Genomic DNA, 57133 nt, shown 5'->3' with positions numbered 1-57133 from the left:
CACTGGGCCGAGGGGGGCTGCGCCAGCGCCTGCTGATAGAGGGGATCGAGCATCTCGCCGAGCCACTGGCTCATCACCTGCTCGCCAAAATGGCCAAACGGTGGGTTGCCCACGTCATGAAGCAGGCAGGACATCTCCACCAGATTGATAAAAGCGCCTTCACAGACCATACCTGCAGGCAAGGCAGCCAGAATGCGGCGACTGATCTGGCGGCCAGTCTCCTGTACCTCCAGCGAGTGGGTGAGGCGACTGCGCACCGAGGCCTTCACATCGAGTGGAAAGACCTGGGTCTTCTGCTGCAACCGGCGCACCGGTGCGGCCTGCACGATACGGGCGCGATCCTGCTCGGTCGCCTCCAGCAGCTCCTCATCCCCCCAGGAGTGGATGCGCGCGGGGGTAATCAAACGGCTATACATCTTGCAGCTCCTTGCCAGCAACTTCCCTCAGACTCAAGACAACCACCAGTCTCAAGACAACAACCAGCGCCGCAGACGGGCGATATCGCCGGGATATTCGCGGCGCAGCGTCTCAATCCAGTCTTCCACGTTTTCCCACCAGGCGGGATGATCCGGGCTCTGGATCAGCTGGGCCGTCTGCTGCAGTCGGCGCAGGCCGATGGAGCCTGCCGCCCCTTTTATCTTGTGGGCCTCCTCCACCACCCCCGCCTGATCCTTGGCAATCATGTTGGAGTCGAGCACCGCCATGTAGTCCGGCATCATCTTCTCGAACAGATCGACGCTGGAGAGCAGCACCGGCTTGCCCACTGTATCGGCATAATCAGTGAGGAAGGGGATATCCAGCAGGGCATCCTGATTGCCCGCATCCGCCTGCTCATCCGCCTCATCCTCGGCGAGATCGGCAAACAGGTGACCAATCACCTCCCGCACCGCTTTGGAGCCAAGTGGCTTGTTGATCACATCCTGCATGCCGTGATCCCGGTAGTACTGGCGATCACCGGTGGAGTTGGCGGTGAGCGCCACCATGGGCGGCAGGCTGTCGCCATAACGCGCCAGCAGCTTTTCAGCCACATCGAAACCGGTCATGTCCGGCAGCTGGATGTCGAGCAAAATGAGGTCAAAATCATCCGGATTGGCCATCGCCAGCGCCTGCGCACCATCACGTGCCACCTGCACCTGATGACCCAGCTTGTTGAGCAGGGCACACGCCACCGTCACGTTGAGCTCCACATCCTCCACCAGCAGGATATCGAGGGATGGCATCTCCTCCTCTTGCTCCGGCAACACAGGTTCGGCGCAAGCGACCTCCAGCTCGGCGGTGAAGCAGGAACCTTCGCCCGGATCGCTGTCCACATAGAGCTGCCCGCCCATCGCCTGCACCAGCTGACGGGAGACCGCAAGACCAATGCCGGTGCCGGTGGCGTGCTTCTTGCCCTGCACCTGATAGTACATGGCGAAGATTTTCTCCTGCTGGGCACGCGGGATACCGACACCGGTATCCTCCACCTCGAAGTGCAGGGCCAGCTTGCCGGGCTCGTCGGCTGGGTGAGAGAGGCAGCGCACGGTGACGCCGCCCTCATCGGTAAACTTGACCGCATTACCCACCAGATTCCACAGCACCTGACGCAGCCGGGTGCCGTCGGCCATCACAAATTGTGGCATCTCGCCATCACGATCGAAGTGCAAATAGAGCCCCTTCTGCTCAGCCTGGATGCGCGACAGGGTCTCAAGCTCATCGAGGAAGGCGGGCAGGTCGATACGGGTCGGTGCTATCTCGAGACGGCGTCGGTCGAGCTTGTCCAAGTCGATGATGTCATTGAATATATTGCCCAGGGTCACCGCACTCAGGTGAATGGTCTTGAGCTGTTGGCGCTGGGTCGGGTCGAGGGGGGTATCCATCAGCATCCGGCTCAACCCCACGATGCCGTTGAGCGGGGTCCGCAGCTCGTGGCTGATGGTGGAGATAAAGGTGGTCTTGTCGCGACTCGCCTTCTCCAGTTTGTCCTGATACTGCTTGCGCTCGGTGATGTCGCGACCAAAGCCGAGCAGACCGAGCCGCTTGCCGAAGCGATCGAAGAAGGGCACCTTGCGCAGCTCGAAGTAGGCCTTGCGGCCATCGGGATACTCCAGCCACTGCTCGTAGGTGAGCGGTTCGTTGCTGGCAAAGACCTGCTTGTCGGTCTCCACCACCTTGTTGGCAATCTCCTGCTTATAAACATCGAACGGGGTCAGACCGATCAGCTCGCTCTCCGCCTTACCAGTCAGCTCCTCCATAGCGCGGTTGCAGCCAGAGAACTGCTCATCCTCGTTGCGGTAGTAGACCAGATCCGGGGAACAGTCGATAAAAGAGCGCAGCAGAGCGGTACGCTCCCCCAGATGGAGCTGAGCTTTCTCCCGCTGGAACACCTCGTTTTCGAGATCTTCAATGGCCTGCAAACGCAGGCTCTCGGCCCGGTTGGTCTCGGCAATCTGGGCATTGAGGCGACTGATGTTCTCCTGCAACTGGCTGTTAAGCTCCAGATCCCGCTCACGCATATCTTGCAGCTTGCGCACCATCCGGCTCAGTCGCTGACGGGAATCCTCCAGCTGATCCACCACGATGGAGAGAAAATAGACCGCCCAGGGGGTCACCAACAGGCCAAAGAAGACCGAACGCACGAAGTCGATCACATCGATATTGCCGCGCAGAAACAGGGTTACCCCCATCTGGATGGCGACCGCCAGCACTATGATGCCGGCCGCCAGAAACATGCTGAATCGCACCAGTCCCAGCTTGGTCATCAGGTCGACGTAATATTGCGCCCAGGATTTAATCTGCTTCATCTTGTTATTTTCTCCCCGATATTCGCGAACAGAATACCAGCACAGAGAATTGAACTCTTCTTATCTCGCACAATTAATTAACGATTCGCCGTGTAAAATGAGTGAGTTAGGATATTTGATGAAATTCTGTCAGTTGCCATTAAGGGTGGCCCCCTATAATCATCCACCCGTCAATTTAAACACGTTTAATTCAGGAGTTATCTGATGCGCAACACCACCCTGCTTGGTCTGGGCCTGCTGGCTGCAAATAGTGCATATGCGGATTTGGGAACCATTCCCAACGAATCGGGCTGGTCTGGTTTCCTGCTTGGCGGAGTCAATGTCATCAATTACGAATCCAACTTTTACAGCGGTGATGACGAAAACCGTCGACTGGGCGGGCTGGGCAGTGCCGAGAGCAGTTCCGCCGTCGCCCCGCTGCTCAACGCTGATATCCGTTATACCTTTGCCGATACCCGCACCCAGGTCTTCCTCGGTAACCTGACCCAGGATGCCATCCGTTTCGACTTCACCCAGCAGCTCGGTATCCGCCAGGAGATGAGCGACAAGGGTATCGTGGCTGGCTCCGTGGTCTTCAATGCCATGCCAACCGAACAGTGGAGCGATCCTTTCGCCGTAGGCGTCGATCGCCAATCCACCGATATCAAGTCAAAAGGGGTTCGCTTCGCCTGGGACAACATCTGGGGTAGCAACTTCAATGGCAGCCTGACCACCCGCAACATCGAAGTCGATGAGGAACGCAGTGGCAGCCAGTATGGCGCCGACACAGCGGCCAAGCTGGATCGCAACGGCAAGATCCACGCCCTGGATTTCTCCTACAAATGGCAGCTGGCACCCGGCCAGGTGCTGGAACCGGCTTTCATTCACCGTCAGGCCGATCTGGACGGCAGCGCCCAGAGCTACAAGAGCAACGGCCTCCAGTTGACCTACGGCAAGCGGGCATCCCAATGGTCCTTCGTCAGCAACCTCTATCTGGGTCAGACCAAATATGATGAGGCCAACCCGATCTTTGGCCAAAATGCCGACTCCGACGAGTTTGCCCTGACCGGCACCTTCTTCTGGCACCGCCTGTTCGGTATCGCGCCGCTCTCGGCAACCTTTACCGCTGGCTATGCCAAATCCGATTCAGATATCGACTTCTACGACTCCGAATCCATGGTGTTCAATACCGGTCTGCTCTACAACTTCTAACCCGCCACCCACTGGAAAAGAACAAGGCCACCTGAGTGGCCTTGTTGCTATCTGCTTGTCGCCCGTCAGATCCCGAGGGAGTCGAGCAGATCATCGTGATCATTACTGGCAGGTGCAGCGGCTGCCGGTGCCGGTTTGGTCGCATCCTGTTTGGCCTGAGCGATCAGGGCATCAGGATCCAGCTCCTCATGCTCCATCCCCTCATTGTGGATGCGGATGAACTCGGTCTTGTCCATCGCCAGCTCCAGATAGAAGATGTTGTTGCGGGCGGTGAAGAAGGTCACGCGTCGGGACTCCGGACTGTCGAGATTGGTATCGACGCTCAGCATCACCTGCTTGTTGAGGGCCAGCATCTTGGGCTGGTTCTGGGTGATGTGAGTCTGCAGATCACGGCCCACCTTGACGGTAAAGCTGCCAACGATCTGGTTCATCAGCTCGCCCATCACGTTGCTCACCTCGTCAGAAGTATGGGAGATGGCAAGATCCTCCTTGGAGAGTCCCATGCTCAGCATGTAGCTCTCATAAAGCTCCATGGCGGCTGCGGCAGAGAAATTGATCACCACCAACCCCGAGAAGCCGCCATCGAACAGCACGAAACAACCGATATCCGGCTTGAGGCAGGTCTTGCTGATCCGCTGCACCATACCGGAAAAACGCACCTGACTCTGGGTGGCCGCACTCAATACATCCGTTACCGAATGACACAGACTCAGTAATACATCCTCTGTGGTCAATACGGCATCATCGTCGGCTCTTGTCACTATCATGGGACCTTCCTGCACATCGAAAATGGGATGATCTATACCATAACTCTAACAGATGGCGCGGCCCACAGACTGAAATAGCGACACAGCTCTCAGTTGACGCCGTTGTCAGTAGCCGCAGGGGTGAAACCACTCAGCTTGGCGAGCCGATCACGCCATCTGTCGGCCTGCTGCACCAGGAGGTCTAATTCATAAGGTACGGCTGGATGAGCCCCCCAGATGGGACCGGGCCAAGCGGGGTCTGTGGCGAAACGGGCAACATGGTGAATATGCAACTGCGGTACCAGATTACCCAGCGCCCCTATGTTGATCTTGTCCGGGCTGAGGGAGTGTTCCATCAGGGCTGCGATGGCACAAGACTCCTGCATCAGCTGCTGCTGCTGCTCCGGTGCCAGGTGATGGATCTCGCGCAAATTGACCACACGCGGCACCAGAATGAGCCAGGGGTACTGACTATCTTTGGCCAGCAGGACTCGACAAAGCGGCAGATCACCGAGCCACTGGGTATCTGCCTGCAGGCGTGAATGCAATTCAAACATGAAAACCTCGTTGAGTACGATGAACAGAGCGCCTGAAAAAAGGAGTGTCCACGTTACTGCAACGGGCAGAAAACTTAAAGCTGTGGCACGGCCCAACCGATAAAGCGCTTGCGCAGGGCCGGATCTGCCTTGAGGAACAGCTGCTGCAACTGCCCTTCCAGCTCGCTGGCTGCCACAACGGGTTGCCCCCCACCGGATAGCGTAGCTGTTGGTTGTGTAGTCACAGCAACGGCCGTCAGCGCCGCCTTGCCGCCGCTGCGGTTGTATTCAGCCAGTTTGCCGTTCCAATCCACCCCAAGCAGCATGCCGCTGGTCACCAGCACATCCTGCAGGATGGCAAGCGCGCGGCCATTCTCCTGCAGCGCTACCACAGGAGCCTTGGCATACGTCTGCATCCCCCGCTCGTCTCCCGGTACGCTGGCCGTCAGCTGCAAATGCTGATTGCTGCCCTGATAGCGCACCACCTGCGGCTCGGAGCGTACCTGCCGATCATTCTCGCTGCTGCTGCGACTGGGGATCACCCCCTCGAAGCGCACCAGCAGTTGCTGCTCGCCATCCGCCAGGGTGGCATGCTGCTCGTCTTGCAAGGTACCGTTGCTCACCGCGAGGATGCGGAAATTCTCCGGCACCTTCACTTCCACCATGGCCTGCACACTGCCGGCCCCCAACACTGCACAGAGCAGCACAAACCCGGTCAACCCTCTATTGTTCTTCATTCCCGCTGATCTTCCTGATGCCGATGATGGGCGCAGGGTAGCAGCCGAAGATGACAGAAAAATAACGCCGCTCAGAGCAGGTAGTGGGGTCGCTCGGCAAACCACTGGGCCAGCACCTGCTTGAACAGTCGGATCTTGCGCGGCACTCGCCGCTGCTGGGCATGCAGTACATGGAGCTGATGCAGCCCGCTCTGCCATTCGTCAAGCACGGTCACCAGCTCCCCTGCCGTCAGCTGCGATTCCACCAGCATCAGCGGGCACTTGGCATAGCCCATACCGGCGCGCGCCAATTGCAGCACTGTGCTGTAGTGGTTGGCTCGCACCTTGCCCTGCACCAGAATGTGGGCCTCTTCCCCCTCACGGATAAAGTGCCACTGCTCCCAAGCCGGATTGTGCCCCTGCAACATGCAGCTGCGCCCGCTCAGCTCATAGGGAGTGGCGGGACGCCCCTCGCGCGCCACCAGTGCGGGGCTCGCCACCACCACATCCTTGAGCCGCCCCAGCGGCAGGGCCACCAGATTGTCCGGCACCTCGCTCATGGCGCGCAGGGCGATGTCGTTCTCCCCCTGGCTCATGTCGACCATCTGGTTGGTGAAGTTGAGCTCCACCTCCACTCCCGGGCAAAGCGCGGCAAAGCTGGTCAGCAGCTCGCTCACCATACGATCGCCGGTACTGACCGGGCAGGTAAAACGCAGCCGACCGCCATCCTCTTCGGTCAGCGCCTGAATATCCTGCTCCGCTTGCCGCGCCAGCGCGAAGATCTCCCCCGCCTGCTGGTAGAGGGTCTTGCCCGCCTCGGTCAGGCTGAGGCGGCGGGTGGTACGCTGCAACAGTTGCGCATTGAGGGAAGTCTCCAGCGCGCTGACGTGGCGGCTCAACATCCCTTTGCTGACCCCCAGCGTATCGGCCGCAGCCGAGAAACTGCCGCGCAGCACCACCTCGTAAAAGCTGGCCAGATGGGCGATATCCATCATTAGCTCCAATATGGAAACAATGGGTTTATTTTACGCGCTTTTTCGCATTTTCTGTTGCGCTAGAATCGATACATCCCAACCAGGAGTGATGCAGATGAAAATTGTGATTGTGGGTGCCTCCGGCACCGTCGGCTCCGCGGTCAGTGAACTGCTTGCCAAAGATCATCAGGTGATCCGGGTCGGCCACAGTCGTGGCGATGCCACGGTCGACATGCGCGATCCCGCCTCCATCAAGGCGCTGTTTGCCCAGGTGGGCCAGTTTGATGCACTGGTTGTCGCCAGCGGCAGCGTGGCCTTCAACGGCCTGACCGAGATGACCGACGAACAGTGGCAGGTGGGACTGGAGAGCAAGCTGATGGGCCAGATCAACCTGACCCGCGCCGCCATCCCCTATCTGACTGACAAGGGTTCCATCACTTTGATCAGCGGTATTCTGAGCGAGGAGCCGATCAACTGGGGCGTGAGCGCCAGCACCGTCAATGGCGCCATCGATCACTTTGTGAAAGCGGCCGCCTGCGAGCTGCCAAGAGGCCTTCGCATCAACGTGGTGAGCCCTACCGTGCTGGAGGAGTCGATGGACAAATACGCCGACTTCTTCCCGGGGTTCGTGCCGGTGCCCGCCTCCAAGGTAGCGCAGGCTTACAAAAAGTCGGTGTTGGGCATCCAGACCGGTCAGGTGTTCAGAGTGAACGGCTGATCGCCGCCCGCTAACCGCCAGACCAGCAATAAAAACGGGCCCCGCAATGGGGCCCGTCTGTTTATTTGCATCTTTCCTTTGCTGCCAGCAAACGTTTGTTTGTTGGCGACAAAAAAAGAGAGCAACCCTTAGTCGATCAGACCGTACTGCTCGCGCAGCACCTCGATGATCTCCTGCTTGGGATTGGCAGAACGCGCCAGCTTGTGGCCGATGATCTTCTCGGCGATCCCGACATAGGTGTTGGAGATATCCATCATCACTTCGGTCGGCAGCTTGTTGTCGCGGGCAAGGGCAAAACGTTCCGGCATGCGGTTCTTGTTGAGCAGGATGTCCGGATCCGGGAAGTGGTTGAGCAGCCACTGACGGAAACCCTCTTTAGACTTCTCGACAATCTGGCCGTCGCGCAGGGCCGCGCCATCCCAGATACGGGAGCTGTCGGGAGTACCCACTTCGTCCATGTAGATCAGCTTCTCGTTGCCTGCCGCATCGTGGACGTAACCAAACTCGAACTTGGTATCGACGAAGATCTGATCCAGCCCAGCCAGCGCGTCGCTGATGACGTTGAAGCCCTCTTTGAGCAGCACTTCGTAACGGTCGATGTCAACCGGTTTGCTGAAGTTGAAGCCCTTGTAGTGGCGCTCGATATCGGCACGGGAAACGTTGACGTCATCGGCTTCCGGCACGCCGTCCAGCCCTTTCAGCACGCCCTTGGTGGAGGGCGTGATGAGGATCTCCGGCAGTTTCTGATCCTTTTTCAGCCCTTCCGGCAGGGTGATGCCGCAGAACTCGCGCTCGCCATCCTTGTAGGCACGCCACATGGAGCCGGTGATGTACTGGCGGGCAATCGCCTCGATCATCACCGGACGAGCTTTTTGCACGATCCAGACGAAGGGGTGCGGAATATCCAGAATGTGGCTGTCGGCCAGCCCCTTCTCCTTGAACAGCTTGAACCAGTGGCTGGAGATGGCATTGAGCGCAGCCCCTTTGCCCGGTACGCCGTTCAGGCCATCCACACCTTGCCAGATGCAATCGAAGGCCGAGATGCGATCGCTGATCACCATGAGGGCGAGGGGCGCATCGGCTGGCACATCATAGCCTTTCTCTTTTATGAGCCGGGCACTGTCTTCGGGGGTCAACCAGTAGACGCTGCGCACTTTGCCGGAATGGACAGGTTTATCGGTACGGATCGGTAAATCGTCATTCACCGCCAATACTTGATCTGCAAGACTCATGGCTAATAACACTTCCTGTTTGTGGGGGGGTAAACATCGCGAGTCCCTCACCTGCGCGCTCTGTTTGCAACGGCTGGCAAGGGGGCTCGCATCATCGAAAACCGCTCGGAATCCCCGCGTTTTCAGGGGGATTTTGATAACAAAACAGGGGCACAAGGCCCCTGTATTTATTCTGCTTTTGCTGCTGCCTGATCGGCCAGCCCCTTGGCGAACGCCTCGGACAGGCTGATATACATCTGGGAGATAACCCCGGACGATACCGGCTTCTTGTCCTTGTCGAACAGGGTGATGGAGGTCTTGCCTCCCGCCATTTCACCAAGCTGGAAGCGGTATTTCTCCTCCTCCAGTTTGAACGGCTCGCTCCCTTTCGCCTTCCAGAACTCGGCATCCGGCTCTTCGTACTCGACGTCGATCCAGCCCAGAGACTGCTGGGTATCCTTGATGGTGAAACCGTAAGCAGGCAGTACCTGATTAAGGCGACGCCACACCTGATCAAAGGAACCTTCGGCAATCCAGGCGCTCAGCTCGTTGTTGTCCAGACCCAGTTGCAGACCCATGCCATCGTTGGACTTGTGCTGCTCGCGGGCTTTCAGCTGGCTGTCGTAATAGAGAGAGAACTGGTTCAGCACTCGCGCGGCATAGCGCTGGGCATCGGCAGGGGTCAGCTTGTTGCTGGTCTCGCCGTCGATGGTCTCTTCGTGATCCAGTACCCGGACCGACATATTGACGGCGTGGCGCTGGGCATCGCTGCGCACGGTGAACTGGTAACGCTGACGGATTTTGAAGTCTTCGTCATCTTCGCCCCAGCCATCGAGGGCGACTGTGTTGTCAAACCAGCCGGTCTGCAATACGCCATCCTGCTGATCCAGCTTCTCGGTGGTGACCTTGTATTTGGCCAGGAAGTTCATCAGGAACGACCAGGTATCGCGCTCCACGCTCTGGCTGGTGCTCAGGGCATAGAAGGCAACGGTCGGTTCGGTTGCGCTCTGCACCACCTGGCTGCCCGGTACCACGGTCAGCAGCTGGGCTGGCGGGCGCACATCGACCTGGGCGCCTAGGGCACCTTCACGGCTGCTCTCGGGAAGCGGCGGGATGTCGTACTGGCTGTTGAAGGTGGGGGCACTCAATCCTGCGGGGATCAAGAACGCGCGGCCCTCGAGGCGGGCATCTTCATAACCGAAGTCGCGGTTGGCCATTTTGCGATCCTGGGGGGTGCTGCAACCGGCCAATACGGCCACAGTCGCAACGCTCAGCACCAGACGGGCTCTATTTCCCTTTCCATTAGATTTAAACACTCGCCATCAACTCCGCTGTGGTCAGTGCTCGCGCCATCAGCTGTTCGCCCTCGGGGGTGAGGTCAACCAGCGGCAGGCGCAAGGTGGCTGTTGCAATCAACCCCAGTTGGGCACAGGCCCATTTCACCGGGGTGGGGCTCGGTTCGCAGAACAGAGTCTTGTGCAACGGCATCAAGAGATTGTTGATGTCATGCGCCTGCCCGGCATCACCGGCCAGCGCAGCACGACACATGTCGGCCATCTGGGCCGCTGCAATATTGGTGGTGACCGAAATCACGCCATCGCCACCTTGCAGCATAAAATCACAACCAGTGGCATCGTCGCCACTGTAGAGAGCAAACTCCGGCCCGCACAGCTCGCGCAGCAGCGGGGTGCGGCTCAAATCGCCGGTTGCCTCTTTCAAACCGATAATGCCGGGAACCTTGGCCAGACGGGCCACGGTCTCCGGTTTGAGATCGCAACAGGTGCGACCGGGCACATTATAAAGAATTTGGGGCAGACCACTAGCCTCGGCGATCGCACAATAGTGGCGATAGAGACCTTCCTGAGTGGGCTTGTTGTAGTAAGGAGTCACCGAGAGACCCGCCACCACGCCGGTTTTGGCCAGTCGCTTTGCCAATTCAATGGCATGGGCAGTATTGTTGGAGCCGCAACCGGCGATGACGGGAATGCGTCCGGCGGCATACTCAACGGTCTTTTCAACGACGGCGATATGCTCCTGCTCGCTCAGGGTCACCGATTCCCCTGTGGTACCCACCGCAACAATGGCGCAGGTCCCGGCGCTGACATGATAGTCGACCAGTTTGGCCAGACTGGCCCAATCGACTTCACCTGAAGCCAGCATGGGGGTAACGAGCGCAACAATACTACCGCGTAACATGGACTTTTCTCCCGATTTTCAGGGGCGTAATGGTAAAGCTGACCCCTTTGAAAAACAAGGGAGAGAGGGGGCAAGCCGTGATACCATCCGGAACAAAAAGTAATGGACGAAAGTCGGCAGCGTCCCTCAGGGAGTGGTCATCAGGGCCGGAGGGTTGGCTTGCCAGCGCGGCTTTCGCAACGAAATAACGGACGAGAGAAGATTTATGACTCACTACCTGGTCGTAACGGCCATCGGCACGGACAGGCCTGGCATCGTCAATGAAGTGACCCGCCACGTCAGTGGCTGTGGTTGCAACATTGTGGACAGCCGCCTTGGCATCTTCGGCAATGAATTTACCTTTATCATGCTGCTCTCGGGCGACTGGAACAGCATGATGCAACTCGAAATCAGCCTGCCCCTGCGTAGCCAGGAGTGGGATCTCATCACCATGATGAAACGCACCGAGCGCCACCAGTCCCTGCAGTATGACGTCCGCGCCAGTGCCGACCTGTTGATCCGCGACGAGCCCGGCATCGTAAGCCAGTGCACCCAGTTCTTCAGCGAACATGGCTGGAACATTCAGGCGATGCAATCCATGACCCTGGAGCAGCAGCCATTCAACCTGCTGAAGATCAGTTTTCAGCTCAATCTGGCCAGAGAGGGTGAAGTGGAAGGTTCGCAAACCGCCTTCGCCGAATTCTGTCGTCAACTGGGTGCCGAATCGTTCGAGTTTATCGTCAATCGCAAACACGCCTGAGGGCGTTTTACCCGAGGAGACCCCATGCAACCACTACAAGCTGGCAGCCCCGCCCCCGATTTCTCCCTGCCCGACCAGAATGGTAATCAGGTCAGCCTCGCTGGCCTGCGCGGCAAGAAGGTGCTGGTCTATTTCTATCCCAAGGCAATGACCCCCGGCTGCACCACCCAGGCCTGCGGCCTGCGCGATGTGAACGCCGAGCTGGCCGCCCTCAATGTGGTGGTGCTTGGCATCAGCCCGGATCCGGCCAAACGGCTGAAAAAGTTCGAAGAGCGGGACCAGCTCAACTTCACCCTGCTGGCCGATGAAGACCACGCCGTCGCCGATGCTTTTGGCGTCTGGGGCCCGAAGAAATTCATGGGCAAAGAGTATGACGGCATTCACCGTCAGAGCTTCCTGATCGATGAAGAGGGCAAGATTGCCCACCACTTCGACAAGTTCAAAACCAGCGATCACCATCAGGTGGTACTGGATTTCCTCAAGGGATAACCCTCCCCTGCGTCATTGAAAGGCCTGCCATGCAGGCCTTTTTTGTCTGGCCAGCAAGCCCTTGCCAGTGGATTTTTCTCACCAACTCCCCCGCCCAGATCAAAAAATTCATTTTATATATGGGTTAACGTGACCCAAGAATCATATTCCAGCGAGATATCCCATGAACATGAGCAACACTGAGCGTTTGATCCTGAGCAACCAGTACGAAATTCTGGCGAAACTCAATCCGGAGAAAGCGGACGCCTACCAGCGCGCAAGCACCATCATCGAGCGCGGCTACTGCCTGCAGATCCTCGAGCTGGAGAAGAGCTTCGGCCATCTGGATCTGGCGACCTGCCAGGAGGTAATCGACACCCTGGAGCTGCACCACGCACTGGCCATCTCATGGGGTAATCTGGATGCCGCCGATCAGGGCGAGATCAACGCCAGCCGTCTGGAGTTCAACGGCTACAGCCGCAGCCAAGAGAGTGAGCTGGCTGACTACGTCTGCTTCCTGCTGGAGGTGGACAAGCGCTTCCCCGAGCTCAAGTGCCCGTGCGACGAGCTCTCCAGCGACATCGCCATGCGCGACAAGTACCAGCGGATGCTGCAGGTGTGGCGTCAGTGTCCACGTCAGTACAAGCTCTCCATCCAGGAGATCCGCAAGGTGCTGGCGGCCTGATCCACACACCGACCGCAACAAAAAGGCGCCACTGGCGCCTTTTTGCATCTGATACGGGTTATTCGTAGAGAAAGGATTTATCGAGCTGCTGGAAGGCGGCCTTGAGGGTATCGGCCAGCTCTTCATAGCGCGGCTGTGACACCAGCTGACGACGGCCACCCTGCTCGTTCATCTTGCCGTTGATCTCCCGATACCAGCTCGCCAGCGACGGGGGCAAGCGGGTGTCGGCGCGCTGGCCGAGCCAGTAATAACCTTGCAGCGGCAAACTGAGCAGAAACAGCACGGAAGTGATGACTGAAGGCCAGTAGTGCTGCTCCCCAAACTGGAACTGCAACATCACGCTCAGCACCGCCAGCGCGGGGATCACCTTGAGGGCGAACTCGGTCGCCTTGATCACCCGATTTTCAGGAAACATCGAATTGAGCTCGGGACGGCGCGGCCAAAGCGTCATATAATGGCGGCCTTGCTGTAACTTAGTTCCAAAAATGTTCATGCTCATACTACCTCCGAGCGCTTTTTGAACGTACTAACGGCAAAACCTCGACAAAATTTGATGCAAAGTAACAAAGGTTGAGGATGACTTTGTTATTTTTCAACAATCGGGTTATCCTTTGTACGCCCATTTTTGCGTCAAAAGCTTCTTGCTATTGACCTGTCAGGGACGTCTGGATTTCGGGTCTTGTATCACTATACAAGGGGCAAGCAACAGATTGCCAACCCTCATAAGGATAAGTTGAAAGTTTTTGGTCGCACCGCGTCCAACGCATCCGCCTACACAACCCAATCTGCGATAGGATTTATTCATGAGTAAGCTGGTTCTTGTTCTTAACTGTGGCAGCTCTTCCCTGAAGTTTGCCGTCATTGACGCAACCACCGGTGATGACCTGCTGTCCGGCCTGGCCGAGTGCTTCAACCTCGACGACGCCCGCATCAAGTGGAAACTGAATGGCGAGAAAGGCAGTGCCGATCTGGGCGCGGGTGCCGCTCACCAGGAAGCGCTGGACTTCATCGTCAACAAGATCCTGCCGCTCAATCCGGAACTGTCCAAGAACCTGATCGCCATCGGTCACCGTGTTGTTCACGGCGGTGAGCGCTTCACCTCTTCCGTCGTTATCTGTGACGACGTGATCGCCGGCATCGAAGCCGCCGTTCCGTACGCACCGCTGCACAACCCGGCTCACCTGATCGGTATCCGTGAAGCCCGCCGCGTATTCCCGGCGCTGGCTGACAAGAACGTGGCCGTATTCGATACCGCGTTCCACCAGTCCATGCCGGAAGAAGCCTTCCTGTATGCGCTGCCGTACAAGCTCTACAAAGAGAACGGCATCCGTCGCTACGGCGCTCACGGCACCAGCCACTACTACATCAGCCTGGAAGCTGCCAAGCAGCTGAACAAGCCGGTTGAAGAGCTGAACATCATCAACTGCCACCTGGGCAACGGCGGTTCCGTCTGCGCCATCAAGAACGGCAAATCTGTTGATACCTCCATGGGTCTGACTCCGCTGGAAGGTCTGGTCATGGGTACCCGCTCCGGCGATCTGGACCCGGCCATCATCTTCTTCCTGCACGACAAGCTGGGCATGAGCGTGGCCGATATCAACACCATGCTGACCAAAGAGTCCGGCCTGCTGGGTCTGACCGAAGTCACCTCCGACTGCCGTTTCGTTGAAGACAACTACGACAGCAAAGAAGAAGCCAAGCGTGCTATGGACGTTTACTGCTATCGCCTGGCCAAGTACATCGGCGCCTACGCTGCCGCCATGGACGGTCGTCTGGACGCCGTTGTTTTCACCGGTGGTATCGGTGAAAACTCCGCCCCGATCCGTGAAATCACCCTGAACAAGCTGGGTCTGCTGGGCTTTGACGTTGATCACGACGCCAACCTGAAGGCTCGTTTCGGCAAGGGTGGCGAGATCACCAAGGCTGGTTCTACCAAGGCTCTGGTTATCCCGACCAACGAAGAGTGGGTCATCGCCCACGACGCGCTGGAACTGGTCGGCGCTTAATTGACGCAGTAACTCGAGGCCGCCCACAGGGCGGCCTTTTCCTGATCCCAAAAAATGAACAAGGGGTATAAAGTGGCACGCACTATTATGCTTATCCCGGTCGGCACTGGTGTCGGCGTAACTTCCGTGAGTCTGGGCGTTGTTCGCGCCATGGAGCGTCACGGTGTCAATGTCAGCTTCTTCAAACCGGTTGCCCAGCCGCGTCCGGGTGAAACCGGTGCCGAGCGCTCAACCGCCGTTATCCGCGCTGCTGCCAACATCAACCCGCCCGAGCCGTTCACCCTCTCCTACGCCGAGAACATGATCAGCTCCAGCAACACTGACATCCTGCTGGAAGAGATCGTTGCCCGCTTCGAAGAGCACGTGAAATCCAGTGGTGCCGAAGTGCTGGTTGTCGAAGGTATGGTGCCGACCGACAAGCAGCCCTTTGCCAACAAGCTGAACTACGACGTGGCCAAGGCGCTGGACGCTGATATGGTATTCGTGACCCACCCGGGCCATGACTCCAGCCAGAAGCTGAAAGAGCGCATTGAGCTGGCCTGCTCCAACTTCGGTGGTGTCAACAACCCCCGCATCGTTGGTTGCGTGATCAACAAGGTTGGCGCACCGGTTGACGAGCATGGCGTAACCCGCCCTGACCTGACCGAGATGTTCGAAGCCCATCACCACGCTTCTGACGCGGCTCACAACCTGGAAGTGCTGCAAGTGTTCGGCAAGAGCCCGCTGCGCATCCTGGGTTGCATCCCCTGGAACACCCAGCTGATCGCCCCGCGCGCCAAGGATCTCGCCAAGCATCTGGCCGCCAAGATCCTGCACAAGGGCGAGCTGGACAGCCGCCGCCTGCAGACCGTGACCTTCTGTGCCCGCTCCATCCACAACATGGTTGAGCACTTCCGTCCGGGCAGCCTGCTGGTGACCTCCGGAGACCGCTCTGACGTCATCGTCTCTGCCTGCCTCTCCGCCATGAATGGCGTCAAGCTGGGCGCCCTGCTGCTGACCGGTAACTATCATCCGGAGCCGCAGGTAATGGCGCTGTGCCAACAGGCCATGGCCACCGGCCTGCCGATCATGATGACCGGTACCAACACCTGGCAGACCGCCGTCAGCCTGCAGAACTTCAACGTAGATATTCCGGAAGATGACCGCGAGCGTATCGAGCTGGTACAGGACTACGTCGCTGGCCACATCGACAAACACTGGATCGAGTCGCTGACTGTCAGCTCTACCCGTTCCCGTCGTCTGAGCCCGCCGGCATTCCGTTATCAGCTGACCGAGCTGGCCCGTCAGGCCAACAAGCGTGTCGTGCTGCCGGAAGGCGACGAGCCGCGCACCATCAAGGCTGCCGCAATCTGTGCCGAGCGTGGCATTGCCCGTCCGGTGCTGCTGGGTAACCCGGAAGAGATCCGTCGCGTTGCCGAACAGCAGGGTGTTGTTCTGACCGATCGCGTCGAGATCATCGATCCGGCCGTTGTGCGCGAGCGCTATGTGCCGCGTCTGGTCGAGCTGCGCAAGAACAAGGGCATGACCGAAGTGGTTGCCCGCGAGCAGCTGGAAGATAACGTGGTACTGGGTACCATGATGCTGGAGCGCAATGAAGTTGACGGCCTGGTATCCGGCGCGGTACACACCACTGCCAACACCATCCGTCCGCCGATGCAGATCATCAAGACTGCTCCAGGCTCTTCCCTGATCTCCTCCATCTTCTTCATGCTGCTGCCTGACCAGGTGCTGGTCTACGGTGACTGCGCGATCAACCCGGATCCGACTGCCGAGCAGCTGGCCGAGATCGCCATCCAGTCAGCCGACTCCGCAGCCGCTTTCGGCATCGAGCCGCGCGTCGCCATGATCTCCTACTCTACCGGCACCTCCGGCGCCGGTGCCGATGTAGAGAAAGTGCGTGAAGCGACCGAGCTGGCCAAGGCCAAGCGCCCCGACCTCATAATCGATGGCCCGCTGCAGTACGACGCGGCCATCATGGAGAACGTGGCCAAGTCCAAGGCACCGAACTCACCGGTTGCCGGTAAAGCCACCGTGTTCGTCTTCCCTGACCTGAACACCGGTAACACCACTTACAAAGCGGTGCAGCGTTCCGCTGACCTGGTCTCCATCGGCCCGATGCTGCAAGGCATGCGCAAGCCGGTCAACGACCTCTCCCGTGGCGCTCTGGTTGACGACATCGTCTACACCATCGCCCTGACCGGTATCCAGGCTGCTCAGGCTGACGCACAAGCTTAATCAGCATCCGCCTGAAAAAACCGATCACAAAGGCTGCTCACCCCAGGTGAGCAGCCTTTTTTGTTGGGAATTTTTCTGCAGGCAGCATAAGCAGCCGAAGATTCAGGATCAGACAGATAAAAGTGTGAGTGCGTTATGAGGCTATGCTCCCTGTCACACAAGACTTTCCATTTGGTATTTGGCAATAAAAGTCTTTATATATCTTATTGTTATTCGAAAATTGCCATCTCTTATAGCAAAGCAAATCGCACTCAATACCTGTAAAAAATGACAGCCGTCACATCTTCCAAATCTGGTTAATCATCCATACGAATCCCCTACCACAAGGAAGTGTGAAATGCGTAAAAACAGCTTGTCCATCATCATGTTGCTGTCCGCCCTCCCATTGTTCACCCTGCCCTCGCAGGCTGCAGACAAGGTCGCCCCCAAGCAGGCCACCACGGTTGCCGCCAAGCAGGAGAGTGGCAAAGTGGATATCAATACGGCAACCCTTGCCGAGCTCACTAACCTCAAGGGGATTGGTGACAAAAAGGCACAAGCCATCGTCGACTATCGCGAGAAACAGGGCAAATTCACCTCGGTCGACCAGCTGGCAGATGTGAGTGGCATTGGCCCGGCCACTCTGGAGGCAAACCGTGACATGATCATCGTCAAATAACGTCCGAGCACTGCATATGCAAACGGGGCTGGCTGTGGCTGCCCCGTTTTTCTTGGAGTATCATGGCCGCACTTCAATCCCGCTGGATAGTTTTCCATGAAAAAGACCCCTCTCATTGTTCGCAAGGCCGTGCTTCCGGTAGCCGGTCTGGGTACCCGTATGCTGCCCGCCACCAAGGCCATCCCGAAAGAGATGCTGCCGGTGGTCGACAAGCCTCTGATCCAGTATGTAGTGCGCGAAGCTATCGCCGCCGGGATCAAGGAGATCATTCTGGTCACCCACTCCAGTAAAAACTCCATCGAAAACCACTTCGACAAGAGCTTCGAGCTGGAAGCGACCCTCGAGAAGCGGGTCAAGCGCCAACTGCTGGAAGAGGTGCAACAGATCTGCCCGAAAGACGTCACCATCATGCACGTCCGCCAGGGGGAGGCCAAAGGGCTGGGCCATGCAGTCCTCTGCGCACGACCGCTGATCGGTGACAACCCCTTCGCCGTGCTGCTGCCGGACGTACTGATCGATGACGTAGCCAGCGACCCGAAAAAAGACAACCTGGCCGAAATGGTGCATCTGTTTGAAGAGGAGCAGATCAGCCAGATCATGGTAGAAGCGGTACCCGAGAGCGAAGTAGACAAGTACGGCATCGCCGACATCAAGGGTGAGGCGCTGACCGAGGGGATGTCCCTGCCGATGCAGGCCATTGTCGAGAAACCGCCTCGTGACGAAGCGCCCTCCAATCTGGCGGTGGTGGGTCGTTACGTGCTCTCCTCCAATATCTGGCCGCTGCTGGAAAAAACCCCGGCCGGTGCCGGTGACGAAATCCAGCTGACCGATGCCATCGCCATGCTGATGGAGCAGGAGCAGGTCAACGCCTACTTTATGAAAGGCAAGAGCCACGATTGCGGCAGCAAACTCGGTTATATGAAAGCCAATGTGGAGTATGCCGTACGTCACCGCGAGCTGAACGGCGAATTTATCGGTTGGTTGAAGCAGTTCGTCAAACAGTTGTAATCGCTAAAAAATCTGTTTTTTATAGAGGTATTCGAGGAGCATCAAATGATGCTCCTTTTTCATTTTTGCAACAAAAAATCAATCAAGAATAAATAAATCCTCAGCAAATCATAATGTTGTAATTTATTCACACATGCTCTATAAGGATTGAGGCGTGTTTCTCGCCCTTGCATAAAAAACTCAAAAAAATATAAGACACAGGTGGAAGTTCCAATGAATAACCCGTCAAAAGGGACCTTTCTAGGTCACCCTAAAGGGCTTTTTTTGCTCTTTAGTACCGAACTCTGGGAGCGATTCTCCTATTACGGCATGCGTGCCGTACTGGTGCTCTATCTGACCGACCTGACTGCCAACGGCGGTCTGGGCTGGACTCAGGCAGATGCCCTCAAACTCTACGGTATTTATACCGGTCTGGTTTATATCACACCGCTGATCGGCGGCTGGCTGGCTGACAATTTCCTCGGCCAACGCCGTGCCGTGCTGTTTGGTGCGATCCTCATGGCTGCAGGCCAGTTCACTCTTGCCCTGCCCCACGCCATGTTCCCTGATATGGTCATTAACGTCTTCTATGCGGGTCTCGGCTTGCTGATCCTGGGTAACGGCCTGTTCAAACCGAACATCTCCACCATGGTGGGTGACCTCTATCAAGAGGGCGATCACCGCCGTGATGGTGCCTTCACCATCTTCTACATGGGTATCAACCTGGGTTCCCTGCTAGCCGGCGTGATCTGTGGCGCAGCTGCCACGGCATACGGCTGGCAAGCCGCCTTCGTCAGTGCCGGTATTGGTATGCTGCTCTCCCTGGTAGTTCAAGCCACCATGGCCCAGCGTTTCCTCGGTGACATCGGCCGCGTACCGGCAGCTCAGCGCGCCGCCGAACAGCGCAACAAGGAGCAGAAGGCTCCGTTGACCAAGCAGGAAGTGGATCGCATCAAAGTTATCCTGATGCTGGGTCTGTTCACCATCATCTTCTGGGCTGGTTTTGAACAAGCCGGTGGTCTGATGAATCTGTATGCCCAGCAGTATACTGACCGCATGATCGGTGACTTCGAGGTACCGACTGCCTGGTTCCAGTCTCTGAACCCCTTCTTTATCATCACCCTGGCCCCGATCGTCGCCGCCATCTGGATCAAGCTCGGCAAGAAAGAGCCGAACTCTCCGGTGAAATTCGCCATGGGTCTGCTGTTCCTGGCCGTAGGCTTCCTGTTCATGGTGGGTGCTGTGCTGCAACAGGGCGGAGATCAGACCGTCAAGACCTCCATGTTCTGGCTGGTTGGCGCTTACCTGTTCCACACCCTGGGCGAACTCTGCCTCTCGCCCATCGGTATGTCCATGGTAACCAAACTGGCTCCGCTGCGTCTGGTATCCCTGATGATGGGCGCCTGGTTCGGTTTCACTGCCGTGGCCAACTATGTCGCCGGCTTGATTGGCTCCTTCGTGGGTGAAGCTGGCCCAATCGCCATCTTCGGCGGTATCGCACTGTCTGCAGTCATCTGCGCCCTGATCCTGCTGGCCATGGCCAACCGCCTGGTCTACTGGATGCACGGTGCCGAAGGCCCTGCCAAAGAGCCACACGTGCAAGACAAGAAGTTGCAGTCCGCTGCCGTTTAAACGGTCAGGATTGTCAAAAGCAAACAGGGCACCCTATGGGTGCCCTGTTTGCTTTTGCCTTCCGTAGGCAGCATCAATGATGACGCACCTGCACATCGAGCGCACAGCCACTGTCACTGCGAAACTGCAGATCGAATGGTTCATGCCAACTGCGCTTGTGCAGAGCATAGTGACTATTGCGCATCAACCCCAGAGGTAAACCGCCGGAACGCATCAACCAGTGGGGAGACGTGAGTCCAGCATTTGCAAATACCAACCCATCGTGCTGATCAAAAAGCAGCGCCGCCATGGCAAAAGAGTGGCGAAGCCCGGACGCCATCAGCTGATGGTTGAGGTAGTCGAGCAACCGGTGTGGCTGGCTCAGTAACCGGCTCTCGTTCTGCTGGAACTGTCGGTAGGGGACGTTCATCAGGGAGCGCACCAGTGCCCCGCAAAATGCCGCATCTGTCCCCATGATGGGTAGCTCCATCACCAACACCAGCAGCTTTTCTTCCACTTTGAAGGTATCGGGAATAAAGAGATGGCCCAGCCCCTTGAAAGTGACCTGCCAGGGGCCCCACTCCTGCAATCCCGGCGGCTTCAGCCCAGCCAGCAAACGGCTGGCAGCTCGATCATGGGCACTGAAGTAATCCATATGCGCCATCAATTCCAGCTGCTGGGCTCGAGTGCTCCCACCGTTAAGGCACTGGTCAATACTGCGATCGACCAGTGCGAAGTTCTCGAGGGGCTTGAGCAGGTAGTCCCGTGCACCGGCACGCAAGGCACTGGCGACCGCCTCCATGGAGTTCTGTGCCGAAATGACGATAACCGGCATATGGGGGTAACGGGCAGAGAGGCAGGCAATTACCTCGCGGCCATCCATATTGGGCATATTCAGATCGCACAGAACCACGTCGGGATGATAAATAGCTGCGGCTGACAACCCTTCAATTCCATCCTCAGCCTGAAACACCGTTGCCCCGTCCCGCGCGAGGTAACTCACTAACGAGTGGCGAAAAACCGCTTCGTCTTCCACCACCAGGATCCGCAGTCCGGGTTTTGGCATGTTGACAAAAACCTTATGAGTCAATTGTTTATTTAAGTAATAAGACTAGCCCAAATCAGCAGAAATGCCGCGCACCTTGCGTCAAAAACAGCCGGATTGGCTAATCTGCATACCAAAGTAGTGCAAGCTGCTGGATTGTCGACATAATCCCGCGCCCCCTGCTCAACACCCCGCGGTACGCTCTATTTTCACTCCCCCGACCATGCAGTGCACTCACTTGCAGTGTGACGAATTGTGCAAGTGGGCGCCATAAGGGATAATGCCCCCCACTCCAGCTCGTGAAGAAGACCATGACCCCAGCCGAATACAGCGCCCTTGCCCACCCAAGATTGTCCCATCCGGCTCGCAGTCTCTATACCCTGCAGCTGCGCCGACTGGTGCTGGAAAATCAGGCTGCCCGGCTCAACTATCCCGAGCTGGGTCGGGCGCTGGCGGTGGTCGATCCGGGTGATCCCTGCGGCTTTTCGTTTCAGGTCAATGCCCGCCAGCTCACCGAGCTGTTCGATGAACTGATGGAGGCGGGCCTGCTGCAAGTCGAGGCTCAGCCCGAGAGTGAGCACTACCATCAGTGCCCGTTCCAGTTGCCACTGCTGACCCAGAAATTGCGCAGCCCGCTGCCGGAACGCCCCTTCCAGATGCATCTGCAGTGGCGCCCGGACGAAGAGCTGCCCGCCCTCGCCCGTCTGTGCGGAGTGATCGATGCCAGCTACAGCGAAGAGGATCTGGGGGAGTTTATCGCCTACTGGCTGGGGCGCCCCGAGGTGTTCGACTCCCAGCATCAATGGATGCTCAAGTTTATTCGCGCCCTCAAGACCCGCCGCTATACCCGTCGCAAACCGATGGAGGTGCAGGGCTACCAGCAGGTGACGCCGGCCCCGGCAGAGTCGGGCCCGAGCAAACGGGCCCAACAGATGATTGAAGAGGCCAAGCGACTGGCCGAACAGCAGATGCAAGAACCCGCAGCGCAGCAGGAGCCGGATAATGATTGATAGCGGCCCCCGCCTGCAGGCAGAATCAACCCCTTGTCTACCCATCCCTGATCGAGCAGAAGGAGCATTCCATGACTGACCCGCAAGATCCCCTGCGCCAGGAGCTGGAAGAGATCGAAGCCAAGCGCCAGAAGATCGCCAAGGCCAAGCAGGATCACCGTGTTCACGACCCGGAATTAAGCCGCCATGTGGGTGGCCTGCTGGAGCGCATTCGTCGCCTGCAGCAAGAGACCGGCGGCGGCCAGTATGACTACGAGACCCTGCGCAAGGAGTATGACGCCAAGGCCAACGCCGAGGTGCGCGAGCTGCAGAAAGCGGCCCGTCAGGAGCGGATCCAGAAGCTGATCGCCCAGGCCGACCTCAACCCCGACTGGGTGTTCGACAAAATGGATGCCACAGATCCGGCGCTGCAATACCCTATCGAAACCGCCCGTTACTTTATCAGCGGCTTCGAGCACTGGGAGAAGAGCGGTGGCGGTTGCATGCTGATCTACGGCGACTACGGCACCGGCAAGTCGACCCTGGCGGGAGCGGTGGCGCATGAGCTGATCGCCCGTCACCAGAAATCGGTGATCTTCCAGCAGTGGGCCTCCATCGTCGATCGGCTGTTCTTCAACGTCATCCCCGACCAGGATGAGCGCAACCAGTACCGCCGCGCGCTGGAAGAGGTGGATCTGCTGATCATCGACGAGGTATCGGCCAACCGTGCCAAGATGGCGGAGAGCCAGTCCAGCTTCCTCGGCCACCTGCTGCGCCGCCGTCGCAACCTGTCAAAGAGCGTCATCATCATCACCAACCACACGCCCCAGAGCCTGCATCAGGCGATCGGTGATTTCAGCTATGAGGCGATCAAGGCGTTCAATCCGGTGGATATCCATCTGAGCGGCCCCAGCCGTCGCCCCAGCATCGGCAACTACAACGGCTGATCCCCTCTCAGCGAGTGCGAGTCGCTGGCGGCTCGCACTCTCTCCTCCCTGCCTGCCCACAAATAGAAACAACTCTCATTTACAGCGCACAAACAAGTCACTAGGCTAGTCCCTTTTGCCAAGGGAGCTCAGCTATGCCAACCACACTGATTTTCGGAGCCAGCCGAGGGCTGGGCCGTGCCTTTACCCACCACGCTCTCGCTGAGGGTCACCGCGTAGTCGCGCTGGTGCGCAGCCCCGAGATGGCCACGGAACTGGAGGCGCTGGGAGTAGACGTCATCGAAGGGGATGCGCTGGATCCGGCTGCGGTGCAGCAGGCGTGCGCCCGAGCGGGGCAAGATGCCCAAGTCGTCTCCACCCTCGGCAGCTTTCGCCAGACGGCGCCGGTGGACTATCAGGGCAACCGCCATGTGATCGATGCCATGGAGCAGGCAGGCCTGAAACGACTGCTACTGGTCACCTCCCTCGGCTGTGGCGACAGCTGGCAGTATCTGCCTGAACGTGCCCGCGCCGCCTTCGGTCACGAGGTGCGCCTCAAGAGTCTGGCGGAGAGCTGGCTGCAGACCAGCGCCCTCGCGTGGACCATTCTGCGCCCTGCGGGCCTGCAGGATGGCGACGCCACCGGCCGCGCCGAGCTGAGTCAGGGCAAGGAGGTACACGGACTGGTTCGCCGCGCCGATGTGGCCACCCAAGGGCTGCGTCTACTGGCAGATGAGACAGCGGTGGGGCAGATCTACGCCATCGGGGATCCCACGCTCCAGCGCGGCTAAAGCAGCAGTAAAACCGCTTAACCCCACCACATAGCAAAACGGTCAGCCCAAGGGCTGACCGTTTTCGCTTTACCGCACACGCCATCTCACGGGCGCTTGCCCTATCCCGTTTAACCGGCGGTGGTTTCACCCTGCACGACTGACGGGCGAGCAACTGGCAGCGACTGCTGCCGCCAGCGCAGCAGCAGGCAGGCCAGCACGCCGTAGAGCAACGCAAGCCCCCACAACTGCCACCAGTAACGGGAAACCTGGGCGAAGTCGGCCCCCATCTGGTTAAGGCGCAGAAAACCCTCGATGGCGGGGATAGTGGGCACCCACTGAGCCAGCCAATTGAGGGGCGCCGGGATCAGCTCGAGCGGCCAGATAAAGCCCGCCAGAAAGACCAGCGGCAGGGAGGAGATGAGTACCACCTGAGTGGGCAGATCCCGCCGGGTAAAGATGGCCCCCAGCACAATACCGAACCAGCAGGTTGCCAGCAGGAACGGCAGGGCGAATAGCCAAAGCTGCACCGGGTCGGCATGGCGAGCGATGTTGTAGTGATCAAAGCAAAAGCCGAGGAAGTAGCTCACCGGCAGCAGGAACAACCCCGCCAGCACCAGAGTTCTGGCCAGCAGCAGCGGCAGTACCGGCGCGCTTTGCCAGTAACCGTGCTCGCCGCGGCAACTGCGCTGGTTCTGGGTCGCCCCCAGGATCCCCGCCCCCATCAGCAGCACCTGATGGAGGATCAGCACGAACACCGCCGGCACCACGTAGTTCACATAGCCCATGGTGGGGTTGAACACCGGCACCACGTTGAGAGCCACCGCATTCCAGCCCATAGCCGCTTGTGGCAGCGCCTCGCCCTGGCTCAGCAGCCTCGCCACCTTCACCTGCGCGGCGAGGGTGCCACCGGCCTGCGCCAGTCCTTCGGCAATGGTGCCGTAGACCAGGAAGTAGGAGGCATCACCGGCGTAGCTCAGGGTGACGCTCTTGCCCAACATCAGATCCCGATAGAAGTGGTTGGGAATGTGCAGGATCCCGCTCGCCTCCCCGGCCATCATCAGCTGCCGCGCGTCATCCAGCGAATTGGCCCGCGCCACCAGCTTCACCTGCGGCGTGGCATCGGCCATAAACTCCAACTGACGGGACAGCTGGCTGCCATCCTCGTTGACCACCACCACTGCCTCTTCCCGCGGCAGCTGATGCAGATAGGGCTGGGGGTAGAGAAACGAGTAGAAGATCACCCCGCCAAACAGGGTGAGCATGATGGCGCGATCCGCCAGCAGGGTGCGCAACTCGAGGCGCAACAGATCGACAAATCCCAGCATCACTCAGGCTCCTTCTCGGCGACGGCCACTACGGCGGATTGACGAGCCAGCTCGGCCTGCTGCTTGTAGCGGCGAACCACCAGCAGCAAAGGGAGAAGAAACAGCAGCAAGGCCCCCAGTTGCGGCAGCGCCGATGAGAGGGGCAAACCGTAGTTGCTCTGACCAATCTGCAACTCGACATAGTGGGAGACCGGCAACAGGCTGCGCCAGAAGCGGGCGAAATCCCCCATGGCACTCACCGGAAAGGTGACTCCCATAAAGGCGAAACCGGGCGCCGTGTAAGCCCCCGCCAGCGACAGGGCGCGCGCCGGATCCCGAATGATGCCGTAGAAAAAGGCACCCATGGTGACGCAGGCCGCCGAGGCGAGCCCCAGACCCACCACCAGCACCAGCCAGCTGCCGTGCATGGGGTAGGAGAACCCCTTGAACAGCAGCAGTGTCCAGACAATCCCCCAGCCCCAGCCAATCAGTACGTGGGGCAGCAGGGTGCGCCAGAGGCCAAACCAGACCCCGCGAGTGGTCCAGTCCAGCCCCAGCCGATCGGTACGGGCCAGCGCATTGAGGCCAAACAGCACCACCAGGATCTGCCACACCGCGGGCAGAATAGCGCTCAGCAGAAATTGGGCGTAGCTGGAGTTGAGGTTATAGAGCGCAGTCACCTGGCTGCTGATGGGTACCGACTGCCCGAGTGCGCCGGGCAGAGCCTTACCGTCAGCCATCGCCTCCAGCACGCCCACCTGACCATTGAGGGTGCCTACCACCTGCGCTAGCGCCGAGTTGACCAGCTTGGCGATCAGGATGAACTGGCCGTTGTTGAACACCGTCACCTGCGGCTGGGTACCCTGACGGGCATCCCGCTCCAGATGGTTGGGGATCACCACCAGCGCATAGATATCGCCACCGCGCAGGGCGTGGGCACCGGCATCGATGGAGTCAAACTGTTGCGCGACCTTGAGTCCCGCAGAGCCATCCAGCGAAAAGGCGAGCTGGCGCGAGAGCATGCTGTGATCGAGATCCACCAGCCCCACCTTGAGGTCGCGGGCCAACCCTGCCGAGAAGATCCAGCAGAGGATCCCCATCAGCAGCAGCGGTACCCAGCTCATCAGGGCACGGCTGAACGGATCCTGCCACAGCAGCCGAAATTCACGTCCCATCAGAGTTCAACCAGCACACTCATGCCAACCCGTAGCCCCTCAACCGGTTGCAGCGGGCGAGCCTCCACCTGGAAGCTCTTCATGTCGAAGCCTTGACGGGTATCGGTGGCACGCCAGGTGGCAAAATCCCCCATCACGGCCACATGGGTCACCTTGAAGCGCACCATCTGATCGCCAAGGCCGGGGATGCGGGCATCGAACTCGGTACCGACCGGGAAGCGGGGCAGCAGATCCTCGCGCACATGGAACTGGGCCCAGGCATCGCTCATATCGAGCAGGGTCACGACAGGGAAGCCTTGCGGCGCCAGCTCGCCGCTGCGCAGCAGCACCTGGCTTACCTCGCCTGAGTGGGGGCTGGTGATGCGGGTGTCGGCCAGATAGGCCTCTACTTCGGCCACGGAACCGGCCGCCATCTTGGCCTTCTCGCGAGCGGCGATCTTGGTCTCTTCCCGCGCCCCTTCCAACGCCATCTGGTACTGCTGCCACGCCATCCCTTCGCTGTAGCGGGCGGCTTGCCAGGCAGTCCAGGCCTCGTCGCGTTTTTGCAGCGGCATCACGCCATCGCGGTGCAGGCTGGCCACCCGCTCATAGGTCTTGCCACGCAGCTGGGCGGCAGCCTTGGCTTTTTGCCATTGATCCTTGGCGGCAGCGATCTGTTGGGCACGAGCCCCTTTCTCCGCCTCTTGCGCCAGCGCCCCTGCAGCGGCTTCACCCGCCTTGGCCTGGCTCAGCTTGGCTTCAATCTCGGGGCTTGCCAGCGTAAAGACCAGCTGATCCTTGGTCAGCTGATCGCCCTTTTTCACCAGCACTTCGTCGATGCGCCCCGGCACCTTGGAAGAGACTGAATACTGCTGAGCCTCAATCTGCCCTTGCAGATGCACCGGCTCCGGTTGATAGGCGAGCCAAAAGCGCCAGCCGAGCCAGACCACCAGGATCACCAGCACCAGCGGCAACAACAGCGGTTTACCCTGGCTCATCTTCTTTTTGATGGGGGGATGGCTCATCACTTCACCTCGACAAACGGGCGACCCTTGGCGGTCGAAACAGAGATAGAAAAAGGCACGAACCGGATGGTGATCATGAGTTCACCTCGATCACCTGACCGTGCTGATATTGATTGAAACTGTTCATCTGGCCGGAGAGGGCCAGCAGGCGGGCCAGCGACACCACATATTGATAAGCCGCCGCCGCACGTTGGGTCTTGACTCCTGCCAGTTGGTTCTGGGCATCCACCACATCAAGGGAGGTAGAAAGCCCTTGCCCGAACGCCTTGTCACGCAGCCGCACATTCTCCTCGGCCAGCGCCAGGGTGGAGGAGAGTGATTGATACTCTTCAAGCCCCTGTGCTGCTTCGCGCCAGGTCTTCTCGACCAACAGTTTCAGATCCTCGCGGGTCTTGGCCTGCAGCAGATTAACCTGAAGTTCGGCGCTCTTGGCCGCCTGCACCGTCTCGGAGCGGCCATCGCGGCTCACCAGCGGCATGCTGACCCCCACCCCCACCAGCCAGTCCGGCGTGGTCTTGGAAGCGATCGAATCATCTTCATAGAGGTTGTAATTACCGAACAGGAATACCTCGGGGGCATATTTGCCCTGTTCGACCCGGATCAGCCCCTTGGCCTGCTCCTTCTTGGCGTTTAGCAACTTGAGGCCGGGGTGCACTTCCAGGGTCTGGCTTACCAACCCCTCAAGACGCGGTAGCTCCTTGTTAACGAACAGACCATTGCCCGGCTGGGCATCCGGCAGCTTCAGCATGCGGCCGAGGGCCAGCTCGGCGATCTCGAGGCTGCGACGGGCCTTCTGGGTATCGATGCGCGCTCTGTCATAGGCCGACAGGGCGGAGAGACGCTCCACCCGGGCAATCTGACCCTGCGCTTCGAGCTTCTTGGCATGATCCAGATGGTGGGCCAGCCCGTCCTCAATCTCCTGCCTGGTCTGCACCACCTGAGCAGCCAGTACCACGCCGAAATAGGTCTGGGAGAGGCTCTCGAAGGCAGACTGCTGTTTGAGCACCAGCAGTTGCTGCGCCTCGCTCACCTGCGCCTGACGGATATCCTGAGCCGCATCAATGCGGCCACCGGCAAACAGCGGCCAGAGCATCTTGACCGAGCTGGTCACCACATTCTGCTTGGTCAGGGGAGTGACAAATGCGTTGGCCCCGACCCCGAACAGACTGCCGAGCGCCAGGATCAGATCTTTCTGCTTGGCCAGCGGATTGAGATCGAGGGCATCGAGTTCAATCGGCTGATCAAGATGGGTATAACTGGCTCCCACATCCACCTTGGGCAGATACATGGATTTGGCGGCCTCACGCAGTTGCTTGGCCCGATCGACCCCGGCCTGCTCGGCAGCCAGCTCCTCATCCTGCTGGATGACCCGGGTCCAGGCCTCGCCGAAGCTGATGGTCTGCGCCTGCGCAGACCCCAACATGACCCCCAGCAGACACGGCCAGAGTGATGTAATGAACCTTGACGTCATAGAACCCCGATTCGCACTGTTGCAAAAATGTTTGGAGCTTTTGCTCACATAAGCCAGCCATCATAACGCAAACGGGACTGACAAGTGGACTGACAATTGAGCAAGGAGGTGACCCGAATGGTACAGCACTCCTGACCAGTCAATCTGGCTGTTTTTCAATAACTCCTGAATTTGCAAGCCTTGGCTCGACGTTTTTTTCAGAAAAAAATGGCTGACGCTCAAATACTAACCTTTTCTCCTGCCTAAAAAATGCGTAATATACGCCGCCCTAAGCCGATGGTAACCGTGGAATGCAGATAGGTCCCCACACGCTTGAAACTCCCCTGATTGTGGCGCCCATGGCCGGTGTAACAGACCGACCATTCCGTGAACTTTGTTTGCGGCTGGGTGCCGGCATGGCCGTTTCCGAGATGCTGCTGGCCAACCCGGATGTCTGGGATACCCAGAAAACCAGGATGAGGATGGATCACTCTGCAGAAGGCGGTTTGCGATCGGTCCAGATTGCCGGGGCCGACCCCGAGATGATGGCGTTTGCTGCCCGCTACAACGTGGAGCAGGGCGCACAGATCGTCGACATCAACATGGGCTGCCCGGCAAAAAAAGTGAATAAGAAGCTGGCAGGTTCAGCCCTGCTGCGTTACCCCGATCAGGTCAAAGCAATTTGCCGGACCGTGGTGGATGCAGTGGAAGTACCTGTCACCTTGAAGATCCGCACAGGATGGGATCCGGATAACCGCAATGGCGTGGAGATCGCCCGAATCGCCGAAGATTGCGGTATCGCGGCCCTTGCCGTGCACGGTCGTACCCGTGCCTGCCTCTACAAGGGCGAAGCGGAGTACGACACGATTAAGGCGATTAAGCAGGCCGTATCGATTCCTGTTGTCGCCAATGGCGACATCAACAGCCCGGAGAAAGCCCGGTATGTCCTCGACTATACCGGTGTGGACGCCGTGATGATCGGCCGCGCTGCGCAAGGACGACCCTGGATTTTCCGGGAAATCCGTCATTTTCTTGAGACGGGCACCAAGCTGCCACCTCCCGAGAGGGAAGAGGTTCGCACCCTGATGAACGAGCATGTCACCAACCTGCACCGGTTTTATGGTGCATATCTGGGAGCGCGCATCGCCCGTAAACACGTGGGCTGGTATCTGGATGAAGAAGAGACGGGCCGAGAATTCCGTAAGCACTTCAATGCCCTGGATTGTGCTGACGCACAACTAGAAGCACTCGAAGCGTATTTCGATGGATTAGGTTAACAAGATAACTAAAGAGCCGACCGAATATGTTCGAACAAACCCTGACTTCTGATGCATTGGTAACAACTACTCACAATCACGCTGCCGAGCCGACCCAGCGCCCCCTGCGTGACTCTGTGCAACAGGCCCTGCGTAACTACTTGGCCCAGTTGAACGGTCAGGAAGTGATTGATCTGTACGATATGGTTCTCTCCGAAGTCGAAGCGCCGATGCTGGACGTGATCATGCAGTACACCCGTGGTAACCAGACTCGCGCAGCCGTGATGATGGGTATCAACCGTGGCACCCTGCGCAAGAAGCTCAAGCGTTACGGCATGAACTGATTGCTGGCCTGATGCCGCACAAGCGGAACAGGGCAAAGATGAAAGGCGCCGGGTAGCAATACCCGGCGCCTTTCTTTATGCTCCCCTTCCCACTTCCCCACTACAAGCGCTATGAACCGCACGCCCCTGCTGCTGATGGTACTGGTCACCCTGCTGGCTGCCGCTGGCTGGCTCTTCTCGAAAGAGGCGATCCGCGAACTGCCCCCTGCCGCCTTTATCGGCAGCCGCTTCCTGCTGGCGGCGCTGCTGTTGCTCCCCTTGGCCTGGTTGCGTGAACCGCCGCCGACTCGCGCCCAACTGGTGCGCGCCGCCGGTTGCGGCACATTGCTCGGTGCCAGCCTGCTGCTGTGGGTCACCGCCATCAGCCAGAGCGATGCGCTGGGCAGCGGCGCCTTTATCATGAGCGTCGCCACCCTGATGGCCCCGCTGGCCGCATGGGCAGCCTTTCGGGCCAAGCCAAGCCGCCACTACTGGCTCACCCTGCCCATCGCCATCGCCGGTTTGCTGCTGCTCTCCAGCAGTACCCACTGGGGCGTGTCGCTCTCGCTGTTCTGGTTTCTGGCGGCGGCCACCACCCTCGGTATCCAGCTTGCCGTCCATCGCCACTTCGCCCAATCCATTGCCCCCACCTGGCTCACCTGCATCCAGCTGGCGATGACCGGCCTGCTCGGCACCCTGCTCTCCCTGCTGACCGAACAGTGGCCCGAGGCTGGAGTCAGCCACGGCATCTGGGGCTGGTTTGTGGCGAGCGTCTTGATCGCCACCACATTGCGCTACTGGCTGCTCACCCATGCATTGAGCAAGATGACCACCGCCCACGCCGCCCTGATGATGCTGCTGGAACCGGTCTGGACCCTGCTGCTGAGCACCCTCTTCTATAGCGAACCCCTCGGCGGCGCCAAACTGGCCGGTGCCGGACTGGTACTCGGCGCCCTGGTGCTCTACCAGCTCCCCCTGCTGCTGCGCAGTGCACGGCTCAAAACGCCCGTCTGATCCGCGTCACCGCCCTGCGGGGCGGTGTCACCATTTCCCTCCTGTTTGCTTATCTTGTCCTGCCAATGCTGACGTTCTGTTAACGGCCTTTAACCCTTGGTATCCAGAGGGTTAAAGGGCATACCCCATGAAAAAATGCCATATGGCCAGCTTGATGAAGGTCACATTCCTGCCCCTCTTCGCTCCTTATGATGCCCCCATCATCGGTCTGGACAATCCTGACGATGGCCACACATGGGAATAACAAGAGAAAAAACTATGCAGCAAACCAGCCCCCTCAAGACGGTCACAGTCAGCATATTGGCAACCGCCATGCTGATCTTTGTGGCCCAGTACCTGATAGGCAAACAGGAGATCAGGATCGGCATCGCCATCATCCCGATCCTGCCGATGCTCTTTGCCGTCATCATCGGCATGATTGTCTCCGCCAAACCGGTCAAGGATCGCATCCCCGGCTGGAAGCAGCTCTTCACCGAAAAAGAAGAGGGCTTCTGCGGCAAGATGGTGGGCTTCAGCCTGCTGATCCTGGGTACCCAGTACGCGGGGATGATCATCCCTAACCTGAAGATGATCCTGAGCGTCGGCGTGCCGCTGTTCTTGCAGGAGATTGGCAACCTGCTGCCGATCCTGATCGCCATTCCGCTGGCGGTGAAGTTCGGCTTTGGCCGCCGCGCCATCGGGGCCTGCTCCTCCATCAGCCGTGAGCCGTCCGTTGCGGTAATTCAGGGCAAGTTCGGCACCGGCTCCCAGGAGTACATCGGCGTGCTGGCCATCTACCTGTGCGGCTCCGTCATCGGTACCCTCTGGTTCAGCGTGCTGGGCAGTATCGCCCCGCTCACCGGTCTGCACCCGCTGGCGCTGGCTGCCGGCTCCGGTGTGGGCTCAGGCTCCATGCTGAGTGCCGCTTCCGGCGCCCTGATCAACGGTCTCGACGAAGCACTGGCTCAGCAGGTGCTGAGTATCGCGGCAGCCTCGAACCTGCTCTCGTCTGCCCTCGGCGCCCTCTCCCTCACCTATCTGGGTCTGCCGCTCGCTGAAAAAATCTATGCCCTGACTGCCAAAGGAGAGAAAGCATGAAAAGCATCGTAATGGATATGCGATTCGTCTTTCTGGCGATCCTGCTGGCCATGTTTACCCAGACTCTGACCACCGGCACTCCGCTCTGGCTGATGGGTGACAGCTTCATCGCCATGTCGCTGGTGGTGTTCGCTTCGCTGATTGCCAAGCGCTATCTGCCCTCCTCCCTGCCGGCGTTTGCCTATGCCACCATCATCGGCATTCTCATCTGCCTGCCGGAGACCCCGGTGCGCGGCCTCTTTATCGACGCCGTCGCCAAGATCTCCTTCCTCTCCTGCTGCGTACCGCTGCTGGCCTTTGCCGGTCTCTCGGTGGGCGGTCAGCTGGAAGAGCTGAAGAAGATGTCCTGGAAAGTGATCCTGATCTTCATGATCGTCTCTACCTGCTGCTTCTTCGGCGCCTCGCTGGTGGCCCAGCTCGGCTTCTCCATCCAAGGGATCATCTGATGAACAACATCCACATTGAACCGGCCCTGCTGGCCCTGCGCGACTTCAGTCAGGAAGTGCGCCACCACCTGCACTCCATTCCGGAAGCCTCCGGCGTCGAGTTCAAGACCTCGGCCTACTGCCGCGAGCTGATGGCAGGCTTTGGCTACCGTCTCACCGACTATCCGGGCTTCACCGGTTTCCACGGCGATCTGGTGGTTGACCCGGTACTGCCGACCATCGCCTTCCGTGCCGACATGGATGGCCTCGAGATGCACGACATGAGCGACGTTGCGTTCAAATCGACCCACGAGGGAATGGCCCATAACTGCGGTCACGACTCCCATATGGCGATCGCCCTGACCGCGGCCAAGTTTCTGGCCGCCAACCGCGATCGCCTGCAGTACAACGTCCGCTTTATCTTCCAGATGGCGGAAGAGGATATGCGGGTGCCGGGCGCCGAGAAGATGGTCGAACTGGGCTGCATGAAGGGGGTGGACGAGGTCTATGCCCTCCATAACGACGGCGCCATGGAGACTGGCACCATCAAGTTCAACCACGGTGTCATGTCCTCCTGGGGCTCCGCCTGGACGCTGGATGTGCACGGTATCTCCGCCCACGGATCCACCCCCCACAAGGGGCTGGATGCCATCCGCGAAGCGGTGCGGATCATCGAGGATATGGACTACATCGTCGCCAAGCGCACCAGTCCGTTCAGCCCGGCGGTGTTTGGTTGCGGCATGATCAACGGCGGCACTATCCCCAACGCCATCGCCGACCATGTGCAGGCGCGCGGTACCATCCGTGCCATGGATGCCGAGACCGACCAGATCCTGAAGCACAGCTTCAAGGAGATCGTGGCCCAGAGCGAACTGCGCGGCTTCAAAACCAAGATGGTCTATGCCGGGTATCCGGCGGTCGAGAACCACGCCGATGCCTGCGCCCGTCTGCTGCAAGCGGCCGCCGACGTATTGCCCTCTGAGGGGATCAACGCTCAGGGTCAGCCGATGACCGGCAGCGAAGACTTCAGCTATATGGTCAACGCCTGCCGTGGCCGCAAGGGGGCCATGTTCTTCCTCGGCAGTGGCTGTCAGGCCAAGGGGATCTGCAACTACCTGCATGCGAATCCCTACTACCTCGATGACGATTGCCTGCTGGTCGGAGCCCAGATCTTTATCAATCTGGCGACCCGCAGCGCTTAATCCCGCATACCGATAAAACCAGAAGAGAGGCCAAGGCCTCTCTTTTTTTGTCTCTGTATTTTTGCTCTGTGTACGACAAACAACCCGCGGCTAGAGCCATGGCAACTCCGCCATATTGGCAGCGGGCGGCTGGTTGATAAGGTGCAGCTGCACCGTCTCCCGGCTGATATGGGGGGCGTAGAGGTGGATAAAGTCATACATGTAGTCACGTAGATGGGCATGTTTGCGCAGGCAGATGTGGGTGGCGCTCGAGGCGATCAGGTGGTCGATATTGAGACTCACCAGATCCTCCCGATCCCCCTCGTCGAAGGCCACACTTGCAATCACCCCAACCCCCATGCCGAGCCGGACGTAGTGCTTGATCACGTCGGTATCGGTGGCGGTCAGCACGGTTTTCGGCGAGAGGCCGTGGCGGCTGAAGGCCTTGTCCATCTTGGAGCGACCGGTAAAGCCGAACACATAGGTGATGAGGGGATAGCGGGCCAGATCCGCCATCGACAGCGGCTGGCAGTCAAGCAGCGGATGACCGTGGGGCACCACCACACTGCGCCCCCAACGATAGCAGGGCACCGCGGCCAGCTCATCGAACAGATACATGGACTCGGTGGCGATCGCCATATCCACATCGCCGCTTTGCACCATCTGGGCCAGCTGGGCGGGCGCCCCCTGATGGAGCTGGATCGCCACCTTGGGATAACGACGGCTGAATTCGGTGATCACCGCGGGCAGCTTGTAGCGAGCCTGGGTGTGGGTGGTGGCGATGCGCAGCACCCCGCTGGTGGCCAGCTGCTCCCCAAGCGACAGCTGGTTGATCTGCTCCACCTGCGCCACCACCCCCTTGGCCAGCTCCATCACCTTTTCACCCGCGCAGGTCAACCCGACCAGATTCTTCCCCTTGCGGGTAAAGAGGGCGAGCCCGAGCTCATCTTCCAGCATCTTCATCTGCTTGCTGAGGGTCGGCTGGGAGGTGTAGAGCTTCTCCGCCGTCGCCGAGATGTTGAAGTTGTTCTTCACAATCTCGGTAAAGTTCTTGAGCCGGGCGATGTTCATCTGGGCAAGGGATCTCGCTGCTGCGGCCAGTGGAGCTGACCTGAAAAAGAGAGAGCGGGGCTGGCCCCGCAGCTGACCGCCGACCATACCACAGCGCGGCGCACGATAATCTGCCCCAGGTCAGAAAGCGGCGAGCTAGTCGCTGGCCAGCTTGATCCCGAGCCCGACAAACAGGGTGCCGATGCCCCGGTTTAGCCAGCGACCGAGACACTGCGACAACCGAACCTTGTGACTGGCATAGACGGTGGTAAAGACCAGCAGGTGACACCAGATGATGCCGCCCAGATTGAAGATGCAACCGAGCAGGATAAAGGCGAGCGCCTTGTCGGGGGCATCCGGTGCAATGAACTGGGGCACGAAGGCGAGGAAAAAGAGCGCCACCTTGGGGTTGAGCACATTGGTCAGCACACCTTGCCGGTAAATCTGGCCATAGGAGAGGGCGGGCAAGGTGATCCCTCTCTCCATGGAACCCGTTGCTTGCTGACACAACAGGGAGAACCCCAGATAGATGAGGTAGATGGCGCCAGCCAGCTTGATAAGGGCAAACAACTCGGCCGAGGCACTGAGCAGGGCCGACAGACCGAGGGCCGCAGCCAGCACATGCACCATGACACCTGTGCCGATACCCAACGTCGCGACCGAACCGGCACGCCACCCTTGCGAGCCGCTGCGCAGCATGACCAGCAGGGAGTCCGGCCCCGGCATGATATTGAGCAGCAACCCCGAAACCATAAACAATGCAAGATCATGAATACCGAACATCACCCCTCCCCTCGTAAAGCAAAACCCAACAAAAAGGGCTCCGCAGAGCCCTCTTTCCTTTCCTCTGCGGCAGCTGACGCGTCATCAGCTGTCCCGCCAGCCATCAGGGGCGAAGCGCCTTGTCCGCCCGCGAGATACCGCAGACGCCGGAGCGCACCACTTCGATGATCTCGTTGGTCTGGGCGGCAGTCTTGATAAAGGCATCCAGCTTCTCGCTGGTACCCACCAGCTGCACCGTGTACTGCTCCGGGGTGACGTCGACGATCTGGCCACGGAAGATATCCGCCAGCCGTTTCAGCTCGTCACGAGCCCCACCGGCAGCGCGCGCCTTGACCAGCGCGATCTCCCGCTCGATATGCTCCCCTTCGCTCAGGTCGCACACCTTGAGCACATCCACCAGCTTGTGCAGCTGCTTCTGGATCTGCTCCAGCACCCGCTCGTCACCCATGGTGACTATGGTCATGCGTGACAGGGTGGGATCCTCGGTCGGCGCCACCGTCAGGGTCTCGATGTTGTAGCCGCGCTGGGAGAAGAGGCCCACCACACGGCTCAGGGCGCCAGATTCGTTCTCCAGCAGTACCGAAATGATGTGTCTCATCAGGTTCTCTCCGTCTTGCTCAGCCACATCTCATCCATGGCACCAAACTTGATCTGCATCGGATAGACGTGCTCATCCGGGTCGACCGAGATATCCATGAACACCAGCCGATCCTTCATGGCGAAGGCTTTCTCCATGGCGCTCTCCAGCTCGGCCGGATCGCTCACCGCGATACCGACGTGGCCGTAGGCTTCCGCCAGTTTGACGAAGTCCGGCAGGGACTCCATGTAGGAGTGGCTGTGACGACCGCCGTAGAACATCTTCTGCCACTGCTTGACCATGCCCAGCGCACGGTTGTTGATGGAGATGATCTTGATGGGCACCCCGTACTGCATGCAGGTAGAGAGCTCCTGAATATTCATCTGCACCGAGCCGTCGCCGGTGACGCAGCAGACCACCGCATCCGGGTTGGCAAACTGGGCACCCATGGCGGCCGGAATACCGAAGCCCATGGTGCCGAGCCCCCCTGAGTTGATCCACTGGCGCGGTTTGGCAAACGGGTAGTAGAGAGCGGCAAACATCTGATGCTGGCCGACGTCGGAGGCGACGAACGCCTGCCCCTGAGTCACCTTGTAGAGAGTCTCGATCACCTGCTGTGGCTTGATCTGGGTGGACGACTTTTCGTAGGCCAGACAGTGACGGGAGCGCCACTGGTTGATCTGGTTCCACCAGTCCGCCAGCGCCTCCTTGTCGTTATCGAAGCCACACTCGCGGACCACTTCCAGCATCTGCTCAAGCACGGTTTCCACCGAACCGACGATGGGCACATGGGCCTGTACCGTCTTGGAGATGGAGGTGGGATCGATGTCGATATGGACCACGGTGGCATCGGGGCAGAACTTGGCCACGTTGTTGGTTACGCGGTCATCGAAGCGGGCCCCCACGGCGAAGATAAGATCCGCATTGTGCATGGTCTTGTTGGCTTCGAAGGTACCGTGCATCCCCAGCATGCCGATAAATTGCGGATGGGTGCCGGGGAAGGCCCCCAAACCCATCAGGGTGGTGGTCACCGGCAGATTCAGCAGCTCCGCCAGCTTGGTCACCAGATGATCCGCGTTGGCATTGATGGCACCGCCGCCCACGTACATCACCGGGCGCTGGGCATCCACCAGCAGCTTGGCAGCTCGCTTGATCTGACCCTTGTGACCGGATTTGGTCGGATTGTAGGAGCGCAGAGAGACCGTCTCGGGATACTGGTAGGGGAATTTCTCTTTCGGGTTCTGCACATCTTTGGGCAGATCCACCACCACCGGCCCCGGGCGGCCGCTGGCGGCAATGTAGTAGGCCTTCTTGATGGCCTCGGGAATATCGCTCGCCTTCTTGCACAGGAAGCTGTGCTTGACCACCGGACGGGAGATACCGATCATGTCGGTCTCCTGAAACGCATCCTCCCCGATCATGCTGGTCGGCACCTGGCCGGAGAGGATCACCAGCGGAATGGAATCCATATAGGCGGTGGCAATACCGGTAATGCAGTTGGTCGCTCCCGGGCCCGAGGTCACCAGCACAGTCCCCACCTTGCCGGTGGAACGGGCGTAACCGTCCGCCATGTGAACCGCGGCTTGCTCGTGCCGCACCAAGACGTGCTCCATCTTGCCGTTTTCGAAGAGAGCGTCATAGATGTCGAGTACTGAGCCACCAGGGTAGCCGAAGACGTGCTCAACTCCCTGATCTTCCAGCGCTCTAACCACCATCTGGGCGCCTGATAACATCTCCATGATAAAGCCCTCCAGGCTTTGCTCCGTTTAGCGAATCCCGCCGACGATGCCGTGCTTCCCGGCACGGCCCGATCCGTTTCTTGTTGTTATCTGAATGCAGATCGGCCCAATTCAGCCCCGTCGACAGTAGAAAAAAAGGATTTTTCCATCATTGACCCGAAAATCGGGTGAAAAAACAACTTAACCCGCTTCATAACGCTTGTCCACGGCTTTATCTGACCAGAACAGTCATACATTTCAACCAGCTATTAACATTCAATGACTTGCCACTGCGACCATGAGACAAAAGGGAAGGATGTCGGGGAATGGCCAGTGGATCATTCCGCAGAGGAGAAAAACAGCCACAAAAAAGCCCACCGCTCAGCGGTGGGCTTGATGCCGAATGATGGCTCAGTTCTCCTGATCCGGCTCCGCCAGCCAGATCTGCTGATCCGGATCGGTCTCTTCACTGACAGAAATGCTGACGCCCATATCGAGCAGTTCGTGCAGGGTTAGATTGTCAGCCAGGTTCATGACTTCGCCGTTTTCATTGGTAAAGCGCATTTGCTCCATCCTCTCCTTGGTGGGGTCGCCTTTCAGTCTAGTCAACAACGCTCACTTGCGATAACCAGCCAGCGGATAAACGCTCTCCCCCATCCAGCTCGCTCAGGCGATCACTCACCTCCTCCGGAAACAGGGTGCGAGCCCAGAGCCGACGAGACAGAGAGGCCACGCTCTCGTCAGCACCCGCAGCCAACCAGCGGGCCAACTCCCCCGCCACATCGGGGTAACAGACCGCACCCGGCGAGGCGCTGTCGAGCCAGGTACGCACCAGATTGGCATCGAGCACATCCATCAGGGTCGCCAGCCCCATCATCTCCAGAGTCTTGCCATTGGACAGCTGCTCGAACTGGCCGACAAGGGGCTTGACCAGCAGCTTCTTGCCAAGGGTGAGCGCCTCGGAAGCGAGCTCGAAACCCGCGTTGGAGATGACGCCGCGACAACCGGCCAGCACGGCGATAAATCCTTGCCGCGACGGCGGTTCGAAGCGCAGGTTGCGCCACTGGCTCGGGGTGCGAATGGCGGGATGAAAGCAGACGAAGCGCTGCTGACCAAAGCGCGACAACAGGGCTGCGATCGCCTCGCTCTGCTCGAACGGCAGATAGACCAGGATCTCGCCGTTATCCGGCGCGGCGGCGATGGGGTCGATCACCGGTGGTAGCAAGGGGTGGCCGAAGTGAAACCAGTGCAGCCCGAGCGGCTGATCCACTGGGGCAAAGTGGCGCATCAGCTGACGGCTGATCCCATTCTCCCCCCAGCGCGGGATGGGCCAGTTGAAGCTGGCCTGATGGCTGACGGTGAGGCTTGGCTTGCCATAGCGGCGGGCGGCGTGGGCGGTCAGCGGCTCAAAGTCGCTCACCACCAGATCGTATGCGCTGCAATCGAGAGACCGCAGATCCCGCCAGAAGGTGAGCGGCGAGGCGGCTTGCAGGGTGCGCCACGGAGAAACTCGCCCCTCGTGACTGACAAAAGTGAGGCCGGGAAAGGCGCGGTAGGCGCCAAACTCCTCCATGTCGAAGTAGCAGTCGGCGGAGCGGCCGCTAAAGAGATAATCCACCTCGACCCCTGCCGTGCGCAGCGCCCGCGCCAGGGTGCGACTGCGACTGATGTGGCCGTTGCCGGTGCCCTGCACCCCGAACAGTATCCTCATGAATGGCTCCAGCCGAGCGCCAGCACGGCGCAAGCGCCCCCCAGCAGAGCACCGGCTACCAGATCGCTCAGGTAGTGTACCCCGAGCAGCAACCGGGATGCCCCCACCAGTGCCGCCCAGCCAAACAGCAGGGGTGCCCAGAGCGGAAAACCGGTGGCCAGTATGGTGGCCATCAGAAAGGCTGCGGCGGTATGGCCGGAGGGAAGGCTGTAGCGATCGGAAGGGGTGATAAAGACCGGCAAACCGACTGGCCGTTGCCGTTTCAGGCTGTTTTTCAGCAGCAGATAGAGGGGCAGTTCGATGGCGAAGGCAAGCAGCGCCAGTCGAACCAGTTCACGCTCTGCCTCCCCCAGCCACCAGAGCAAGGAGGCCAGCACGGCGTAAAGCGGGCCATCACCGGTGCGGGAAATGAGACGACTCACCCTCGCCTGCTGCCGGTTGTAACCGTGAAGCAGGCAGACCCGGCACACCTGAAGGTCCCATTGCTGGATCTTGTTCATATCTCCTCCTTCCCTGAATTCTGCTTGCAGAGTAGGAAGGCGGGATGACAGGACGTTGAATAAGGGATAACAGATTTATGAAAAAAGGGCCTAATGGCCCTTTTAAATTTCGATGTAGCGACAAAATCAGTGGTTGCCGCGCAAGCCGGTCTCCATCAGACGACAGTTGTGATCCGCCAGACGGGCCATGAAGTGCTCATCCACTTTCAGGCCAAACACCTGCTCGTAGAGATCTTTCATCACAAACGGCTGCCACATCATGCTGAGGAAGGAGATCTTCAACATCTCGGGGTCCAGATCGTCCCCCAGCTCGCCGTTGGACTTCATGGTTTCCAGCAGGGCATCAAACTGCGGCAGCTGACGCTCCAGCAGACGGCTCAGCACAAAATCCCGGCCCGGGCTCTTCTCGGTCGACAATGCACTGGAGATAGCCGAGGTCAACTCGCTGTTGGGCGACATCACCTGATAGTAGGTGTTGAGCAGCTCGTTCAAGCTGTGATTGCTGTGCTCATCTTGCCAGGCATGGTCGAGAGGCTCGGCCACATCGCCCAGCACCGCTTTGTAAAGACCCTCTTTACTGCCGAAGTAGTAGTGGATCATTGCCAGATTGGAGCCAGCAAGCTCCGCGATTTCGCGTGTAGTCACCTTGCTATAGGGAGTATTGAGAAAACGCTCACGGGCGGCAGCAAGCAACTTGTCACGAATGTCAGAACGTCCGACCGGACGACCAGGTCTACGTTTTTCCATTTAACACCTCAGATAATTCAGCCAATGCTGATAAGTCGATCTGGTTGTGCAGAGAATAGAGCACAGCAGGAATGACCAGATAATCGGTCATGGGCCGAATATGGGACAAGGAAATTTGCAATCCTTTACAATCCGATTAAATACGTCAGCAGATTGCCCCTGACCTTCCGTGTTGACACAGCATAAAAATCTCGATATTGGTAAAAGCGTTATCGACTGGAAGGAATAACAACGTCATGCGTATCGCCACCCCGCTACTACTAATCTCCCTAATCGCGTTAACTCGCGCGGGATCCTTGTAGCCGGGCTAAGGCATAGCCGGAATTTACAAAAACCCGTGCACCCTGCACGGGTTTTTTTATGCCGCCGCAGGATGCACGTTACCGAACTTAGGAAGAGGGAAGTCACATGTCAGATCGGGTCATCATATTCGACACCACCTTGCGTGATGGTGAGCAGGCCCTGGCGGCCAGTTTGACAGTCAAGGAGAAGCTGCAGATCGCCCAGGCACTGGAGCGACTCGGTGTCGACGTCATGGAGGTGGGCTTCCCGGTCTCCTCTCCCGGCGATTTTCAATCGGTGCAGACCATCGCCCGCCACATCAAAAACAGCCGGGTCTGTGCCCTCGCCCGCGCCTTGCCCAAGGATATCGACGCCGCCGGCGAAGCCTTGCGGGTCGCCGAGGCGTTTCGCATCCATACCTTTATCTCCACCTCCTCCATCCATGTGGAGAGCAAGCTGAAAAAGAGCTTCGAGGATGTGCTGGAGATGGGGATCGGCGCCATCAAGCACGCCCTGCGCTACACCGATGATGTGGAGTTCTCCTGCGAGGATGCGGGCCGCACGCCGATCGATAATCTCTGCCGCATGGTGGAGGCCGCCATCAAGGCGGGGGCCCGTACCATCAATATCCCCGATACCGTGGGCTACACGGTACCGACCGAGTTCTCCGGCATCATCCACACCCTGTTCAACCGGGTCCCCAACATCGACAAGGCGATCATCTCGGTCCACTGCCACGATGATCTGGGGCTCTCGGTGGCCAACTCCATCGGCGCGGTGCAGATGGGGGCCCGCCAGATCGAGTGCACCATCAACGGCATCGGCGAACGGGCGGGCAACTGCTCGCTGGAAGAGGTGGCGATGATCCTCAAAACCCGCGCCGACCTGCTCGGGGTGCAAACCAATATCCGCCACAACGAAATTCATCGCACCAGCACGCTGGTCAGCCAGCTCTGCAACATGCCGGTGCAACCCAACAAGGCGATCGTCGGTGCCAATGCTTTCTCCCACAGCTCCGGCATCCATCAGGATGGCGTGCTCAAGGCGAAAAACACCTATGAAATCATCACCCCCGAGAGCATTGGCCTGACCCAGAACAACCTCAACATGACCTCCCGCTCCGGCCGCCACGTCATCAAGCACCGGATGGAGTCCATGGGCTACGCCGAGAGCAGCTACGACCTCGACCACCTCTACGGCAAATTCCTGACCCTGGCCGACAAGAAGGGTCAGGTGTTCGACTACGACCTCGAAGCGCTGGCCTTCTTCAGCCAGATCCACGAAGAGCCGGAGCACTTCAAACTGGAGTACCTCGGGGTGCAGAGCGGCAGCTCGGTACTGGCCACCGCCTCGGTCAAATTGAAGGTAGGACAGGATCTGATCTGCGAAGCGGCTACCGGCAACGGCCCGGTGGATGCGGTCTACCAGTGCATCAACCGCATCACCGGCTATGAGATCCGCATCGACAAATACGCCCTCAAGAGCAAGGGCGAAGGGGAAGATGCCCTCGGTCAGGTCGATATCGTCGCCGAGTACAAAGGGCGCAAATTCCACGGCATGGGACTGGCCACCGACATCATCGAATCCTCGGCCCACGCCCTGCTCCATGTGATCAACAGCATCTGGCGCGCCGATCAGGTCGCCGAACAGATGGAACGCAATAACAGCATCAAATCAGAAACCGTCTGAGCAGGACTCGCTGCCACACAGACGGCATGGAATGACAACATCAAGACGGGGAACGTCTGAACCGGCAACCGCGCGCAGCGTCGGGGAAACCGGACAGAGGGATCTCAAAGACAATATCAGGATGGAGAGTGTATGAGCAGTTATCGGATCGCAGTATTGCCGGGTGACGGCATTGGCCCGGAAGTGATGGCCGAAGCCGTCAAGGTGCTGGAGAAGGTGCAGGCCAGGTTCGGCCTCGCCTTCGAGTATGATAACCATGACGTGGGCGGCATCGCCATCGACAACCACGGTACCCCGCTGCCGCAAAGCACGATCAAAGGCTGCGAAGCGGCCGATGCCGTGCTGTTTGGCTCGGTGGGCGGCCCGAAATGGGAGCATCTGCCGCCCAACGATCAGCCTGAGCGTGGTGCCCTGCTGCCCCTGCGTGCCCACTTCAAACTGTTCTGCAACCTGCGCCCGGCCCGCATCTACACCGGTCTGGAACAGTTCTCCCCGCTGCGTGCCGACATCTCCGATCGCGGCTTCGACATCGCCTGCGTGCGCGAGCTGACCGGCGGCATCTACTTCGGCCAGCCCAAGGGGCGTGAGGGAGAGGGGGCGAACGAGAAGGCATTCGACACCGAGGTGTACCATCGCTTCGAGATTGAGCGCATCGCCAAGATTGCCTTTGAGTCGGCTCGCGTGCGCCGTGGCAAGGTCACCTCCATCGACAAGGCCAACGTACTCGCCTCCTCCATTCTGTGGCGTGAGGTGGTGACGCAAGTCGCCAAGTCCTATCCGGACGTAACCCTCAACCATATGTACATCGATAACGCCACCATGCAGCTCATCAAGGATCCGTCCCAGTTCGACGTGCTGCTCTGCTCCAACCTGTTTGGCGACATTCTCTCCGACGAGTGTGCCATGATCACTGGCTCCATGGGGCTGCTCCCCTCCGCTAGCCTCAACGAATCGGGTTTCGGACTGTTCGAACCGGCCGGTGGTTCGGCCCCGGATATCGCCGGCAAAGGAATTGCCAACCCCATCGCCCAGATCCTCTCCGCCGCCCTGATGCTGCGCTACAGCCTGGGCCAGGAAGCCGCAGCTCAAGCCATCGAGCAGGCCGTGGCCCAGACCCTGGCCGAGGATTACTTCACCGCCGACCTGCATCAGGCCAGCGCCCGCCATCCGGTGCAGAGCACGTCCGAGATGGGTAGCCAGATCGCCGCCCGGATCTGAGCCGCATAACAGAGAACAAGGAAGAGAGAAGCAATGGCCAAGACCCTCTATCAGAAAGTATTCGACGCCCACGTGGTAAGGGAAGTGGAAGGGGAGACCCCTCTCATCTACATCGACCGCCATCTGGTGCATGAAGTGACCAGCCCGCAGGCATTCGACGGCCTGCGCGCCATGAATCGCCAGCTGCGCCGCCCGGATCTGACCTGGGCCACCATGGATCACAACGTCTCCACCACCACCAAGGACATCGCCGCCTCCGGCGAGATGGCCCGCATCCAGATGGAGACGCTGGCGGACAACTGCAAGGAGTTCGGGGTTCGCCTCTACGATCTCAACCACAAATATCAGGGGATCGTCCATGTGATGGGCCCCGAGCTCGGCATCACCCTGCCCGGCACCACCATCGTCTGCGGCGACTCCCACACTGCCACCCACGGCGCCTTCGGCTCGCTGGCGTTCGGCATCGGCACTTCCGAAGTGGAACATGTGATGGCAACCCAGACCCTGAAACAGGGCCGCGCCAAGACCATGCGCATTTCGGTCAACGGCAAGCTGGCCGAGGGCATCAGTGCCAAGGACGTGGTGCTGGCCATTATTGGCAAGGTCGGCCATGCCGGCGGTACCGGCTATGTGGTGGAATTCGCCGGCGAGGCCATCGAAGGCCTCACCATGGAAGGGCGGATGACGGTGTGCAACATGGCCATCGAGCTGGGCGCCAAAGCGGGGATGATTGCCCCCGACCAGACCACCATCGACTACATCCGTGGCAAGGAGTTTGCCCCCAAGGGCGAGGTACTGGAGCAGGCCATCGCCTACTGGCAGAGCCTCAAGAGCGACGAAGGTGCCCGCTTCGATGCAGAGGTAGTGCTGGACGCTGCCGACATCGCTCCCCAGGTCACCTGGGGCACCAACCCGGGTCAGGTGATTGCCGTCAATGAACCGATTCCGGCGCCGGAATCCTTTAGCGATCTGATGGAGCAGCAGTCCGCCCGCAAGGCTCTGGCCTACATGGACTTGCAACCGGGCCAGAAGCTCTCCGATGTCGCCATCGACAAGGTGTTCATCGGCTCGTGCACCAACAGCCGCATCGAGGATCTGCGCGCCGCAGCCGCCATCGCCCGCGGTCGCAAGGTCGCCGCTGGCGTGCAGGCGCTGGTGGTGCCGGGCTCCGAACAGGTGAAGGCCCAGGCCGAAGCCGAGGGGCTGGACAAGATCTTCATCGAGGCCGGTTTTGAGTGGCGCCTGCCGGGCTGCTCCATGTGTCTGGCCATGAACAACGACAGGCTGCAACCGGGGGAGCGCTGCGCCTCCACCAGCAACCGCAACTTCGAAGGGCGTCAGGGCCGCGCCGGCCGCACCCATCTGGTCAGCCCGGCCATGGCCGCCGCTGCCGCCGTCACCGGCCGCTTCGCCGACATTCGCGCACTGTAAGAGGACATTTCGATGACAGGATTCAAACAGCATACAGGGATCGTCGTCCCCCTCGACAGCGCCAACGTCGACACCGACGCCATCATTCCCAAGCAGTTTTTGCAGAAGGTCAACCGCATCGGTTTTGGCAAGCACCTGTTCCACGACTGGCGCTTTCTGGACGATGCCGGCCAGCAGCCAAACCCCGAGTTTGTACTGAACCAACCGCAATTCGCCGGTGCCAGCATCCTGCTGGCGCGGGAGAACTTCGGCTGCGGCTCGAGTCGCGAGCACGCCCCCTGGGCGCTGGCCGACTACGGCTTCAAGACCATCATAGCCCCGAGCTTTGCCGATATTTTCTACGGCAACGCCATCAACAACGGCATGGTACCGGTACGCCTGAAGGAGGAGGAGGTCGACGCCCTGTTCCAGCTGGTCGCCGCCCAGCCGGGCATCCAGATCGAAGTGGATCTGGAAGCGAATCAGGTACGTGCAGGTAGCCTCAGCTTCGGTTTCGAGATCGACGAATTCCGCCGTTATTGCCTGCTCAACGGCTTGGATGCCATCGGTCTGACCCTGCAGCACGAGGCCGCCATCAGCGCCTTTGAGGCAAAGCAGCCGAGCTGGATTTAATCAGCCAGTTGCAAAAAACGAGTAGAATCAACAGGGAGCTTCGGCTCCCTGTTTTACTGTCCGCGACGCTTCCCACTTTGGACCACCGGAACTGGCCCGTGCCACAGGAAAGGATGATGAAGAGACCGACGGCAATTCCTCTGCTCTGTGCCCTGCTGCTTGCCCTGCCTGCGGGGGCCAGCCAAACCAGCTTCAACAACAGCCTCGGCCAGATCAGCGTCGGCTGGCAGGATAGCGAAGGCAAACCCCAACAGCTCACCTACCGGCTCGAACAGGGCAAGTTGCCGCCTCTCATCGCCTATCGTCCGGCGAGAATGCAGGAGGAGGTGTTGCAGGTGTTGCTGCGGGAAGTGCGCCAGAACTACCCCGAGGTGCAGTTCACCCTCTCCCGCCCCTCGCTGGAGCTGCATCTGAAAAGCCGCAATCAGGACAAGGCACGCGAGGCGATGGCCTTTCTGCAGTCCAAGCGAAGCAAAGAGGAGCAGGCGTGGCTGACCAAACACTACTTCCAGTACTTCAACACCCCGGACGGGCAGCTGGCGGTGAAGCAAGATCATGTGCGCATCGCGCTGGAGAGTCGCAGCGGGCTGGCTCCGCTGGCGGATCAGCTCAAACAACAGGGCAGTACCGAAACAGAAGCGCGCCAGAAAACCGTGGCCCATATGCTCACCTTTATCCAGAGCATCCCCTATCAGCAGCTCGACAGCCTGAATGGAAGACAGGGCAAGGGCTTCCTCCCGCCCCGTCAGGTACTGGAACAGAACCGGGGTGATTGCGACAGCAAGGTAACCCTGATGGCCGCCATGCTGGCCCAGCTCTTTCCCGAGCTGAAACAGGCCATGGTGTTCGTCCCCGGCCATGCCCTGCTGGCTGTTGACCTGCCCGCCAAGCCGGGGGATGCGACCCTCAACTGGCAGGGGCAAAACTACCTGCTGCTCGAACCCACAGGCCCCGCCACCTTGCCTGCGGGCCAAATAGCTTCGACCAGCAAAACGCTGGTCGATAGCAAGCAGTTGAGTGTGCAACCGGTTCAGGAAAAAGGCTAACCCCCTCCCTCTGCCGATGAGGAGAGAGGATTAACCCTGAGGCAGAAACTCCACCGCCAGCAGCAACCCGCTCTCCTCCTCCAGCACTCGGATAATACGGGCATGGGCTTCAAAGGGGGGCAACAGGTTGTTGTTGGTGGCAAGACTGATCCGGATGGGCTGATTGATGTCGAGCTGGTGTTCAGAGACCGCAATCCCCATGCCGTTGGCACTGAGATCCCGGCAGATCCCCTCCAGCACCAGCTGCTGCTGATAGACGGTGACCGGAGCATTGATGACCATGCGCGCAAAGGCACGCCTTTCCTTGGTATTGGTAAGCACGCGAACATCCTCTGTTGGGTGGGCGTCATCTCATGGGTATTGCACAATTGTGCTGGTCTACCCAAAAGAACGTTAATACAATGCGGTTCGTTTCTCAAACGGGGTGCGGTTTACCGCTGAGATTATACCCGTGTACCTGATCCAGATAATGCTGGCGGAGGAATTTGAGGCATGGCGCTCATTTTTTGCGCCCTCACCCGCTGGCACCTCGTTATTAACAAGTAATAGGGAGTGCCACCCATGAAGACCCTGCTGCTGGTCACCACCTGCCTGCTGTCGGCCAATGTGTTCGCCGCTGACACCCTCACCGTCTACACCTACAGCTCTTTCACTGCCGAGTGGGGTCCGGGGCCCAAGATCAAACAGGCCTTCGAGAAAGAGTGCGGCTGCACCCTCAATCTGGTTCCCCTCGAAGATGGGGTCGCCATCCTCAACCGGCTGCGGCTGGAGGGCAACCACAGCAAGGCTGATCTGGTGCTGGGGCTCGACGATGCCCTCATCAGCGAAGCCAAGCAGAGCGGTCTGTTCGCCCCCCATCCCGCCAAGCTGGATGGCATCAAGGTGCCGGGTGGCTGGCAGGATGACACCTTCGTCCCCTACGACTACGGCTACTTTGCCTTCGTCTATGACAAAGACAAACTCAAGCAGCCGCCCAAGAGCCTGAAAGAGCTGGTGGAGCGTCCCGACCTCAAGGTGATCTATCAGGATCCCCGCACCTCCACCCCGGGGCAGGGGCTGATGCTGTGGATGAAGTCTGTCTACGGCGACAAGGCGCCTGCCGCCTGGGCCGAGCTTGCCAAAAAGACGGTCACCGTCACCAAGGGGTGGTCAGAGGCTTATGGCATGTTCCTCGATGGCGAAGCGGACATGGTGCTCTCCTACACCACCTCTCCGGCCTATCACCTGATTGCCGAGAACAAGCCCCAGTATCAGGCTGCGGCGTTTGAAGAGGGCCACTACCGTCAGGTGGAAGTGGCCGCCAAGCTGAAGAGCGCCAAACAGGAGAAGCTGGCTGACCAGTTCCTGCAATTTATGGTGAGCCCCGCCTTCCAGCAGGAAATCCCGACCGGCAACTGGATGTATCCGGTTATCGACACGCCGCTGCCCAAGGGCTTCGAGCAGATGATCACCGTAACCAAGCCGCTCGCCTTCAGCAGCGATGAGGTGGCCGCCAATCGCAAAGGGTGGATCCGCGAGTGGCTGCAAGCCGTCACCCAGTGAGCCGTTATCTGAAACCACAGGCTCGTCCCCTCTGGTGGCTGCCGGGCAGTGCAGCCACCCTGCTGATCCTGCTGTTATCCCTCGGGCCGCTCGCGGCCCTGCTGTGGCAGGCCGGTTCGCTGGCACCCCGCACCCTGTTCGCAGATCCTTATCTGCGTCATGTGCTGGGCTTCAGTCTGGGGCAGGCACTGCTCTCCACCTTGCTGAGCTTGGGGCTGGCCATTCCGGTGGCCCGTGCATTGGCGCGGCGCCGTTTCATTGGCCGAACCCTGCTGATCAAGTTGTTTGGCCTCTCGCTGGTGCTGCCGGTCATCATCGCCATCTTCGGCATAGTAGCGGTACACGGCAAACAGGGGTGGCTGCCGCAACTGTTGCGCTCACTGGGGCTGGATCCCGGCAACTATCTCTACGGCCTGTTCGGTATCCTGCTGGCCCACGTCTTCTTCAATATGCCGCTGGCGGCACGCCTGATGTTGCAGAGCATAGAGAGCATCCCCGAATCGAGCTGGCGCCTCGCCAGCCAGCTCGGCATGCGCTCATCCCACATCTTTCGGCTGCTGGAGTGGCCGCTTATTCGCGGCATATTGCCGGGGCTGGCCAGCCTTATCTTCATGCTCTGCTTCACCAGCTTCACCACAGTGCTGGCGCTGGGCGGCGGCCCGAAATCCACCACGCTGGAGGTGGCCGTCTATCAGGCGCTGCGCTTTGACTTCGATCTCGCCACCGCAGGCGGACTGGCGCTGGTGCAGCTGATCCTGACCGCCGCCCTGCTCGCCCTGCAGCACAAGCTGCAGAGTACCCCGGCCAGCAGGGTAACCCCACGTCGTCCCTGCCAGCGGCCGGACCGTCATCAGCCGGGCACGGCCGTGGTGGATCTGCTCTCGCTCGGTATCGGCCTCGCCATCTTTCTGCCACCGCTGCTTGCCATCGTCGTCGCCGGCCTCCACCCCGGCCTGCTGACGGCGCTCACTTCCGCCAAGCTGTGGCAGGCGAGCGGCCAGTCGCTGTTGATTGCGTTGGCAGCCGGTGCATTGGCCACCTTGCTCGGCGGTGCACTGCTGCTGACCAGCCGTCATCTACGGATACGGGCTCGCAAGCGGCGGGCTGCCGCCCTGTGGGAGGCCAGCGGCTCGGTGATCCTGATGATCCCGGCGGTGGTGCTCTCTACCGGTCTCTTTATCCTGTTTATGCCCTTTGCTGATGTTTTTGCCCTTGGCCCCTGGCTGGTGGTACTGGTCAATGCCCTGATGGCGCTACCCTACGTGCTGCGCACCCTCTCCGCCCCCATGCAACTGGTGGTGCGCCAATACGATCGGCTGGCGGACAGTCTGGGGGTACGCGGCCTGCATCGCCTGCGGCTGGTGGAGTGGCCGCTGCTGCGCCGCCCGCTGGCACTGGCGATGGCGCTGTCGATGATCCTCTCGCTGGGGGATCTTGGCGCCATCGCCATGTTTGGCAGTCAGGAGCTCACCACTCTGCCCTGGCTGCTCTACCAGCAGCTCGGCAGCTACCGATTGACCGAGGCAGCAGCCACCGCTCTGCTGCTGCTGACACTCTGTTTCTCCCTGTTCTGGCTGGTGGAGCGGGGGCTTGGAGGAAAACATGCTGAACATTGATACGCTGGTGACCAGCTACCCCGACTGGCGCGTCAGCTTCAACGCGAAGCTGCCCAAGGGGGAGATCACCGCACTGATCGGCCCAAGCGGCGCAGGCAAGTCGACCCTGCTCGGAATGATCGCCGGTTTCGTGCCGGTGGAGTCAGGCAGCCTCAGCTTCGATGGTGAAGATCTGCTGCCGCTGGGGCCAGCCGAGCGGCCAGTCACCACCCTGTTTCAGGATCACAACCTGTTCCTGCACCTGTCGGTGTTCGACAATATCGCTATCGGCCTACACCCGGGTCTACGCCTGAGTGCCGCCCAGCGGGCACAGGTGATCGATGCAGCCGCACGGGTTGGTCTTGGCGAGATGCTAAGCCGCCTGCCTGAACAGCTCTCCGGCGGCCAGCAGCAGCGGGTCGGGCTGGCCCGTGCGCTGGTGCGCGGCAAACCGCTGCTGCTGCTGGATGAGCCCTTCTCTGCCCTCGATCCCGCCCTGCGCCGGGAGATGCTGGCCGAAGTGGCGCGCCTCGCCTGCGAACAGGGCATTACCGTGTTGATGGTTTCCCACAATCCGGAGGATGCCCAGCTTATCGCCGATCAGGTGCTGTTTGTCGACGAGGGGCGCATCGCCCTGCAAGGCAAACCGGATATTCTGCAAAACAGCAACCACCCGGGGCTGCTGCGCTACCTTGGCCAATAGCCCTTGGCCCAAGACTGTGCCGAGATCAAAAAGGGGAAGCCGATTGGCTTCCCCTTTTCATGCAAACATATTGGGTGAAATCAGAGGTTCTCCTCGGCAAAGGAGGCCAGTCGGCTACGTACCACGCCATTGAGGAAGATATTGGCACTGCCGTCAAAATCCTTGAAACGCTCGACAATGTAGGTCAGACCCGAGGTCACCGGACTCAGGTAGTTGGAGTCGATCTGGGCCAGGTTACCGGAGCAGACGATCTTGGTGCCCTCGCCGCAACGGGTAATGATGGTCTTGATCTGGGAAGCCGTCAGGTTCTGGCACTCATCCAGCAATACGAAGGTGTTCTGGATGCTGCGCCCGCGCATGAAGTTGACCGATTTGAACTGGATATTGGCCTTCTCCATGATGTAGCTGAGCGAGCCGCTCATGTTCTCGTCCTGCTTGTGCAGCACCTCCAGGGTGTCGGTTACCGCCGCCAGCCAGGGCATCATCTTCTCCTCTTCGGTGCCGGGCAGGAAACCGATGCTTTCGGCAATTTCCGGGGTATTTCGGGTGACGATCACCTTCTCGTAAATGCCCTTCTCAATCACCAACTCCAGCGCAGCAGCCATGGCCAGCAAGGTCTTGCCGCAACCCGCCGGGCCGGTCAGGATCACCAGATCGATGTGTGGATCGAGCAGTGCATCCAGCGCCATCCCCTGATAGACATTCTTGGGATGGACACCCCACGCCTTGCGGGACATCAGCCGCTCGCGCCCCAGATCCTTGATGCGAATCTTGTTGCCATCGTGGCTGAGCACCCGGGCGGCGAAGAAATTCTCTTCATCCACCAGATACTGGTTTACATGAACCCCTTCCAGCAGATTGGCATCGATCACATGGATGGTGTCGCGGCCATGGGTCTCACTCTCGCACTCGCCAACCCGCTCCCAGAAGCTGCCGGGCACCACCTGAAAGCCCTTGGCCAGCAGGCGAATATCGTCGATCAGCTGGTCACTACGGTAATCTTCAACGTGAGCAAGCCCGGCCCCCTTGGCCTTGAGGCGCATGTTGATGTCTTTGGTGACCAGCACCACCTGACGCTTCAACTCGTGCTTTTGCAGATAGAGGGCCGCGTTGATGATGCGGTTGTCGGCCTCCTTGTCGGTAAAAACCTCGGCATCCTGCGGCAGATGGTGATCGCTGAAGATGCAGATATTGCCGCTCGCTTCGCCAGCCAGCGGCACGCCCTGGGTGATCTGATCCGGGGTTGCATCGCGGAACACATCTTCCAGCGCACGAATGGCCACCCGCGCGTCGCGGCTGACATCCTTGTTGCGATCCTTGATGTTATCGAGCTCTTCCAGCACCGTCATGGGGATGAGCACGTCGTGCTCTTTGAAGGAGTAGATAGCGAGGGGTTCGTGAAGCAGAACGTTGGTATCCAGGATAAACAGCTTTCGGTCCGTATTGTCCATAAGCATCCTCCTTGGCACTGAAGGGCCACGTGTGTGAATCTCAGATGTCATTGAAACCACACGGCCGTGACAGTTTTATTACCCTCAACGCTACGCCCGATTTTACTATCGCGCAACAAATCACTGGGCCGTCTGATTTGATTGCGCATAAAAACAGCAATAAAAAGACCGGCACTGTGGCCGGTCTTTTCTCTATCGTTCAACTACTTGGGCCTGTCTGTCAGCCGCACTTGGAGTCGCCGCAGTTGAGGCAGGTCATGCAGCCATCCTTCAGCACCAGCGCCTTGGTGTGGCACTTGTAGCAGAGCGCGGCATTGGCCGGAAAACCACTGCTCGCCTGCTGCTCTTCAGCCTCCTGAGCGGCTTTCAGCTCGGCCTGCTTCTCGGCCAGAAATGCCTGCTGATGCTCATCCAATCCCGGCGCCTTGAGCATGCCGATCTCGGTGAGATGGCTCTCGATCACGTTGCCAATTTCGGCGATCAGCGACGGCACATACTTGCCCTTGTTCCAGTATCCGCCCTTGGGATCAAACACCGAGCGCAGCTCCTCGACCAGGAAGGTGACATCCCCACCCTTGCGGAATACCGCCGAGATGATGCGGGTCAGCGCCACGATCCACTGATAGTGCTCCAGGCTCTTGGAGTTGATGAAAATCTCGAACGGACGGCGAGTTTCGTGAACCGTGCCCTCGTTGAGAATGATGTCGTTGATGGTGATGAACAGTGAGTGCTCGGAGACATGCTCCGGCGTCTTCAGTTTGTAGGTGGTGCCCATCAGCCGCTCCGGGCGCAGCACGGTTTCGTGCATATGCACTACGTCATCCTGCACAGAGAGATCTTCTTGCGGCTCATCCTTGGTACGCACCTTGTAGGCGACGATTTTCTTGTCGATCTTCTTGACCATAATGTCGTTCTCAGAATTTACCGTAATAGCCTTCTTTCAAGGCGTCATAGAGGTTGGCAGCCGTATGCAGCTCGCCATCGTATTCGATCTCTTCATTCCCCTTGACGGAGATGACGGAACCATCCTCCAGGGTGAAATCGTACAGGGTGTTCTCCAGATCCTTCTCCTTCACCAGCACGCCCTGGAAGGCCTCCGGATTGAAGCGGAAGGTGGTGCAGCCCTTGAGGCCGGAGTCCGAGGCATACATGTAGATGTCCTTGAACTGCTCGAACGGGAAATCAGTCGGCACGTTGGCAGTCTTGGAGATGGAGGAGTCGATCCAGCGCTGGGCCGCCGCCTGAATGTCCACATGTTGCGCCGGGGTGATGTCATCAGCAGTAATGAAGTAGTCCGGCAGACGACTCGCCTCATCATCGGCATAGGGCATGGCGGATGGATTCACCAGCTCGCGATAGGCCAGCAGCTCGAAGGAGTAGACATCCACGCTCTCCTTGCTCTTCTTGCCCGGCTTGATGACGTTGCGGCTGTAGTGGTGAGCAAAGCTCGGCTCGATGCCGTTGCTGGCGTTGTTGGCCAGTGACAGCGAGATGGTGCCGGTAGGCGCAATACTGCTGTGGTGAGTGAAACGCCCACCCACTTCGGCCAGCTCGGCGACCAGCGCAGGATCTACCTCGGCAACCTGCTGCATATAGCGGCTATAACGCGCATGCAGCACCTTGCCCTTCACCTTGTCACCCACCTTGATGCCATCAGCCGCCATTTCCGGGCGCAGACGCAGCATCTTGCCAGTCACTTCAAACTCCTGCTCCATGATGGGGGCAGAGCCTTTCTCCTTGGCCAGACGCAGGGACTCCTGCCAGCCGGTCATCGCCAGCTCCTGGGATACCTGCTCGGTAAAAGCGACGGACGCGGCAGAACCGTACTTGATCTGCAGCATGGTCAGGGTCGAACCAAGCCCCAGGAAACCCATGCCGTGACGGCGCTTGGCTGTAATCTCCTCGCGCTGCTTGGCAAGCGGCAGCTGGTTGATCTCCACCACGTTGTCAAGCATGCGGGTGAAGATGGCCACCACCTTGCGAAACGCCTGCCAATCGAACGCCGCGTTTTCAGTAAACGGGTCGCGCACAAACTTGGTCAGATTGACCGAACCCAGCAGACAGGCACCGTAAGGCGGTAACGGCTGCTCGCCACAGGGGTTGGTCGCGCGGATCTCTTCACAGAACCAGTTGTTGTTCATCTGATTGACCTTGTCGATCAGGATGAAACCGGGCTCTGCATAGTCATAGGTGGAGGTCATGATGACATTCCACAGCTTGCGGGCTGGCATGGTCTTGTAGACCTTACAAGCGACCTGCCCCAACTCGTTGAATACAACCCCTTCCTTGTTGGGCCAGTCGGCCCATAGCACCTGAGCGGGATCGTCCAGCGCAATGCCATCCTGCTCCACCTCTTTGGCGGTGTAGGGGAAGATCAGCGACCAAGGGGCATCCTCTTTCACCGCCTTGACGAAATCTTCGGTGATGAGCAGGGAGAGGTTGAACTGACGCAGGCGGCCATCTTCACGCTTGGCCTGAATAAACTCGATCACATCGGGATGGCGGATATCCATGGTGCCCATCTGGGCGCCGCGACGGCCACCGGCTGACGAGACGGTGAAACACATCTTGTCATAGATATCCATAAAGGAGAGCGGGCCGGAGGTGTAGGCACCGGCACCGGAGACAAAGGCACCGCGCGGGCGCAGGGTCGAGAAGTCATAGCCGATACCGCACCCGGCTTTCAGGGTCAGGCCAGCCTCGTGCACCTTGCCGAGGATATCGTCCATCGAATCTTCGATGGTGCCGGAAACAGTACAGTTGATGGTTGAAGTCGCAGGCTTGTGCTCAAACGCCCCGGCGTTGGAGGTGATGCGGCCCGCCGGAATGGCCCCATTGCGCAGCGCCCACAGGAACGGCTCATACCAGGCCTCAGGCTCCAGCTCCTGCTCTGCCAACGCACGGGCTACCCGCTGGTAGGTCTCATCGATAGAGCTGTCGATGGGAGTGCCATCCTTGCTCTTGAGGCGATACTTGCTATCCCAGATCTCGAGGGACGTTTCCTGCATGGGGATAAGGCGGGAGCCAAGCTCACTCTCCAGCACCGGGTTCGATTTAGCCATTTTCAATCAACCTTATGTGAATGCATCGACATCATGACAACAGCAGAAAACACAACTAATGGTGTCATCTAAAATTAATGACACAACATATAGTACACCTGATGCCATGAGGGCGCCGATTCTAACCTAAAAAAATGCCCCGGCCAGCAGATTTCTGGGCCAGGGCACTTAACTGATTAATTTGCTGAGAGATTTAACACTCAGAGATAGATCAGGGCTTCTTGACGTAAACGGACGGCGTTTCACCCGCCATATTCAGATAAAACTCGTAGACGCCATCAGCATCCGGTGAGAACTTCATGTCCTCATACTTGGAGCAGGGGTTGACCGGCACAGCCTCACCACCCAACACGGCAACACCATCACTCGGGCTCTTGTAGCCAAAGTTGGTACCGCAGCTCCAGCCTGAATCAGCAAACTTGAACTTGTAGGGGGCCCACTCTTTCTTGAGGGTCCCTTTAGCCATATAGAGCTTGTCGGCCACCTTGACTACCTTGCTTTCATCAGTCGCCATCCAGTCGTTCATCTCCCCGCGCAGGTAGATGGACTTGCCACCGAAGTCGCTGTTGTCTGCCGCTGCCTGCTCTGCACCACCATTGGATGCGCAACCGCCTAATACCAGGGTTCCCGCCGCCAGCATCATCGTTACTGTTCTTTTGAACATGGGTCTATTCCTTAAATTATTGTGATTCCTTGGTCCATCCATGTGGACTGAAGAATTAAACCAGAGCAGGCATCACAAGAAAGGTAGAGGCATCACATTCTGTACTTTTTGTATCCAACATATTGAACCGGTGAGCAAATATCGAACAGAAAAAGAGGTCTTTTTGGGGCTTTAGAAGGGTAATCAATGAATGACAAGAAGGGGAAAGTTTAATATCCGGCGACGTTCTGAATTGCAGGAAATAAAAAACCCCGCTCGATGAGCGGGGTTTCTTGTATTGGGTGCCTGGCAGTGTCCTACTCTCGCATGGCGAATGCCACACTACCATCGGCGCTACCGCGTTTCACTTCTGA

At 59.1% G+C, this 57133-nt stretch carries 55 protein-coding genes and 1 riboswitch (1 of these 56 cut by a window edge); of the genes, 27 read left to right on the top strand and 28 right to left on the bottom strand.

Annotation, left to right across the window (positions count from 1 at the left end):
• Together dgt and arcB are read right to left on the bottom strand one after the other, a co-directional pair.
• Positions 1-416, bottom strand: the 5' end (the start) of a protein-coding gene (dgt, locus tag G5149_RS12745; RefSeq protein ID WP_216980169.1) for a dGTPase. The gene continues 949 nt to the left of window position 1, outside the view; the window shows 416 of its 1365 coding nt (coding positions 1-416); the start codon lies at positions 414-416; its stop codon lies off the left edge, out of view.
• Between the two features lie 51 nt (positions 417-467).
• Positions 468-2780 (bottom strand): aerobic respiration two-component sensor histidine kinase ArcB, encoded by a 2313-nt coding sequence (gene arcB, locus G5149_RS12740; protein WP_216980168.1) that lies wholly within the window; start codon positions 2778-2780, stop codon positions 468-470.
• 204 nt (positions 2781-2984) lie between these two features.
• Between arcB and G5149_RS12735 the strand changes: the two genes are divergently transcribed.
• Positions 2985-3971: a DUF2860 family protein gene (locus G5149_RS12735; RefSeq protein ID WP_421212541.1), complete on the top strand. Its 987-nt coding sequence runs from the start codon at positions 2985-2987 to the stop codon at positions 3969-3971.
• 65 nt (positions 3972-4036) lie between these two features.
• On the opposite strand, the gene G5149_RS12730 is transcribed toward G5149_RS12735, so the two are convergent.
• The 4 genes from G5149_RS12730 to G5149_RS12715 form a co-directional block, all read right to left on the bottom strand.
• Positions 4037-4738 carry a DUF3334 family protein gene (locus tag G5149_RS12730; protein WP_216980166.1) on the bottom strand — a complete coding sequence of 234 codons (702 nt, stop codon included), beginning with the start codon at positions 4736-4738 and terminating at the stop codon, positions 4037-4039.
• Between the two features lie 89 nt (positions 4739-4827).
• Positions 4828-5274: an HIT domain-containing protein gene (locus tag G5149_RS12725; RefSeq protein WP_421212540.1), complete on the bottom strand. Its 447-nt coding sequence runs from the start codon at positions 5272-5274 to the stop codon at positions 4828-4830.
• Positions 5275-5348: 74 nt separating this feature from the next.
• Positions 5349-5990, bottom strand: coding sequence for a DUF2057 domain-containing protein (locus G5149_RS12720; protein WP_421212539.1), 642 nt, complete (start codon positions 5988-5990; stop codon positions 5349-5351).
• 71 nt (positions 5991-6061) lie between these two features.
• Positions 6062-6961, bottom strand: a complete 900-nt coding sequence (locus tag G5149_RS12715; protein ID WP_421212608.1) for a LysR family transcriptional regulator — start codon at positions 6959-6961, stop codon at positions 6062-6064.
• Positions 6962-7058: 97 nt separating this feature from the next.
• On the opposite strand from G5149_RS12715, the gene G5149_RS12710 reads away from it, so the two are divergent.
• Positions 7059-7661, top strand: coding sequence for a short chain dehydrogenase (locus G5149_RS12710; protein ID WP_421212538.1), 603 nt, complete (start codon positions 7059-7061; stop codon positions 7659-7661).
• Positions 7662-7789: 128 nt separating this feature from the next.
• On the opposite strand, the gene G5149_RS12705 is transcribed toward G5149_RS12710, so the two are convergent.
• From G5149_RS12705 to dapA, 3 genes are all read right to left on the bottom strand, one after another.
• Positions 7790-8893: a phosphoribosylaminoimidazolesuccinocarboxamide synthase gene (locus G5149_RS12705; protein ID WP_421212537.1), complete on the bottom strand. Its 1104-nt coding sequence runs from the start codon at positions 8891-8893 to the stop codon at positions 7790-7792.
• Positions 8894-9060: 167 nt separating this feature from the next.
• Entirely contained in the window at positions 9061-10188 is a 1128-nt protein-coding gene (gene bamC, locus G5149_RS12700; RefSeq protein WP_421212536.1) for an outer membrane protein assembly factor BamC, read from the bottom strand.
• Positions 10181-11068: a 4-hydroxy-tetrahydrodipicolinate synthase gene (gene dapA / locus G5149_RS12695; protein ID WP_139410839.1), complete on the bottom strand. Its 888-nt coding sequence runs from the start codon at positions 11066-11068 to the stop codon at positions 10181-10183. The genes bamC and dapA overlap by 8 nt, the downstream gene beginning before the upstream one ends.
• Before the next feature lie 205 nt (positions 11069-11273).
• Between dapA and G5149_RS12690 the strand changes: the two genes are divergently transcribed.
• From G5149_RS12690 to G5149_RS12680, 3 genes are all read left to right on the top strand, one after another.
• The gene (locus G5149_RS12690; protein ID WP_005349229.1) at positions 11274-11807 is read left to right on the top strand and encodes a glycine cleavage system protein R; all 534 of its coding nucleotides are present in this window, start codon (positions 11274-11276) and stop codon (positions 11805-11807) included.
• 24 nt (positions 11808-11831) lie between these two features.
• On the top strand, positions 11832-12296 hold the full coding sequence (bcp, locus tag G5149_RS12685; protein WP_337073357.1) for a thioredoxin-dependent thiol peroxidase: 465 nt from the start codon (positions 11832-11834) through the stop codon (positions 12294-12296).
• A 163-nt stretch (positions 12297-12459) separates the two neighbouring features.
• The gene (locus tag G5149_RS12680; RefSeq protein WP_421212535.1) at positions 12460-12960 is read left to right on the top strand and encodes a YfbU family protein; all 501 of its coding nucleotides are present in this window, start codon (positions 12460-12462) and stop codon (positions 12958-12960) included.
• Positions 12961-13018: 58 nt separating this feature from the next.
• Here G5149_RS12680 and yfbV read toward each other — a convergent pair whose 3' ends face one another.
• Complete coding sequence (gene yfbV, locus G5149_RS12675; protein WP_043851809.1) at positions 13019-13459, bottom strand: terminus macrodomain insulation protein YfbV; 441 nt, start codon at positions 13457-13459, stop codon at positions 13019-13021.
• Between the two features lie 304 nt (positions 13460-13763).
• Between yfbV and G5149_RS12670 the strand changes: the two genes are divergently transcribed.
• The 5 genes from G5149_RS12670 (at position 13764) to G5149_RS12650 (ending at position 20478) form a co-directional block, all read left to right on the top strand.
• Entirely contained in the window at positions 13764-14966 is a 1203-nt protein-coding gene (locus G5149_RS12670) for an acetate kinase (protein WP_005341129.1), read from the top strand.
• 54 nt (positions 14967-15020) lie between these two features.
• Positions 15021-17201: a phosphate acetyltransferase gene (gene pta, locus G5149_RS12665; RefSeq protein WP_005341131.1), complete on the top strand. Its 2181-nt coding sequence runs from the start codon at positions 15021-15023 to the stop codon at positions 17199-17201.
• Positions 17202-17538: 337 nt separating this feature from the next.
• Positions 17539-17859, top strand: coding sequence for a ComEA family DNA-binding protein (locus G5149_RS12660; RefSeq protein ID WP_005341133.1), 321 nt, complete (start codon positions 17539-17541; stop codon positions 17857-17859).
• Between the two features lie 96 nt (positions 17860-17955).
• Positions 17956-18867, top strand: a complete 912-nt coding sequence (gene galU / locus G5149_RS12655; RefSeq protein ID WP_216980160.1) for a UTP--glucose-1-phosphate uridylyltransferase GalU — start codon at positions 17956-17958, stop codon at positions 18865-18867.
• Positions 18868-19080: 213 nt separating this feature from the next.
• Positions 19081-20478: a peptide MFS transporter gene (locus G5149_RS12650; protein WP_005341137.1), complete on the top strand. Its 1398-nt coding sequence runs from the start codon at positions 19081-19083 to the stop codon at positions 20476-20478.
• Positions 20479-20551: 73 nt separating this feature from the next.
• Here G5149_RS12650 and G5149_RS12645 read toward each other — a convergent pair whose 3' ends face one another.
• Positions 20552-21523, bottom strand: coding sequence for a response regulator (locus tag G5149_RS12645; RefSeq protein ID WP_216980159.1), 972 nt, complete (start codon positions 21521-21523; stop codon positions 20552-20554).
• A gap of 290 nt (positions 21524-21813) precedes the next feature.
• On the opposite strand from G5149_RS12645, the gene G5149_RS12640 reads away from it, so the two are divergent.
• From G5149_RS12640 to G5149_RS12630, 3 genes are all read left to right on the top strand, one after another.
• The gene (locus G5149_RS12640; RefSeq protein WP_167570528.1) at positions 21814-22512 is read left to right on the top strand and encodes a DnaT-like ssDNA-binding domain-containing protein; all 699 of its coding nucleotides are present in this window, start codon (positions 21814-21816) and stop codon (positions 22510-22512) included.
• Positions 22513-22583: 71 nt separating this feature from the next.
• Positions 22584-23438: a DnaA ATPase domain-containing protein gene (locus G5149_RS12635; RefSeq protein ID WP_216980158.1), complete on the top strand. Its 855-nt coding sequence runs from the start codon at positions 22584-22586 to the stop codon at positions 23436-23438.
• 134 nt (positions 23439-23572) lie between these two features.
• Positions 23573-24208, top strand: a complete 636-nt coding sequence (locus G5149_RS12630) for an SDR family oxidoreductase (protein WP_100646730.1) — start codon at positions 23573-23575, stop codon at positions 24206-24208.
• A gap of 110 nt (positions 24209-24318) precedes the next feature.
• Here G5149_RS12630 and G5149_RS12625 read toward each other — a convergent pair whose 3' ends face one another.
• From G5149_RS12625 to G5149_RS12610, 4 genes are all read right to left on the bottom strand, one after another.
• Positions 24319-25515, bottom strand: coding sequence for an ABC transporter permease (locus G5149_RS12625; RefSeq protein ID WP_337073359.1), 1197 nt, complete (start codon positions 25513-25515; stop codon positions 24319-24321).
• Entirely contained in the window at positions 25515-26669 is a 1155-nt protein-coding gene (locus G5149_RS12620) for an ABC transporter permease (RefSeq protein ID WP_216980156.1), read from the bottom strand. The genes G5149_RS12625 and G5149_RS12620 overlap by 1 nt, the downstream gene beginning before the upstream one ends.
• Complete coding sequence (locus G5149_RS12615) at positions 26669-27673, bottom strand: HlyD family secretion protein (RefSeq protein ID WP_206900476.1); 1005 nt, start codon at positions 27671-27673, stop codon at positions 26669-26671. Before G5149_RS12615 ends, G5149_RS12620 begins: the two co-directional genes overlap by 1 nt.
• A gap of 73 nt (positions 27674-27746) precedes the next feature.
• Positions 27747-29096 carry a TolC family protein gene (locus tag G5149_RS12610; RefSeq protein ID WP_421212534.1) on the bottom strand — a complete coding sequence of 450 codons (1350 nt, stop codon included), beginning with the start codon at positions 29094-29096 and terminating at the stop codon, positions 27747-27749.
• 338 nt (positions 29097-29434) lie between these two features.
• Between G5149_RS12610 and dusB the strand changes: the two genes are divergently transcribed.
• From dusB to G5149_RS12580, 6 genes are all read left to right on the top strand, one after another.
• The gene (dusB, locus tag G5149_RS12605) at positions 29435-30400 is read left to right on the top strand and encodes a tRNA dihydrouridine synthase DusB (protein ID WP_005341156.1); all 966 of its coding nucleotides are present in this window, start codon (positions 29435-29437) and stop codon (positions 30398-30400) included.
• Positions 30401-30426: 26 nt separating this feature from the next.
• On the top strand, positions 30427-30723 hold the full coding sequence (fis, locus tag G5149_RS12600) for a DNA-binding transcriptional regulator Fis (RefSeq protein ID WP_005309538.1): 297 nt from the start codon (positions 30427-30429) through the stop codon (positions 30721-30723).
• Positions 30724-30834: 111 nt separating this feature from the next.
• Positions 30835-31716, top strand: a complete 882-nt coding sequence (locus tag G5149_RS12595; RefSeq protein WP_421212533.1) for a DMT family transporter — start codon at positions 30835-30837, stop codon at positions 31714-31716.
• A 258-nt stretch (positions 31717-31974) separates the two neighbouring features.
• Positions 31975-32793: a DUF3100 domain-containing protein gene (locus G5149_RS12590; protein ID WP_005341166.1), complete on the top strand. Its 819-nt coding sequence runs from the start codon at positions 31975-31977 to the stop codon at positions 32791-32793.
• A complete protein-coding gene (locus G5149_RS12585) occupies positions 32790-33239 on the top strand; it encodes a hypothetical protein (protein ID WP_033114935.1) in 450 nt (149 codons plus the stop codon). Before G5149_RS12590 ends, G5149_RS12585 begins: the two co-directional genes overlap by 4 nt.
• Positions 33239-34420 carry a M20 metallopeptidase family protein gene (locus tag G5149_RS12580; RefSeq protein ID WP_421212532.1) on the top strand — a complete coding sequence of 394 codons (1182 nt, stop codon included), beginning with the start codon at positions 33239-33241 and terminating at the stop codon, positions 34418-34420. Before G5149_RS12585 ends, G5149_RS12580 begins: the two co-directional genes overlap by 1 nt.
• A 90-nt stretch (positions 34421-34510) precedes the next feature.
• Here the strand turns inward: G5149_RS12580 and G5149_RS12575 are convergent, their stop codons facing one another.
• From G5149_RS12575 to G5149_RS12540, 8 genes are all read right to left on the bottom strand, one after another.
• Positions 34511-35470, bottom strand: coding sequence for a LysR substrate-binding domain-containing protein (locus G5149_RS12575; protein WP_421212531.1), 960 nt, complete (start codon positions 35468-35470; stop codon positions 34511-34513).
• Between the two features lie 135 nt (positions 35471-35605).
• Positions 35606-36232 carry a LysE family translocator gene (locus tag G5149_RS12570; RefSeq protein WP_421212530.1) on the bottom strand — a complete coding sequence of 209 codons (627 nt, stop codon included), beginning with the start codon at positions 36230-36232 and terminating at the stop codon, positions 35606-35608.
• A gap of 103 nt (positions 36233-36335) precedes the next feature.
• A complete protein-coding gene (gene ilvN, locus G5149_RS12565; RefSeq protein WP_005311605.1) occupies positions 36336-36830 on the bottom strand; it encodes an acetolactate synthase small subunit in 495 nt (164 codons plus the stop codon).
• The gene (locus G5149_RS12560) at positions 36830-38548 is read right to left on the bottom strand and encodes an acetolactate synthase 3 large subunit (protein ID WP_216980151.1); all 1719 of its coding nucleotides are present in this window, start codon (positions 38546-38548) and stop codon (positions 36830-36832) included. The genes ilvN and G5149_RS12560 overlap by 1 nt, the downstream gene beginning before the upstream one ends.
• A 390-nt stretch (positions 38549-38938) precedes the next feature.
• Positions 38939-39091 carry a hypothetical protein gene (locus G5149_RS12555; protein WP_005339147.1) on the bottom strand — a complete coding sequence of 51 codons (153 nt, stop codon included), beginning with the start codon at positions 39089-39091 and terminating at the stop codon, positions 38939-38941.
• A 37-nt stretch (positions 39092-39128) separates the two neighbouring features.
• A complete protein-coding gene (locus G5149_RS12550) occupies positions 39129-40238 on the bottom strand; it encodes an MJ1255/VC2487 family glycosyltransferase (RefSeq protein ID WP_337073366.1) in 1110 nt (369 codons plus the stop codon).
• Positions 40235-40738 carry a phosphatase PAP2 family protein gene (locus G5149_RS12545; protein WP_337073367.1) on the bottom strand — a complete coding sequence of 168 codons (504 nt, stop codon included), beginning with the start codon at positions 40736-40738 and terminating at the stop codon, positions 40235-40237. Before G5149_RS12545 ends, G5149_RS12550 begins: the two co-directional genes overlap by 4 nt.
• 126 nt (positions 40739-40864) lie before the next feature.
• Positions 40865-41485, bottom strand: coding sequence for a TetR/AcrR family transcriptional regulator (locus tag G5149_RS12540; RefSeq protein ID WP_236348182.1), 621 nt, complete (start codon positions 41483-41485; stop codon positions 40865-40867).
• A 408-nt stretch (positions 41486-41893) separates the two neighbouring features.
• Here G5149_RS12540 and leuA point away from each other — a divergent pair, with 408 nt between their 5' ends.
• The 5 genes from leuA (at position 41894) to G5149_RS12515 (ending at position 47763) form a co-directional block, all read left to right on the top strand.
• On the top strand, positions 41894-43456 hold the full coding sequence (gene leuA, locus G5149_RS12535; RefSeq protein WP_123173743.1) for a 2-isopropylmalate synthase: 1563 nt from the start codon (positions 41894-41896) through the stop codon (positions 43454-43456).
• A gap of 132 nt (positions 43457-43588) precedes the next feature.
• The gene (leuB, locus tag G5149_RS12530) at positions 43589-44674 is read left to right on the top strand and encodes a 3-isopropylmalate dehydrogenase (protein WP_421212529.1); all 1086 of its coding nucleotides are present in this window, start codon (positions 43589-43591) and stop codon (positions 44672-44674) included.
• Between the two features lie 33 nt (positions 44675-44707).
• Positions 44708-46105 carry a 3-isopropylmalate dehydratase large subunit gene (gene leuC / locus G5149_RS12525; protein WP_128836506.1) on the top strand — a complete coding sequence of 466 codons (1398 nt, stop codon included), beginning with the start codon at positions 44708-44710 and terminating at the stop codon, positions 46103-46105.
• Between the two features lie 12 nt (positions 46106-46117).
• The gene (gene leuD, locus G5149_RS12520; protein WP_266135456.1) at positions 46118-46717 is read left to right on the top strand and encodes a 3-isopropylmalate dehydratase small subunit; all 600 of its coding nucleotides are present in this window, start codon (positions 46118-46120) and stop codon (positions 46715-46717) included.
• Positions 46718-46833: 116 nt separating this feature from the next.
• Entirely contained in the window at positions 46834-47763 is a 930-nt protein-coding gene (locus tag G5149_RS12515) for a transglutaminase domain-containing protein (protein ID WP_337073368.1), read from the top strand.
• A gap of 30 nt (positions 47764-47793) precedes the next feature.
• Here the strand turns inward: G5149_RS12515 and G5149_RS12510 are convergent, their stop codons facing one another.
• Entirely contained in the window at positions 47794-48084 is a 291-nt protein-coding gene (locus G5149_RS12510; protein WP_005339160.1) for a PilZ domain-containing protein, read from the bottom strand.
• Between the two features lie 89 nt (positions 48085-48173).
• Positions 48174-48264: riboswitch (TPP riboswitch) on the top strand.
• A gap of 60 nt (positions 48265-48324) precedes the next feature.
• Here G5149_RS12510 and thiB point away from each other — a divergent pair.
• The 3 genes from thiB to thiQ are packed head-to-tail and all read left to right on the top strand — an operon-like array spanning position 48325 to position 51603.
• Positions 48325-49305 carry a thiamine ABC transporter substrate binding subunit gene (gene thiB / locus G5149_RS12505; protein WP_216954890.1) on the top strand — a complete coding sequence of 327 codons (981 nt, stop codon included), beginning with the start codon at positions 48325-48327 and terminating at the stop codon, positions 49303-49305.
• Positions 49302-50921: a thiamine/thiamine pyrophosphate ABC transporter permease gene (thiP, locus tag G5149_RS12500; RefSeq protein ID WP_421212607.1), complete on the top strand. Its 1620-nt coding sequence runs from the start codon at positions 49302-49304 to the stop codon at positions 50919-50921. The genes thiB and thiP overlap by 4 nt, the downstream gene beginning before the upstream one ends.
• Positions 50908-51603: a thiamine ABC transporter ATP-binding protein gene (gene thiQ, locus G5149_RS12495; protein ID WP_216954889.1), complete on the top strand. Its 696-nt coding sequence runs from the start codon at positions 50908-50910 to the stop codon at positions 51601-51603. The genes thiP and thiQ overlap by 14 nt, the downstream gene beginning before the upstream one ends.
• Before the next feature lie 80 nt (positions 51604-51683).
• On the opposite strand, the gene G5149_RS12490 is transcribed toward thiQ, so the two are convergent.
• From G5149_RS12490 to G5149_RS12475, 4 genes are all read right to left on the bottom strand, one after another.
• The gene (locus tag G5149_RS12490) at positions 51684-53054 is read right to left on the bottom strand and encodes a PhoH family protein (protein ID WP_005358170.1); all 1371 of its coding nucleotides are present in this window, start codon (positions 53052-53054) and stop codon (positions 51684-51686) included.
• Between the two features lie 220 nt (positions 53055-53274).
• The gene (locus G5149_RS12485) at positions 53275-53958 is read right to left on the bottom strand and encodes a hypothetical protein (RefSeq protein WP_064337293.1); all 684 of its coding nucleotides are present in this window, start codon (positions 53956-53958) and stop codon (positions 53275-53277) included.
• Positions 53959-53968: 10 nt separating this feature from the next.
• Positions 53969-56116: an adenosylcobalamin-dependent ribonucleoside-diphosphate reductase gene (locus G5149_RS12480; RefSeq protein WP_335839382.1), complete on the bottom strand. Its 2148-nt coding sequence runs from the start codon at positions 56114-56116 to the stop codon at positions 53969-53971.
• A gap of 211 nt (positions 56117-56327) precedes the next feature.
• Positions 56328-56780 (bottom strand): pullulanase, encoded by a 453-nt coding sequence (locus G5149_RS12475; protein WP_115521700.1) that lies wholly within the window; start codon positions 56778-56780, stop codon positions 56328-56330.
• Positions 56781-57133 lie beyond the last annotated feature (353 nt).

The sequence above is a fragment of the Aeromonas sp. 600479 genome (assembly GCF_049175515.1).
GTDB lineage: Bacteria > Pseudomonadota > Gammaproteobacteria > Enterobacterales > Aeromonadaceae > Aeromonas > Aeromonas veronii_A.
This window is presented reverse-complemented; position numbering and strand designations above follow the sequence as displayed.

Bases quoted from the DNA above. Each gene is read 5' to 3' on its own strand.
- G5149_RS12635 (WP_216980158.1), top strand. From the start codon at position 22,584: ATGACTGACCCGCAAGATCCCCTGCGCCAGGAGCTGGAAGAGATCGAA.
- G5149_RS12730 (WP_216980166.1), bottom strand. From the start codon at position 4,738: ATGATAGTGACAAGAGCCGACGATGATGCCGTATTGACCACAGAGGAT.
- G5149_RS12640 (WP_167570528.1), top strand. From the start codon at position 21,814: ATGACCCCAGCCGAATACAGCGCCCTTGCCCACCCAAGATTGTCCCAT.
- G5149_RS12540 (WP_236348182.1), bottom strand. From the start codon at position 41,485: ATGGAAAAACGTAGACCTGGTCGTCCGGTCGGACGTTCTGACATTCGT.
- thiB (WP_216954890.1), top strand. From the start codon at position 48,325: ATGAAGACCCTGCTGCTGGTCACCACCTGCCTGCTGTCGGCCAATGTG.
- G5149_RS12610 (WP_421212534.1), bottom strand. From the start codon at position 29,096: ATGTTGGGGTCTGCGCAGGCGCAGACCATCAGCTTCGGCGAGGCCTGG.
- G5149_RS12585 (WP_033114935.1), top strand. From the start codon at position 32,790: ATGAAAAGCATCGTAATGGATATGCGATTCGTCTTTCTGGCGATCCTG.
- G5149_RS12680 (WP_421212535.1), top strand. From the start codon at position 12,460: ATGAACATGAGCAACACTGAGCGTTTGATCCTGAGCAACCAGTACGAA.
- G5149_RS12615 (WP_206900476.1), bottom strand. From the start codon at position 27,673: ATGAGCCATCCCCCCATCAAAAAGAAGATGAGCCAGGGTAAACCGCTG.
- G5149_RS12560 (WP_216980151.1), bottom strand. From the start codon at position 38,548: ATGGAGATGTTATCAGGCGCCCAGATGGTGGTTAGAGCGCTGGAAGAT.
- G5149_RS12660 (WP_005341133.1), top strand. From the start codon at position 17,539: ATGCGTAAAAACAGCTTGTCCATCATCATGTTGCTGTCCGCCCTCCCA.
- bcp (WP_337073357.1), top strand. From the start codon at position 11,832: ATGCAACCACTACAAGCTGGCAGCCCCGCCCCCGATTTCTCCCTGCCC.
- G5149_RS12550 (WP_337073366.1), bottom strand. From the start codon at position 40,238: ATGAGGATACTGTTCGGGGTGCAGGGCACCGGCAACGGCCACATCAGT.
- yfbV (WP_043851809.1), bottom strand. From the start codon at position 13,459: ATGAGCATGAACATTTTTGGAACTAAGTTACAGCAAGGCCGCCATTAT.
- leuD (WP_266135456.1), top strand. From the start codon at position 46,118: ATGACAGGATTCAAACAGCATACAGGGATCGTCGTCCCCCTCGACAGC.
- arcB (WP_216980168.1), bottom strand. From the start codon at position 2,780: ATGAAGCAGATTAAATCCTGGGCGCAATATTACGTCGACCTGATGACC.
- G5149_RS12710 (WP_421212538.1), top strand. From the start codon at position 7,059: ATGAAAATTGTGATTGTGGGTGCCTCCGGCACCGTCGGCTCCGCGGTC.
- G5149_RS12735 (WP_421212541.1), top strand. From the start codon at position 2,985: ATGCGCAACACCACCCTGCTTGGTCTGGGCCTGCTGGCTGCAAATAGT.
- G5149_RS12645 (WP_216980159.1), bottom strand. From the start codon at position 21,523: ATGCCAAAACCCGGACTGCGGATCCTGGTGGTGGAAGACGAAGCGGTT.
- G5149_RS12620 (WP_216980156.1), bottom strand. From the start codon at position 26,669: ATGGGACGTGAATTTCGGCTGCTGTGGCAGGATCCGTTCAGCCGTGCC.
- G5149_RS12625 (WP_337073359.1), bottom strand. From the start codon at position 25,515: ATGCTGGGATTTGTCGATCTGTTGCGCCTCGAGTTGCGCACCCTGCTG.
- G5149_RS12715 (WP_421212608.1), bottom strand. From the start codon at position 6,961: ATGGATATCGCCCATCTGGCCAGCTTTTACGAGGTGGTGCTGCGCGGC.
- ilvN (WP_005311605.1), bottom strand. From the start codon at position 36,830: ATGAGACACATCATTTCGGTACTGCTGGAGAACGAATCTGGCGCCCTG.
- G5149_RS12670 (WP_005341129.1), top strand. From the start codon at position 13,764: ATGAGTAAGCTGGTTCTTGTTCTTAACTGTGGCAGCTCTTCCCTGAAG.
- pta (WP_005341131.1), top strand. From the start codon at position 15,021: ATGAACAAGGGGTATAAAGTGGCACGCACTATTATGCTTATCCCGGTC.
- G5149_RS12690 (WP_005349229.1), top strand. From the start codon at position 11,274: ATGACTCACTACCTGGTCGTAACGGCCATCGGCACGGACAGGCCTGGC.
- galU (WP_216980160.1), top strand. From the start codon at position 17,956: ATGAAAAAGACCCCTCTCATTGTTCGCAAGGCCGTGCTTCCGGTAGCC.
- G5149_RS12545 (WP_337073367.1), bottom strand. From the start codon at position 40,738: ATGAACAAGATCCAGCAATGGGACCTTCAGGTGTGCCGGGTCTGCCTG.
- G5149_RS12475 (WP_115521700.1), bottom strand. From the start codon at position 56,780: ATGTTCAAAAGAACAGTAACGATGATGCTGGCGGCGGGAACCCTGGTA.
- G5149_RS12705 (WP_421212537.1), bottom strand. From the start codon at position 8,893: ATGAGTCTTGCAGATCAAGTATTGGCGGTGAATGACGATTTACCGATC.
- leuB (WP_421212529.1), top strand. From the start codon at position 43,589: ATGAGCAGTTATCGGATCGCAGTATTGCCGGGTGACGGCATTGGCCCG.
- G5149_RS12720 (WP_421212539.1), bottom strand. From the start codon at position 5,990: ATGAAGAACAATAGAGGGTTGACCGGGTTTGTGCTGCTCTGTGCAGTG.
- dusB (WP_005341156.1), top strand. From the start codon at position 29,435: ATGCAGATAGGTCCCCACACGCTTGAAACTCCCCTGATTGTGGCGCCC.
- thiQ (WP_216954889.1), top strand. From the start codon at position 50,908: ATGCTGAACATTGATACGCTGGTGACCAGCTACCCCGACTGGCGCGTC.
- G5149_RS12575 (WP_421212531.1), bottom strand. From the start codon at position 35,470: ATGAACATCGCCCGGCTCAAGAACTTTACCGAGATTGTGAAGAACAAC.
- G5149_RS12490 (WP_005358170.1), bottom strand. From the start codon at position 53,054: ATGGACAATACGGACCGAAAGCTGTTTATCCTGGATACCAACGTTCTG.
- G5149_RS12595 (WP_421212533.1), top strand. From the start codon at position 30,835: ATGAACCGCACGCCCCTGCTGCTGATGGTACTGGTCACCCTGCTGGCT.
- G5149_RS12485 (WP_064337293.1), bottom strand. From the start codon at position 53,958: ATGGTCAAGAAGATCGACAAGAAAATCGTCGCCTACAAGGTGCGTACC.
- G5149_RS12570 (WP_421212530.1), bottom strand. From the start codon at position 36,232: ATGTTCGGTATTCATGATCTTGCATTGTTTATGGTTTCGGGGTTGCTG.
- G5149_RS12515 (WP_337073368.1), top strand. From the start codon at position 46,834: ATGAAGAGACCGACGGCAATTCCTCTGCTCTGTGCCCTGCTGCTTGCC.
- G5149_RS12580 (WP_421212532.1), top strand. From the start codon at position 33,239: ATGAACAACATCCACATTGAACCGGCCCTGCTGGCCCTGCGCGACTTC.
- G5149_RS12555 (WP_005339147.1), bottom strand. From the start codon at position 39,091: ATGCGCTTTACCAATGAAAACGGCGAAGTCATGAACCTGGCTGACAAT.
- leuC (WP_128836506.1), top strand. From the start codon at position 44,708: ATGGCCAAGACCCTCTATCAGAAAGTATTCGACGCCCACGTGGTAAGG.
- G5149_RS12480 (WP_335839382.1), bottom strand. From the start codon at position 56,116: ATGGCTAAATCGAACCCGGTGCTGGAGAGTGAGCTTGGCTCCCGCCTT.
- leuA (WP_123173743.1), top strand. From the start codon at position 41,894: ATGTCAGATCGGGTCATCATATTCGACACCACCTTGCGTGATGGTGAG.
- dapA (WP_139410839.1), bottom strand. From the start codon at position 11,068: ATGTTACGCGGTAGTATTGTTGCGCTCGTTACCCCCATGCTGGCTTCA.
- G5149_RS12630 (WP_100646730.1), top strand. From the start codon at position 23,573: ATGCCAACCACACTGATTTTCGGAGCCAGCCGAGGGCTGGGCCGTGCC.
- G5149_RS12590 (WP_005341166.1), top strand. From the start codon at position 31,975: ATGCAGCAAACCAGCCCCCTCAAGACGGTCACAGTCAGCATATTGGCA.
- G5149_RS12725 (WP_421212540.1), bottom strand. From the start codon at position 5,274: ATGTTTGAATTGCATTCACGCCTGCAGGCAGATACCCAGTGGCTCGGT.
- G5149_RS12650 (WP_005341137.1), top strand. From the start codon at position 19,081: ATGAATAACCCGTCAAAAGGGACCTTTCTAGGTCACCCTAAAGGGCTT.
- fis (WP_005309538.1), top strand. From the start codon at position 30,427: ATGTTCGAACAAACCCTGACTTCTGATGCATTGGTAACAACTACTCAC.